Origin of the sequence: Stenotrophomonas pavanii (genome assembly GCF_900101175.1) — a bacterium.
Classification (GTDB): domain Bacteria; phylum Pseudomonadota; class Gammaproteobacteria; order Xanthomonadales; family Xanthomonadaceae; genus Stenotrophomonas; species Stenotrophomonas pavanii.
Genome location: NZ_FNFQ01000001.1, coordinates 1 through 54,190 on the forward strand (window position 1 = coordinate 1; position 54,190 = coordinate 54,190).

60 protein-coding genes and 1 tRNA gene (1 of these 61 cut by a window edge) are annotated in these 54,190 nt (G+C 67.0%); 31 read left to right on the top strand and 30 right to left on the bottom strand.

Translation table 11 applies throughout. The features are described from left to right. The 9 genes from BLS66_RS00005 to BLS66_RS00050 all read right to left on the bottom strand — a co-directional run. Positions 1–416 (bottom strand): hypothetical protein (locus BLS66_RS00005; RefSeq protein WP_143025115.1); only part of this gene is annotated, 416 nt, incomplete at its 3' end. A gap of 585 nt (positions 417–1,001) precedes the next feature. Then, a complete protein-coding gene (locus tag BLS66_RS00015; RefSeq protein WP_074724805.1) occupies positions 1,002–1,205 on the bottom strand; it encodes a hypothetical protein in 204 nt (67 codons plus the stop codon). Next, positions 1,202–1,567, bottom strand: coding sequence for a Ref family recombination enhancement nuclease (locus BLS66_RS00020; protein ID WP_074724806.1), 366 nt, complete (start codon positions 1,565–1,567; stop codon positions 1,202–1,204). Before BLS66_RS00020 ends, BLS66_RS00015 begins: the two co-directional genes overlap by 4 nt. Further along, on the bottom strand, positions 1,567–1,761 hold the full coding sequence (locus BLS66_RS00025) for a hypothetical protein (protein WP_074724807.1): 195 nt from the start codon (positions 1,759–1,761) through the stop codon (positions 1,567–1,569). Before BLS66_RS00025 ends, BLS66_RS00020 begins: the two co-directional genes overlap by 1 nt. Next, positions 1,758–2,420, bottom strand: coding sequence for a hypothetical protein (locus tag BLS66_RS20430; protein WP_074724808.1), 663 nt, complete (start codon positions 2,418–2,420; stop codon positions 1,758–1,760). The genes BLS66_RS00025 and BLS66_RS20430 overlap by 4 nt, the downstream gene beginning before the upstream one ends. After that, positions 2,410–3,300, bottom strand: a complete 891-nt coding sequence (locus BLS66_RS00035) for a helix-turn-helix domain-containing protein (RefSeq protein ID WP_074724809.1) — start codon at positions 3,298–3,300, stop codon at positions 2,410–2,412. The genes BLS66_RS20430 and BLS66_RS00035 overlap by 11 nt, the downstream gene beginning before the upstream one ends. 1 nt (position 3,301) lies before the next feature. Then, positions 3,302–3,613 carry a winged helix-turn-helix domain-containing protein gene (locus BLS66_RS00040; protein WP_074724810.1) on the bottom strand — a complete coding sequence of 104 codons (312 nt, stop codon included), beginning with the start codon at positions 3,611–3,613 and terminating at the stop codon, positions 3,302–3,304. After that, on the bottom strand, positions 3,610–4,197 hold the full coding sequence (locus tag BLS66_RS00045) for a hypothetical protein (protein ID WP_074724811.1): 588 nt from the start codon (positions 4,195–4,197) through the stop codon (positions 3,610–3,612). The genes BLS66_RS00040 and BLS66_RS00045 overlap by 4 nt, the downstream gene beginning before the upstream one ends. A gap of 76 nt (positions 4,198–4,273) precedes the next feature. Further along, the gene (locus BLS66_RS00050; protein WP_074724812.1) at positions 4,274–4,771 is read right to left on the bottom strand and encodes a YdaS family helix-turn-helix protein; all 498 of its coding nucleotides are present in this window, start codon (positions 4,769–4,771) and stop codon (positions 4,274–4,276) included. Positions 4,772–4,853: 82 nt separating this feature from the next. Here BLS66_RS00050 and BLS66_RS20855 point away from each other — a divergent pair, with 82 nt between their 5' ends. From BLS66_RS20855 to BLS66_RS00125, 13 genes are all read left to right on the top strand, one after another. Beyond that, positions 4,854–5,516 (top strand): LexA family transcriptional regulator, encoded by a 663-nt coding sequence (locus BLS66_RS20855; RefSeq protein ID WP_074724813.1) that lies wholly within the window; start codon positions 4,854–4,856, stop codon positions 5,514–5,516. A gap of 692 nt (positions 5,517–6,208) precedes the next feature. After that, the gene (locus BLS66_RS00065; RefSeq protein WP_074724814.1) at positions 6,209–6,400 is read left to right on the top strand and encodes a hypothetical protein; all 192 of its coding nucleotides are present in this window, start codon (positions 6,209–6,211) and stop codon (positions 6,398–6,400) included. After that, positions 6,397–6,612 (top strand): hypothetical protein, encoded by a 216-nt coding sequence (locus tag BLS66_RS00070; RefSeq protein WP_074724815.1) that lies wholly within the window; start codon positions 6,397–6,399, stop codon positions 6,610–6,612. The genes BLS66_RS00065 and BLS66_RS00070 overlap by 4 nt, the downstream gene beginning before the upstream one ends. Then, positions 6,609–6,887 carry a hypothetical protein gene (locus BLS66_RS00075; protein WP_074724816.1) on the top strand — a complete coding sequence of 93 codons (279 nt, stop codon included), beginning with the start codon at positions 6,609–6,611 and terminating at the stop codon, positions 6,885–6,887. Before BLS66_RS00070 ends, BLS66_RS00075 begins: the two co-directional genes overlap by 4 nt. Next, positions 6,884–7,297 (top strand): hypothetical protein, encoded by a 414-nt coding sequence (locus BLS66_RS00080; RefSeq protein ID WP_074724817.1) that lies wholly within the window; start codon positions 6,884–6,886, stop codon positions 7,295–7,297. Before BLS66_RS00075 ends, BLS66_RS00080 begins: the two co-directional genes overlap by 4 nt. A gap of 109 nt (positions 7,298–7,406) precedes the next feature. Next, the gene (locus BLS66_RS00085; RefSeq protein WP_074724818.1) at positions 7,407–7,664 is read left to right on the top strand and encodes a hypothetical protein; all 258 of its coding nucleotides are present in this window, start codon (positions 7,407–7,409) and stop codon (positions 7,662–7,664) included. 87 nt (positions 7,665–7,751) lie between these two features. Then, entirely contained in the window at positions 7,752–7,961 is a 210-nt protein-coding gene (locus BLS66_RS00090) for a hypothetical protein (protein WP_074724819.1), read from the top strand. After that, positions 7,958–8,794, top strand: a complete 837-nt coding sequence (locus BLS66_RS00095; protein WP_074724820.1) for a phiTE_015 family protein — start codon at positions 7,958–7,960, stop codon at positions 8,792–8,794. Before BLS66_RS00090 ends, BLS66_RS00095 begins: the two co-directional genes overlap by 4 nt. Beyond that, positions 8,787–9,065, top strand: coding sequence for a hypothetical protein (locus tag BLS66_RS00100; protein ID WP_074724821.1), 279 nt, complete (start codon positions 8,787–8,789; stop codon positions 9,063–9,065). Before BLS66_RS00095 ends, BLS66_RS00100 begins: the two co-directional genes overlap by 8 nt. A 311-nt stretch (positions 9,066–9,376) precedes the next feature. Then, the gene (locus BLS66_RS00110; protein ID WP_074724823.1) at positions 9,377–10,108 is read left to right on the top strand and encodes a hypothetical protein; all 732 of its coding nucleotides are present in this window, start codon (positions 9,377–9,379) and stop codon (positions 10,106–10,108) included. Further along, the gene (locus BLS66_RS00115) at positions 10,105–10,689 is read left to right on the top strand and encodes a hypothetical protein (RefSeq protein ID WP_074724824.1); all 585 of its coding nucleotides are present in this window, start codon (positions 10,105–10,107) and stop codon (positions 10,687–10,689) included. The genes BLS66_RS00110 and BLS66_RS00115 overlap by 4 nt, the downstream gene beginning before the upstream one ends. Further along, entirely contained in the window at positions 10,686–10,997 is a 312-nt protein-coding gene (locus tag BLS66_RS00120) for a hypothetical protein (protein WP_074724825.1), read from the top strand. Before BLS66_RS00115 ends, BLS66_RS00120 begins: the two co-directional genes overlap by 4 nt. Continuing rightward, positions 10,984–11,187, top strand: a complete 204-nt coding sequence (locus BLS66_RS00125; protein ID WP_074724826.1) for a helix-turn-helix transcriptional regulator — start codon at positions 10,984–10,986, stop codon at positions 11,185–11,187. The genes BLS66_RS00120 and BLS66_RS00125 overlap by 14 nt, the downstream gene beginning before the upstream one ends. A 77-nt stretch (positions 11,188–11,264) precedes the next feature. On the opposite strand, the gene BLS66_RS00130 is transcribed toward BLS66_RS00125, so the two are convergent. After that, positions 11,265–11,354, bottom strand: a tRNA-Ser gene (locus BLS66_RS00130). Positions 11,355–11,478: 124 nt separating this feature from the next. Here BLS66_RS00130 and BLS66_RS00135 point away from each other — a divergent pair. Further along, the gene (locus BLS66_RS00135; protein ID WP_057494681.1) at positions 11,479–12,552 is read left to right on the top strand and encodes a DUF4241 domain-containing protein; all 1,074 of its coding nucleotides are present in this window, start codon (positions 11,479–11,481) and stop codon (positions 12,550–12,552) included. Positions 12,553–12,605: 53 nt separating this feature from the next. Here BLS66_RS00135 and BLS66_RS00140 read toward each other — a convergent pair whose 3' ends face one another. Beyond that, positions 12,606–13,598 carry a LysR family transcriptional regulator gene (locus tag BLS66_RS00140; RefSeq protein ID WP_005410175.1) on the bottom strand — a complete coding sequence of 331 codons (993 nt, stop codon included), beginning with the start codon at positions 13,596–13,598 and terminating at the stop codon, positions 12,606–12,608. Positions 13,599–13,725: 127 nt separating this feature from the next. Between BLS66_RS00140 and BLS66_RS00145 the strand changes: the two genes are divergently transcribed. Both BLS66_RS00145 and BLS66_RS00150 read left to right on the top strand, forming a co-directional pair. Then, positions 13,726–14,313: an FMN-dependent NADH-azoreductase gene (locus BLS66_RS00145; protein ID WP_049471397.1), complete on the top strand. Its 588-nt coding sequence runs from the start codon at positions 13,726–13,728 to the stop codon at positions 14,311–14,313. A 223-nt stretch (positions 14,314–14,536) separates the two neighbouring features. Next, a complete protein-coding gene (locus tag BLS66_RS00150; RefSeq protein ID WP_074724827.1) occupies positions 14,537–14,887 on the top strand; it encodes an SH3 domain-containing protein in 351 nt (116 codons plus the stop codon). 175 nt (positions 14,888–15,062) lie between these two features. Here BLS66_RS00150 and serS read toward each other — a convergent pair whose 3' ends face one another. Then, a complete protein-coding gene (gene serS / locus BLS66_RS00155) occupies positions 15,063–16,343 on the bottom strand; it encodes a serine--tRNA ligase (RefSeq protein WP_049471400.1) in 1,281 nt (426 codons plus the stop codon). 113 nt (positions 16,344–16,456) lie between these two features. Here serS and BLS66_RS00160 point away from each other — a divergent pair, with 113 nt between their 5' ends. Together BLS66_RS00160 and BLS66_RS00165 are read left to right on the top strand one after the other, a co-directional pair. Continuing rightward, positions 16,457–17,095 (top strand): energy transducer TonB, encoded by a 639-nt coding sequence (locus BLS66_RS00160; protein ID WP_074724828.1) that lies wholly within the window; start codon positions 16,457–16,459, stop codon positions 17,093–17,095. A 119-nt stretch (positions 17,096–17,214) separates the two neighbouring features. After that, positions 17,215–17,787, top strand: coding sequence for an energy transducer TonB (locus BLS66_RS00165; protein WP_074724829.1), 573 nt, complete (start codon positions 17,215–17,217; stop codon positions 17,785–17,787). Positions 17,788–17,961: 174 nt separating this feature from the next. On the opposite strand, the gene aroA is transcribed toward BLS66_RS00165, so the two are convergent. From aroA to BLS66_RS00185, 4 genes are all read right to left on the bottom strand, one after another. Continuing rightward, positions 17,962–19,269, bottom strand: coding sequence for a 3-phosphoshikimate 1-carboxyvinyltransferase (gene aroA / locus BLS66_RS00170; RefSeq protein ID WP_049471405.1), 1,308 nt, complete (start codon positions 19,267–19,269; stop codon positions 17,962–17,964). A 76-nt stretch (positions 19,270–19,345) separates the two neighbouring features. Beyond that, positions 19,346–20,545, bottom strand: a complete 1,200-nt coding sequence (gene pheA, locus BLS66_RS00175) for a prephenate dehydratase (RefSeq protein WP_049471406.1) — start codon at positions 20,543–20,545, stop codon at positions 19,346–19,348. A gap of 51 nt (positions 20,546–20,596) precedes the next feature. Next, positions 20,597–21,682, bottom strand: a complete 1,086-nt coding sequence (gene serC, locus BLS66_RS00180; protein ID WP_074724830.1) for a 3-phosphoserine/phosphohydroxythreonine transaminase — start codon at positions 21,680–21,682, stop codon at positions 20,597–20,599. Positions 21,683–21,899: 217 nt separating this feature from the next. Next, on the bottom strand, positions 21,900–22,706 hold the full coding sequence (locus BLS66_RS00185; RefSeq protein WP_074724831.1) for an FHA domain-containing protein: 807 nt from the start codon (positions 22,704–22,706) through the stop codon (positions 21,900–21,902). A gap of 125 nt (positions 22,707–22,831) precedes the next feature. Between BLS66_RS00185 and BLS66_RS00190 the strand changes: the two genes are divergently transcribed. From BLS66_RS00190 to BLS66_RS00200, 3 genes are all read left to right on the top strand, one after another. Further along, positions 22,832–23,107 carry a polyhydroxyalkanoic acid system family protein gene (locus BLS66_RS00190; RefSeq protein WP_005417302.1) on the top strand — a complete coding sequence of 92 codons (276 nt, stop codon included), beginning with the start codon at positions 22,832–22,834 and terminating at the stop codon, positions 23,105–23,107. Positions 23,108–23,187: 80 nt separating this feature from the next. After that, positions 23,188–23,679, top strand: a complete 492-nt coding sequence (locus BLS66_RS00195; protein ID WP_049471412.1) for a phasin family protein — start codon at positions 23,188–23,190, stop codon at positions 23,677–23,679. Between the two features lie 236 nt (positions 23,680–23,915). Next, the gene (locus BLS66_RS00200) at positions 23,916–24,947 is read left to right on the top strand and encodes a restriction endonuclease (RefSeq protein WP_074724832.1); all 1,032 of its coding nucleotides are present in this window, start codon (positions 23,916–23,918) and stop codon (positions 24,945–24,947) included. Between the two features lie 33 nt (positions 24,948–24,980). On the opposite strand, the gene hutC is transcribed toward BLS66_RS00200, so the two are convergent. Together hutC and BLS66_RS00210 are read right to left on the bottom strand one after the other, a co-directional pair. Next, complete coding sequence (gene hutC, locus BLS66_RS00205) at positions 24,981–25,709, bottom strand: histidine utilization transcriptional repressor HutC (RefSeq protein ID WP_074724833.1); 729 nt, start codon at positions 25,707–25,709, stop codon at positions 24,981–24,983. 28 nt (positions 25,710–25,737) lie between these two features. Then, positions 25,738–27,108 (bottom strand): formimidoylglutamate deiminase, encoded by a 1,371-nt coding sequence (locus tag BLS66_RS00210; protein WP_074724834.1) that lies wholly within the window; start codon positions 27,106–27,108, stop codon positions 25,738–25,740. 67 nt (positions 27,109–27,175) lie between these two features. Here BLS66_RS00210 and hutI point away from each other — a divergent pair, with 67 nt between their 5' ends. The 6 genes from hutI (at position 27,176) to BLS66_RS00240 (ending at position 36,354) form a co-directional block, all read left to right on the top strand. After that, positions 27,176–28,399 carry an imidazolonepropionase gene (gene hutI / locus BLS66_RS00215; protein ID WP_057493185.1) on the top strand — a complete coding sequence of 408 codons (1,224 nt, stop codon included), beginning with the start codon at positions 27,176–27,178 and terminating at the stop codon, positions 28,397–28,399. After that, positions 28,396–29,937 (top strand): histidine ammonia-lyase, encoded by a 1,542-nt coding sequence (gene hutH / locus BLS66_RS00220; protein ID WP_074724835.1) that lies wholly within the window; start codon positions 28,396–28,398, stop codon positions 29,935–29,937. The genes hutI and hutH overlap by 4 nt, the downstream gene beginning before the upstream one ends. After that, complete coding sequence (gene hutG, locus BLS66_RS00225) at positions 29,934–30,788, top strand: N-formylglutamate deformylase (protein WP_064238817.1); 855 nt, start codon at positions 29,934–29,936, stop codon at positions 30,786–30,788. The genes hutH and hutG overlap by 4 nt, the downstream gene beginning before the upstream one ends. Then, entirely contained in the window at positions 30,785–32,452 is a 1,668-nt protein-coding gene (gene hutU, locus BLS66_RS00230) for a urocanate hydratase (RefSeq protein WP_074724836.1), read from the top strand. Before hutG ends, hutU begins: the two co-directional genes overlap by 4 nt. A 163-nt stretch (positions 32,453–32,615) precedes the next feature. Further along, positions 32,616–34,052 (top strand): serine hydrolase domain-containing protein, encoded by a 1,437-nt coding sequence (locus BLS66_RS00235; protein WP_074724837.1) that lies wholly within the window; start codon positions 32,616–32,618, stop codon positions 34,050–34,052. A 193-nt stretch (positions 34,053–34,245) separates the two neighbouring features. Then, the gene (locus tag BLS66_RS00240) at positions 34,246–36,354 is read left to right on the top strand and encodes a TonB-dependent receptor family protein (RefSeq protein ID WP_074724838.1); all 2,109 of its coding nucleotides are present in this window, start codon (positions 34,246–34,248) and stop codon (positions 36,352–36,354) included. 48 nt (positions 36,355–36,402) lie between these two features. Here BLS66_RS00240 and BLS66_RS00245 read toward each other — a convergent pair whose 3' ends face one another. Further along, the gene (locus BLS66_RS00245) at positions 36,403–37,065 is read right to left on the bottom strand and encodes a hypothetical protein (RefSeq protein WP_244152934.1); all 663 of its coding nucleotides are present in this window, start codon (positions 37,063–37,065) and stop codon (positions 36,403–36,405) included. 278 nt (positions 37,066–37,343) lie between these two features. After that, positions 37,344–37,919, bottom strand: coding sequence for a TetR/AcrR family transcriptional regulator (locus tag BLS66_RS00250; protein WP_074724839.1), 576 nt, complete (start codon positions 37,917–37,919; stop codon positions 37,344–37,346). A 69-nt stretch (positions 37,920–37,988) separates the two neighbouring features. On the opposite strand from BLS66_RS00250, the gene BLS66_RS00255 reads away from it, so the two are divergent. After that, the gene (locus tag BLS66_RS00255) at positions 37,989–38,534 is read left to right on the top strand and encodes a thioesterase family protein (protein ID WP_049469009.1); all 546 of its coding nucleotides are present in this window, start codon (positions 37,989–37,991) and stop codon (positions 38,532–38,534) included. 3 nt (positions 38,535–38,537) lie between these two features. Here BLS66_RS00255 and BLS66_RS00260 read toward each other — a convergent pair whose 3' ends face one another. The 3 genes from BLS66_RS00260 to BLS66_RS00270 form a co-directional block, all read right to left on the bottom strand. Then, positions 38,538–39,260: a hypothetical protein gene (locus BLS66_RS00260; protein WP_229301902.1), complete on the bottom strand. Its 723-nt coding sequence runs from the start codon at positions 39,258–39,260 to the stop codon at positions 38,538–38,540. 96 nt (positions 39,261–39,356) lie between these two features. Further along, positions 39,357–40,145 (bottom strand): SGNH/GDSL hydrolase family protein, encoded by a 789-nt coding sequence (locus tag BLS66_RS00265; protein ID WP_074724841.1) that lies wholly within the window; start codon positions 40,143–40,145, stop codon positions 39,357–39,359. A 47-nt stretch (positions 40,146–40,192) separates the two neighbouring features. Further along, a complete protein-coding gene (locus BLS66_RS00270) occupies positions 40,193–41,158 on the bottom strand; it encodes a DUF2268 domain-containing putative Zn-dependent protease (protein WP_074724842.1) in 966 nt (321 codons plus the stop codon). Between the two features lie 138 nt (positions 41,159–41,296). On the opposite strand from BLS66_RS00270, the gene BLS66_RS00275 reads away from it, so the two are divergent. After that, positions 41,297–42,280: a hypothetical protein gene (locus BLS66_RS00275; RefSeq protein ID WP_074725071.1), complete on the top strand. Its 984-nt coding sequence runs from the start codon at positions 41,297–41,299 to the stop codon at positions 42,278–42,280. 15 nt (positions 42,281–42,295) lie between these two features. On the opposite strand, the gene BLS66_RS00280 is transcribed toward BLS66_RS00275, so the two are convergent. The 3 genes from BLS66_RS00280 to BLS66_RS00290 all read right to left on the bottom strand — a co-directional run bounded on the left by BLS66_RS00280 (position 42,296) and on the right by BLS66_RS00290 (position 45,771). Beyond that, the gene (locus tag BLS66_RS00280; RefSeq protein WP_074724843.1) at positions 42,296–42,616 is read right to left on the bottom strand and encodes a hypothetical protein; all 321 of its coding nucleotides are present in this window, start codon (positions 42,614–42,616) and stop codon (positions 42,296–42,298) included. Positions 42,617–42,814: 198 nt separating this feature from the next. Beyond that, positions 42,815–45,277 (bottom strand): S9 family peptidase, encoded by a 2,463-nt coding sequence (locus tag BLS66_RS00285; RefSeq protein ID WP_074724844.1) that lies wholly within the window; start codon positions 45,275–45,277, stop codon positions 42,815–42,817. Between the two features lie 164 nt (positions 45,278–45,441). Next, the gene (locus tag BLS66_RS00290; RefSeq protein ID WP_049465874.1) at positions 45,442–45,771 is read right to left on the bottom strand and encodes a hypothetical protein; all 330 of its coding nucleotides are present in this window, start codon (positions 45,769–45,771) and stop codon (positions 45,442–45,444) included. A gap of 238 nt (positions 45,772–46,009) precedes the next feature. On the opposite strand from BLS66_RS00290, the gene BLS66_RS00295 reads away from it, so the two are divergent. Next, positions 46,010–46,786, top strand: coding sequence for a HipA family kinase (locus tag BLS66_RS00295; protein WP_074724845.1), 777 nt, complete (start codon positions 46,010–46,012; stop codon positions 46,784–46,786). Next, positions 46,764–47,165, top strand: a complete 402-nt coding sequence (locus BLS66_RS00300) for a DUF3037 domain-containing protein (protein WP_074724846.1) — start codon at positions 46,764–46,766, stop codon at positions 47,163–47,165. Before BLS66_RS00295 ends, BLS66_RS00300 begins: the two co-directional genes overlap by 23 nt. A 139-nt stretch (positions 47,166–47,304) precedes the next feature. On the opposite strand, the gene BLS66_RS00305 is transcribed toward BLS66_RS00300, so the two are convergent. From BLS66_RS00305 to mtnA, 4 genes are all read right to left on the bottom strand, one after another. After that, complete coding sequence (locus BLS66_RS00305; RefSeq protein WP_074725072.1) at positions 47,305–47,787, bottom strand: REP-associated tyrosine transposase; 483 nt, start codon at positions 47,785–47,787, stop codon at positions 47,305–47,307. 229 nt (positions 47,788–48,016) lie between these two features. Then, on the bottom strand, positions 48,017–50,545 hold the full coding sequence (locus BLS66_RS00310) for a membrane-bound PQQ-dependent dehydrogenase, glucose/quinate/shikimate family (RefSeq protein ID WP_074724847.1): 2,529 nt from the start codon (positions 50,543–50,545) through the stop codon (positions 48,017–48,019). 131 nt (positions 50,546–50,676) lie between these two features. Continuing rightward, positions 50,677–53,391 carry a DNA gyrase subunit A gene (gene gyrA / locus BLS66_RS00315; protein WP_057493202.1) on the bottom strand — a complete coding sequence of 905 codons (2,715 nt, stop codon included), beginning with the start codon at positions 53,389–53,391 and terminating at the stop codon, positions 50,677–50,679. 216 nt (positions 53,392–53,607) lie between these two features. Beyond that, positions 53,608–54,190 carry the 3' portion of an S-methyl-5-thioribose-1-phosphate isomerase gene (gene mtnA / locus BLS66_RS00320; protein ID WP_053460803.1) on the bottom strand. 482 nt of this gene lie beyond the right edge of the window, so 583 of the gene's 1,065 nt are visible here — the last part of the coding sequence; the start codon falls outside the window, past its right edge; the stop codon is at positions 53,608–53,610.

The window sequence follows — 54,190 nt, forward strand, 5'->3', positions numbered from 1 at the left end:
TTCAGGACCTGCCACAGCGATTCAGCGCCCTCACCGACCCGCCGATAGATTTCCACGCGCGCCGTGTTCTGGCCCGCGCCCGCGACAAAGCCGTCGCTGCCGTAGGTGGTCTTGGTCCGGATATGCCGGCGGGAGAAGCTGACAGTGACGCTCCGCACGCGGCCGTTGGTAGCGAACGGGCCGTTGACCAGCTCCACGTCGACGGTCTGCGTGGTCGTCGTCTGGACCGCGTTGCGCAGGATGCCCGCCGACAGCTGGCCACCAAAGTAGGCACTGCCGCTGGCGTCCATCCACATCACCGCGTTGGCCTTGGACGCGGCGCCGGCGCCGACGTTAGGTCCGAAGTAGTCGACCAGGTTGTCGCCGGCGGCGCCGAAGCTGGCGCCGATGATGCGCTGCGCCGCTCCCTTCCACACACGCAGGTACCCGCGGCGCGCGGGTCCAGCAGAACCCGCTTGCCACAGCAGTGCGAGCACTCGCGCGCGCCGGCCATTTCAGCGATCACCGCCCCGGCCAGGACTCCCAACTGTTCCATCGTGTTGTTCGGCCAGGCCGCAGCGCGCGCGTCGTCCAGCGCCTTTTCCGTCCGGAGCAGCTCCCGCCGTTGCGCCTCCGTTATCGACCCGCCGCACCAGCCCATGCTGGCCTTGGCGATGCCGTAGTCAGTGCGGGCGTCGGCAAGAGCGTGCATCTGACGGGTGAACTCGGGCGCGACCAGGGAGATGACCGCCTGGCGCAGCTGCTCGCGCCGCCGTTGACCACTCTCCGGCCACCACAGCGCCTCCAGCAGTTCGCGACCAAGGCCGGCCGGGACGTACGCCAAGGCGGCCAAGATTTCCTCAGTGCTCGGTCCGCCGATGCTTCCGTCGAAGCTCAGTGCCCTCGGCCCCGTCCGGCTCGACAGCAGTTCGCGTGCCTCGTTCATTCCCATGCGTCTTCCCCTTGGTGGTTTGCTCGTGCAGCGCGCGATTGCGCTTGGTTGTCTTCTATTGCGGAACCTGTCACGCCGCACGGTCCCAGCTGGCCATCAGGCGCTGCACCTGCCCGCCGCGTGCCTCGAACTGCTCCACCGTCTCGGCCGGGCCATCGGCGAGCACACGTGTCTTGACTCGCTTGGGCCGGGACACTGTGTTGTGGTCCATCCGCCGCTCACGGGGGGCACGCTGGGGGTTGATCCTCGGCGCCATGGCCTTCGTCTTCTTCATGCTGCCGCCCTCAATTCGTTGATGTAGGTCTGCTGTGCGATCAGGTCGTCGTCGGATCCGAACGCCTCGTGGAATCTCTTGGACCAGTGCAGCGGTGGGCCCCAGCGGGCCACCATTTGCTTTTGCGTCATGTGTTCCGTTCGGTAGCGCTGGTGATGCCACTGGCACAGCGCGTAGCCGAAGAAATGGCCGCGCCGGATGTTTCCCGACTTGGCGTGGTTGTATTCGCAGCCGTAGATCACGTGCCTCTTCGCCATCAGGCCTTGCGCGTAGCGAACGAGGCACGCCATGCACGGCCCCGTCTTCGCCAGCTCGATTCGCGCTGCCTCTGCACTGGTCGGCGGCGGTGCGTTCGACCACATCAGCGTAGCTCCGGGATCGGGCCGGCATAGCGAGTGATCGGGATCCGCCGCATGCCATCGCGCCAGACAGTCATCCCGCGCGTCGCGTAGACCACCAGCGGCTTGATCCCGTAGCCGTAGGCCAGATACCAGCCCGCCTCGGCCAGCGGCTCGCTCACAGGACGCACTTCGACGTTGAAGTGATCGGGGCTCATGCGGCTTTGCCCTCCAGCAGCGCGACGATCTCGGCCAGGCGCGAACGGGTCCGTTCGTCCGCTGTCGGCGATGCCTCAACCGTTCCGGCCAGCAGCGCAAGCGGGTTGAAGGATGGGGTGGCGGGCGGAAGGGCCAGGTACTCCGCTACCTGTTCCTTCGACAGCTGGCCAGCGGCCACCGCTTCCCGCAGTACGCTGTCCCGACCGGACACGTCGCCGCCGAGGGACAGCTGGTAGGTGGCCGTGCGGTGTCCAGCGCGCGCTTCCTTCACCAGCCGGGTGTAAACCTCCAGGAATGCCGGCCGGGCCGCGATCTTGTCGCCTGCCTGCACCAGCGGCAACGCCGCCGCCCACGCATCGCGGGTCTGCTCAGTCCACACCACGGTCGCACCTTCGTCGGCGGCACGGATCGCGTTGGCCCATGCCTCATTCGGTGCCGGGTGGCCGTCCTCGATGCGTTCGAGGATCGCCGCCAGCGAAAGCCGCGCCTTCAGCTCCCGGCGGCATGACGCCAGCGCGCGCTCCAGCATCGGCAGCTGGTACTGCGCCAGATCCGAAACCATGTAGGCCGCGGCGTTCGGGCTGAGCTGGTCGCCAATCACCTCCGCGGTGGCCACCAGCAGATCGACCAGCCGATCCTGCTCCTGATTACCGAGCATGTGCCGCCCTCCGCTGTGCCAGCAGAGCCTTGGCCGCGTCGGCGGCGCCGAGGTTGGTCTGCGTCTTGTCGGTCTGCCGCGCGGCCTCTTCGGTGACCTGACGGCCGGTGGCCCACTGCGTGCGGTATGCCTCGCACTTCGCCAGCAGCGCGCCCAGGTCGTGCATGTTCTGCACCACGTAGCGCTCGTTGACGGTCAGGAACCACGCGGCCACCAGCGGGGCCTCGCCGTGGCCGAGCCGCTGCACGATCTGCCGGACGTTGCTGTTAACCTTGGCGTTGCGCACCGGTGCCACACCGTGGCGGTCACGGTAGGCACTGGCGTAGGCCGCCCAGGTAGCACGGCACGCAGCCTGTAGGTCGGTCTCGGAAACCACCGCCAGCGGCGCGGCCGGCAGGCCCGCCGGAAATGACGGTTCTCCTGACGGTTCATTGAGGGTTATATGACGGTTAGGCGGCACGGGGCACACCCCTAGACCTGCGCCCGGTGCCTCCCCTCCTGCATGGGGCGCATCCCCTCCTGCAGCGGGCGCACCCCCTGCATGGGGCGCAGCCCCTGCGCCCGGTGCAGTACCTGCTTTTCCAGACTTACGGCCAGCCTTCGACGGCGCAGCGGCCTTGTCGAAGTTGGCCGGAGTGACCTTGTAGACCGTGCTGCTGTTGAACCGACGGTCACGGGTCAGCAGGCCGACGGCCTCCAGATGATCCATTGCCGTACGCACAGCACGCGCCGACATGCAGCAGCGCGCGGCGATGGTGCCCACCGCCGGCCAGCACACACCGTCGTCGTTGGCCTGATCAGCCAGCGAGATCAGCACAGCCTTCTGCGTGACGCTCAGGCCCTGTAGCGGCCAGCACTGCGACATGATGATGGTCGACATGTCAGAGCCCCAGCGTCAGGTTCTCGCCCGGCGCAACCGGCCACCAGGTGCATGCGGGCTTGCCGGTGGTTGCGCACGGCGCGTTCGGGCCGCGCCAGATGCGCCCCTCGCGGGCCAGCTCAGGCAGTCGGCGACCCAACATGTGGCGATCAAGGCCAGTCAGCGTCGACAGGTGCAGGCTGCTCTGCCCCGGGTGGCGCTTCACTGCCGCTGCTGCGCGGGTCTGCTGGTCCAGCAGCTTGCCGGTGGCGATAAGGTCCGCCGCAGCCGCGTGGCTGCTGTTGGAATCGTTGGAACGGGCCAGGTGGCTCATCGGGCCAGCTCCAGTCCCATGGCGCGGATCACAGCCTTGCGGAACGTCAACGCACTGATCACCATGTCATCGCACTCGTTGATGATCTTGTGCCCGTGCGGACGGTCCTTATCGTCAATTACCCCATCGGCCACGGCGGGGCTGATCGCTGCGCAGAGGTCGCCGAAGTCCTTCATCAGCTGGCCCACACCCACCGTGTCTGCCGCCGTTTCGATAGCATCCAGGCGGATCGGCAGAATGCCTCGGCGACGGCCCAGCGCGCGCTCGCAGTTGCTGCGGTAGGGCTCGGGCAGGCTCTGCACCCAAGCATCTTCCAGATCAGCCGGAAGCGTCTTAACCACGCCGTCCAAGTAGCGGCCCAGGATCTGGCCGTTGTGCTTCTTGTCTGCGTCGCCGTCCCCCTCCCCGCCGAGGGTGATGCGGAACGGCACTTCACGGTCGTCCTGCGCGTACATCGACAGGTACTGATCAGCCACCACCATGGCGAAGCTGCGGCGGTTGGTGCCGGTGTCGCGCAGCATCTGCTCGGTGAATCCGTAGATCACCGTCTGGCGCTTGGGCAGGAAATGGGGCGTGGGCTTCATGACAGGCTCTCGGGGGCGGCGCACGATGGGCGCCATGGACAGAGACAACTCAGGGACGACGGCCAGGGATGGCCTTTCAGGCGGTGTCGACAGGGCCGATGCGGTCGGCGTCGGGGTCGTCGTTGCGCGGAGCGGCCGGATCCTGCTGGTCGGTGTGGCCAAGCAGCTTCATAACCTGCGGCAGCGCCGGGACCATGTCTTCGTCAGCCCAGCCGCTGATCTGCTCCACCGGCAGACCCAGCACCTTGGCCAAGTGCGCATCGCTGCTCAGGCCCAGCTGGGAGCGCAGCGCGCGCTTGCTCATACGGCTGTCAACAAGGGCCGAGGCGGCTTGGCAACCGGATGCTGCAGAACTCAGCGGAGCGACGGCGTCGGGAGCTGGCCCGAACACCTCAGGAAGAAGCTCATGGCGGGAAATCCCACTTGCTGCTTCAATTGCAAGCACATGGCGAGACGGAACAGGCCTGATGCCGCTTACCCACTGGTTTACCGCCTGCGGGGATACCCCCAACAGGCGAGCGATTCCGGCTTGACCGGCTCCCGACTTCTCGATGGCGGTGGCGATTGGGTTCATAGCGGCAGCTTAAGCGTTGCTTTAGTTTGCAGTCAAGCAATGCTTTCTTACATTTGCACGCGGGTCGCCGGACAATCAAGCGATGCTTGACAACATCGCTATGGCGGCCGCCATTCGCTCGGCCATTGAAGAGTCCGCGTTGACACAAAAAAGTGTCGCGGACGCATTTGGCGTGACCGAGCAGGCTGTCTCGGGGTGGCTTCGCACGGGGAAGGTCGATAAGCGAAAGCTCCCGAAGCTCGCGCATCTCACAGGCAAGCCTCTGTCTCACTTCGGCATGGGTGAGACAGTGGATGTCGTCGCGATTTCTGCGACCGACCAAAGCTATGTTCGCGTCCAACAGCTGGACGGAGATGCCGACATGGGGGAAGGGCGTATCAATGATGATTTTCCGGACGTTGTCCGAGCGATGGACTTCGCGCCCACCTACATACGGTCGGTTGTTGGGTTCGTGCCGCCACCAGGCAGGCTAGTGCTGGTGACGGGTCGCGGCGACTCCATGATTCCGGTTATCAACCCCGGCGAATCCTTGATGGTCGACACCGGGGTGACCTCTTTTGATGGCGATGGGATCTACCTGATCAATACCGGGAATGGGCAGCAGGTGAAGGCCCTTCAGGATCGGGGCGATGCCGTGTACGTGGTCAGCGCTAACGCTGCGCTCTATCCGGCGTTCGCAATGCCTCGCAACACGGTCATCGGCGGCAAGGTGTACCTCAGAAATCGAATCGACCGATTCAACTGACCTATTCCGGCAGTGTTGGACCGGCTGGCACGGAAGACGTTCATCAAGAAGCAAAGGACACAGGGGGAATCATGAAGTACCTTGCGATAGTCGCAGCTGCAGTCGCACTCACTGGCTGCGCAACACAACAGGCTCTCAATAAGCCAACCGCTTCCGGGAACGCTGAGGTTTTCATTCCATTCGTCAATACGGAGCAGGTCCGAGATGACCTAGTCCTACGCTGCGCAGAGATGGGGGGTTCGGCCAACGTGTCCAGCAATACGGTGGCTTGCAAGATGCAAATGCAGGGGATGCAGGCAGCGCTAACGCAGACGCTAATCGGGAACTCCTACTCCACGACTCCGGAGGTGAGTATCCAATTCACCTTCGCTAAGCAGAATCATGGCGTCTTCCTGACCGCATATCAGATGGTCGAAACCCAGATGGCTTTCGGCCAGGTTCGGTCCCAGCGCCTGACTGGCAACAATGTTCAGAACGAAACTCAAGCGGCTCTAGAGCGCGTTCGAACCAGACTGGCTCCCCCGGACGCCCAGTAGTAGGCAGATCAACGAGACCAAGCCCCGCTCCGGCGGGGCTTTTCTATTGGCTCGCACAAATTTCTTAAGCATTGCTTGACTTTAGACTAAAGCGCTGCTTTACTGTCTCCAGCGCCAAACACCACCCCATCCCGGGGCCGGGCGCAGGAGATCCGCATGGCCATCCTTTCCCTCGGCGTCCGCCAGTCGACGCCAACCGTCGCCGCCGACAGCCTCAGCGCCAAGGTGGTTTCCGACCTGGGCGCTGCCCGCCTCCTCCAGTCCGCTGACGAAGCCGAGCACTATGCCGGCCAGCTGCTGGAAGCCGCCAAGCAGCTGCGCGCCGCACAACAGGGTGCCGCCGCATGAGCGCCGCAATCGCCCACCACTCCACCGCTCAGCGCGCCGCTGCAGCCGCCGGCATCGTCGCCCGCGCCGGGCGCCGCTGGGGCCTCCTCCCCTACCAGGTCGTCATCGCCTCCAGCATCGCCGCCAATGCCGTCCTGCGGCAGGGCAAGAGCGCAGCCGGCGCCGTCGCCGCCGCTCGCCGCGCAGCGCGCGCACAGGCAGGTGCTGCATGAGCGCCCCTGTCGATCTGCTGCAGCTGCTCCAACAGCATGCCAAAGGTATTGGCGGCGGAGCGGAAGACCCGGACGGCCTGAGCCTGTCAGCGCGCGCGTGTAAGAACGTCGCCAGCGAACTGCAGATGATCCACGACGCGTTTGCCGGCCTGGTCAACGCCGCTCAGGCAACACGCACATCGCTGCAGCACATGCGAGGCCCCGAGGTATCGATACACGCCCGCACGGCGGATCTCGATGCCGCTCTGGCTCGCGTCAAAGGCGGTGCCGCATGAACCGCAGCGGCTACAGCGACGACTGCGACACGTGGCCGCTGATCTGCTGGCGCGGCGCGGTTTCTTCCGCCTTGCGCGGCAAGCGCGGCCAGAAATTCCTGGTCGAACTTCGTGATGCGCTCGACGCGATGCCCGAAAAGCGCCTCATCGCCGAACAGCTCCAGGACAGCACCGGCTGCCACTGCACGCTGGGCGTCATCGGCGCCAAGCGCGGCTTGGACATGACCGGCTTGGACCCCGACGACCGCGAGGCCGTGAGCAAAGCCTTCGGCATCGCCGAAGCAATGGCAGCGGAGATCGTTCACGAGAACGACGGCGAGTGGCGCTGGGACAACGAAACGCCGGAGCAGCGGTGGACGCGCATGCGTGCATGGGTCGAGAGCCACATCGCCGAAGGAGCAGCCGCGTGACCGACCCCGACTTCTTCGCCGCCATGGCCGTCGGCATCCCGCCCATCACCCCACCCGTCGGCCCGGCGCCCGCGCCGGCCGAGCCCACCAGCGAACAGGAGACCGAGTAATGCGCCACCTGGCCCTGCCCATCTACTGCGCCGTCGTCGTGATCCTGCTGCTCGCCCTCCTGGCGCGCGTCATCTACGCCGACGCCGGCTCGTTCCTGCCGCCCGTGCTGTTCGGCATCGGCTATTTCGCCTGGCGCGGCATCAGGGATGCCCGGCAGTCATGGCCGGAGTTCAAGGCCGATCGGCAGCGCGACGCAGACCGGCGCCGCCGCGAGGCACAGCGGAATCGCCATCCAATCACCGACACCGACTACTGACCCCCTGCCCTGCGCTCTCCCCCTGTAGCGCAGGGAACCCGTGCCGGCCGGGTTCCAACAGCCGGCAAACCATCCCAGGAGTCCAGCGTGCGTAACCAGCTCGACATCTTCGATCACGACCCGGCCCGCATGGCAGCGGCCAACCGCGCCGCCGCCGAACGCGCACTGCACGACGTGCAGTTCACCGCCACCGTCCGGCAGGAACGCCACGACTACTACGTGGGCGAAGCCGAACGCTGGGAACACCTCGCCGCGCACAGCGCGCGCTCCACCAACAGCAAGGACATGCAGGCATGAGCAACGACAAGAAGACAATGGAAGATGTGCGCAACCTGATCGTCTGCGATACGCAGTTCGGCTGGACCGGGTCCACTACTCTGCGGCTGCAGCAGATGCTTGCGCTCCAGGAACGCGGCTGGCTGGCTGAAGGAGCAGAGAACAACGAGTTCGACCTGACTGATGCTGGCCGCGATGTTGTAGCCCGCGCCCTGCAGAGCGCAGTTCAGCCCACCCTGGCGGACGTGCAGCCCGGAGGGAGGGTAAGGCTGGGGGATGAGGCCGAGCGGGCGCGGTTTGAGGCGTGGGGCCGCGTGGAAGGTCTGCCGCTTGCCCGGGCCAAGCTCGGTGGCTATGCCTTCGAGGTGACGGCAAAGGCATGGCTCGCTTGGCAATATCTCTCCGCCCAGCCCTCCCCGGGTGGTCAGGATGCTCGTGCGCAGTTCGAGGAGTATCGGGGCGGCGATTGCGAGCGTGACGCGCAGGGCTACTACGTGCATGGTCGCACCGCACAGGATTGGGCGCTGTGGCAGGCAGCACTCGCCGCCCGCCAGCCGGTTGGGGAGCCGGTGGGCGTTGCCACAGTGGTTCACAGCAAGCACTTCGACAAGACGCAGTGCACCTTCATGCGCTCTGATGTGCCGGAAGGTACGAAGCTCTACGCCGCCCCGCCCGCGCAGGCCGTGGACCTGGGGCAGTTCCGGGAGGCGGTTGAATGCTGGGTTCGCAGCATCAGCATCATCGCCGACAACGAACAGGAGGATGCCGAAGAACGCCGGGCAGCGCGTGACTTGATTCGGCGCGGCGAATGGCTGCTGGCCCTGATCGACAGCAAGGCGGTGGGCAATGGCTGATCCCAAGTACATCGCCAGTGGCGACCTACACGAAGCGAACGCAGCGCTCTGCGAGTTTGCTGGGCGCTGGAACATGGACGGCGACTACATCCGTTGCCGCGAGTGCGACCGTGCCCAGCTGACCAACTACGCCCACTTCCAGTTCCAGCACGCGCGAGACTGCGCCGTAGCGTCAACCTCCGACCCGCATCCGTGGGTGACGTTCGTGCGTCTGGTGACGCCGATCATCGAAGCCGTCGAGAAGGCGGAGCAGGCGGTCCCCAATGGCTGACCAGCTGCTCACGTCAGCACCAATCTCTCCCCATCAGCTCGCAGAGCAGAATCTCCGTCTTCTCCTTCGCATCCTGCTGCGATACCACCGGAATCGCCAGACCAGTGAGACTCGGTCCGTACACCACGTGAACCGCCACGATCTCACCACGGCCTGGACTCCCCACCGAAACCCTGGCCGTCACCGTCCTGCCCCGGATTGCGAAGACCCAGTCCTCGTGCCAACTCCCACTCGCAGGCATCCAGTGCTCCCTTTTTCATCTCTCCTTGATCCCAGCATACAAAAACAGGCAGCCGTGAGGTATTCCACCAATGGCTGACCAGCTGCTCACCGCTGCACCATGGAAAGGCAAAGGCGTCATCGATCAAGATCTGGCGTTCAAGATCGCCGACGGCATCGTTTCGCGGAGACTGGTCAAGGGATGGTCGCGTCAAGCCATCCTATCCAGCATCGAGGGAGGTCCGTCGCCATGCGGACGTGCGTTTTACCTGATGCGCGGTGGCGTCATCGTCGTCGCCCTCTTCCCGATGACGCAGCTGAGCGATATGAACGGTCGAGGGTACTGGTACTCAATCCGCGACCTGTTCCCGCCGCTTCCCGAGCGCACCCATGCAGGTACTAAAGATCTGCAGCCGTTCCAGGTCGGTGACAAGGTCTGGGCTTGGTACAAGGACGAGCCCAGGGCTGATTATGGCCAACCCGATCAGCGGGGCGACGACACACGCTGGAGTCGGTGCTTTCCGCTGTTCACCGTCAAGAGTGTGACGGGTCCGCACCTCGAACCGGCAAAGTTCGCCGGTCGATCGCACTACCAGGTGCAGCTCAGGTATCGCGAAGGGCCGCCCGCCACCCACTACGACGCGGGCTACCACGACGTTTGCCCGATCAAGGGGCGTCCCTGGCAGATGCGCGGAGACGGCGACTACCTGCAGTTGGTGCACCGTGCACCGCCTGCGGCAAAGCCACGCCGTGCTGCTGCGGTGCCACCGCCCACCCCCACCCTGCCGCCGCCGTTGCCGGCCCAACTGGACCTGTTCGCATGACCGCACCACTGCCCGTTTCCCCGGCGACCGTTGTCGAGGCCACCAGGGCGTCGTCGCCTGTCGCAGCGGTCGTCTCTGCCATGCGGCGCGTCGATCCCGCCGGCGGCGGCGTTGCTGCCAACCAGGTGCGTGCTTGGGCCGACACCCTGATGACAGCGCTCTATACCGCGCAGCCGGTGCGCTGGGAGTACCGCCACAAAGACGATCATGCGCCGGGCTGCTGGATGCAGGCCGACGCCGGCCACGTGTATGGCGGGCACCAGCGCGGCCTCGTTGTCCGCGCCCTGTTCGACAGCCCGCGCGTGATCCAGCCAGAGAAGGTCCACGACTTCCAGGGCGGGGTCTGCGTTCGCTGCGGCGACAGCGAGGACTGGGCCGGCCCCGATTGTTCCCCGCTGGTCGAGAAGGTCGACCCGCGAACCCTGCTCCCGTTCGACCCGCAGTGGCTGGTCGAGCCGCTGGAATGGCTCAGGGACGCCCGTCAGAACCTCAACCCGTACGAACGCCGCAGGAGGGCCGAGCAAGCCGCTTTCCTGCTGGAAAAGCTGGTCGCCCACATCGAGGAGTGCAAGAAGCCATGACCCAGAAGCAGATCAGCCATCCCGAAGGCCTGCCGAATTGCGCCGCCGGGCACCGCGCGCGCCACATCCATGACGAGCGCCGCCCCAGCGCCGGCGGCGGCCACCTCGTCGAGTGCGCATGTCGGGCGACTAGCAAGAGCAATAACGCCGACACGGCGCTGGCCGAGTGGCGCCGGATCAACCGGCCGGCTCGCAGCGTTCGCTCTGCGTCCCCGCCGGCAGCCGCCGACAACGTAGTGCAGTTCAAGCTCAGCCTGGCGGAAGCCACACAGCTGCTGCGCGTGGGAGGCGATCATGGGCGCAGCTGAACGACTGGAAGAGCTGCTGTCGCTCGACCGCGTGCGGCAGATGACCGGTATGGGCACGACCTTCATCTACGGCGAGATCAAAGCTGGCCGGTTCCCTCGCTCGATCCGCATCGGCCGTCGCGCACTGTGGATACAATCGGAGGTGCAGGGTTGGGTTCGGCAGCAGATTGCGCAGAATCGACCGCTGTAAGTGGATGGGTAGCTGGGCGGGTAGCAATGGCTGAGGCAACGAAAAAGCCCCTATTTCCAGGGGCTTTTAAAGAATTCTGGCGGAGAGAGTGGGATTCGAACCCACGGAAGGTTTAACCCTTCGCCGGTTTTCAAGACCGGTGCCTTAAACCGCTCGGCCATCTCTCCAATCGGGTCCCGGTCGCCCGGGCAGCGGCGTATTCTCGCACGTGAAGGGCGTTTGCCCAAGACCACCTTGCCCCTGCCCTTCGCATCCGGCACGGTGGGGGCCTTCACCGCATCCGGAGCCGCCATGGCCCATCTCGATCTGGCCAACCTGCGCACCTGCCTGCTGGACGATACCCAGCTGGCCGCTGTGGCCCTGCACCGCACCTTCGCCGGGCACCTGCCGGTCAGCAGCGGGCATCTGGTGGTCTGCGATCCGCTGGTCCAGGCCGAGGCGCCTGCGCTGGCCGACTACACCGCCCCGCTGGGCCGGCACCCGGTCGAAATCATCGTGCACAGCGGCCGCCCGGCGTTGGCCGTGGTCTGGTTCAAGCCCCGCGAAGCTCTTACCGCGACCGCCCTGCACTGGCAGATGGCGCGCTGGACCACGCAGGACCTGACCGGCCTGGATGAGGACAGCTTCATCGGCTACCCGGTCGACGCCGGCATCGGTTGTTTCATGGATACCGACACCCAGCAGGCGCTGCTGGCCCTGATCGAACAGGCCGATGGCGACGAAGAGAGTGAATGGTCGGATGCACTGATCGACCACGATGGCCTGGACGAAGGCGCCGAGTACCGCCCCTGGGGGGAGGACTCGCCGCACGGCCTGGTGGTCTTCACCAGCGGCTGGGGCGACGGCGTCTATCCCAGCTACTGGGCGCTGGATACGTCCGGCATTCCGGTCGCCCTGGTCACCGATTTCCTGTGCATCGAGGGTGGCGATGGGCGCGACGAGCGCGAGATTGCCGACCAGGCCTATCGCGACAACCTGCCAGCTGCAGAAGCCGAGGCGCTGGCACGACTGGTGGCCGCCGTCGAACGTGACGACAAGGAGGCATTGCAGGACCTGCTGAAGGATGCGCCGCAGCGCGCCAACCAGATCGAACCGGGCTGCGGCGGCACCGCCCTGTACGAGGCGATCCGCCTGGACCGCCCGCAGGCATTGCGGGTGCTGCTACAGGGCGGCGCATTGCCGGCGATGCCCGAGCGCCTGCACATGAGCAAGGTGACCGGCTATCTGGACTACGCGCGGTTCCTGAAGAAGCCACGCAGCGCAGAGTTGATGGCGGTGCTGGAAGCGCCGGTCGTTGCGGCCGAACCGCCACCGGCCGCAGCGCGACGCCGCAGTTTCTGGGACCGGCTGTTCGGCCGGAACTGATCAGCTGGAAAACAGCAACGCCGGGCATGGCCCGGCGCTACCGTTCAGCTCTCTCAGCCGGCATCCACCGCCAGCGCACCCAGTGCACTGGCCTTGATCCGCTCCTTGGCCTTTTCACAGGCGCCACCGCAATCCAGGCGCGAGGCCTCCAGCTGCGGCGGCAGGTGCTCGGCCAGGAAGTCGATGAACACGCGCACCGCCGGCAGCAGGCCGCGGCGCGAGGCGAACACGGCGTGGCATACGCCCTGCGGCAGCGACCAGTCCGGAAGCACCACTTCCAGCTCGCCGTTGCGCACGGCGTCGGCGCACACGGTTTCCGGCAGCATGGTGATGCCGAAACCGTCCTTCACCATGCTCTGCAGCAGCGGGAAGTCGAAGCCGGCCACGCGCGGCTGCAGGTCGACCCGGCGCACTTCGCCTTCCGGGCCATGCAGCTCCCAGCGCTGGCGCGCTTCGTCTTCGCTGATGCTGAGGGTGACGTGCTGGGTCAGCTCTTCCGGGTCCTTGGGGCGGCCGGCGCGGTCCAGGTACTTCGGGCTGGCCACCAGCAATTCCTGCACCTGGCCGAAGCTGCGCATCACCAGGCTGCCGTCATCGTCCAGGCGCGAACGCACGCGCAGGGCCACGTCGTAGCCTTCATTGATGATGTCCACGCGGCGGTTGCTGATGTTCAGCTGCAGCCGCACCTTCGGGTACTGCTCCAGGAACTTGGGCAGCAGCTTGGGCAGCTGCATCTGCGCCAGTGACACCGGCACGCTGGCGCGCACCACGCCGCGCGGTTCCGCACTGAGGCGGTCCACCACTTCGCGGGCGGCCTGGGCCTCGGCCAGCATCGTCTGCGCATGCCGGTGCACGCTGGTGCCGACGTCGGTGACCGCGAAACGGCGCGTGGAGCGCTGCAGCAGGCGCACGCCCAGGTCGGTTTCCAGCTGGCTGATGCGGCGGCTCAGTCGCGACTTGGGAATACCCAGCGCGCGCTCGGCAGCGGCGAATCCGCCGTGGTCGACCACCATCGCGAAGTAGTACAGATCATTCAGGTCATGCATGCCCGAGTTCCATATCTAGAACAATACGTGGCATTCAACCACCTTTATTCCGCCTTTGCAACAACCTATCGTTCTCTCCGTCGGCGGGGCACCCCCGCCCCTTCCTCCCAGAACATAGGTGACTGCCATGAAGCTTCTGCATCTCGACGCCAGCGTGCTTGGCGACAACTCCGTCTCGCGCCAGCTGTCGGCGGCCGTGGTCGCCCGCTTCACGGGCCAGATCGATGGCTTGCAGGTCGATTATCGCGATCTTGACGCCAATCCGGTACCGCACCTGCGCAGCAGCTCGCTGGCCAAGACCGACGCCGCTGAAGCGACCGATGCTGAACAGGTGATGCAGCAGTTCCTGGAGGCCGACATCGTGGTGATCGGCGCGCCGATGTACAACTTCAGCATCCCGTCCACGCTGAAGGCCTGGATCGACCGCGTGGCCGTGGCCGGCCGCACCTTCAAGTACACCGAGAACGGCCCGGTGGGCCTGGCCGGTGGCAAGCGGGTGATCATCGCCAGCAGCCGTGGCGGCATCTACACCGACTCGCCGGCCGACTTCCAGGAGCCATTCCTGCGCCAGGTGTTCGCCTTCATGGGCATCAACGAGGTCGAGTTCGTGCGCGCCGAGGGCATCGCCTACTCGCCGCAGCACCGTGAGGACGCCATCGCCGGTGCGCTGGCAGCACTGCCGTCGCACGAAGCGGCCGAAGCCGTCGCTGCGTAACGCGTTCCAACGTACGGCGCCCCTCTCTCCTCGTCTGGGCGCTGAACGCGGGCCGGGATCCCCTCCCCCATCCCGGCCCACCCTGGCGGCCCCGCTTTGCGGGGCCGTTTTCTTGTGGCGTCCGGCCTGGGGTCTGCGCCATCCACGCATGGCGTGGATCTGCTGCACGCGTGCGTGGAATCCGTGCCATGCGCGGCGCTCACCAGAACGGTAGGCTGGGGCGATGGATTACATCGTGACGGCTGCGCACCGCAGCGAATTTCCGGAACCGATCACCCTTAGCCGCGGCCAGGCACTGGTAGTGGGCGAACGCTATGAAGGCCCGGAGGGCTGGGACGACTGGTTCCTGTGCGAGGCCGAGGGGCAGCAACCCGGATTCGTGCCGGCGCCGGTGATCGGCCGCGATGCGCAGGGTGGCGCGTTTGCCACGCAGGATTACTGCGCGCGGGAGCTGGATGTGGATCCAGGGCAGGTGCTGCGGGGTCAACACACGCTCAATGGCTGGGCATGGTGCGTGCCGGAGACCGGCGAACCGGGATGGGTGCCGCTGGAGAAGCTGCGCGCTGTGGAATGATCACGGTGGTTCATCCACGCATGGCGTGGATCTACTGTGGCATCGGCGAATTCATGCCGGGCGCGTGCAACACCCTTCGGTGAATTCATGCCGGGCGCGTGCAACATCCTCCAGTAGATCCACGCCATGCGTGGATGCGGTGCCATGCAAGCATGGCACCTACCCGGTCAGGGAATCAGGCGATGGTTTCCAGGCCGCCCATGTACGGGCGCAGGGCTTCCGGCACGGTGATGCTGCCGTCGGCGTTCTGGTAGTTCTCCATCACTGCGATCATCGCGCGGCCAACCGCCACGCCCGAGCCGTTCAGCGTGTGCACCAGCTCCGGCTTGCCGGTGGCCGGGTTGCGCCAGCGCGCCTGCATGCGGCGAGCCTGGAAATCGCCACAGTTCGAGCACGAGGAAATCTCGCGGTAGGTTTCCTGCGACGGCAGCCAGACTTCCAGGTCGTAGGTCTTCACTGCCGAGAAGCCCATGTCACCGGTGCACAGCAGCACCTTGCGGTACGGCAGGCCCAGCTTTTCCAGCACCACTTCGGCGCAGCGGGTCATGCGCTGGTGCTCGGCGTCGCTGTCTTCCGGGCGGCTGATCGAGACCAGCTCGACCTTCTCGAACTGGTGCTGGCGGATCATGCCGCGCACATCGCGGCCACCGCTGCCGGCCTCGGCACGGAAGCACATCGAGTGCGCGGTCATGCGCAGCGGCAGGCGCTCGGCGTCCACGATCTCGTCGCGCACGATGTTGGTCAGCGGCACTTCCGAAGTCGGGATCAGGTACCGTGTGGAGTCGCCCACGGCGGTCTTGAACAGGTCGTCCTCGAATTTCGGCAGCTGGCTGGTGCCGCGCAGCGAATCGGCGTTGACCAGCAGCGGCACGTTGGTTTCCTCGTAGCCGTGCTCGCCGGTGTGCAGGTCGACCATGAACTGGGCCAGGGCGCGGTGCAGGCGCGCGATCGGGCCGCGCAGGACGGTGAAGCGCGAACCGGACAGCTTGGCCGCGGTCTCGCCGTCCAGCCAGCCGTTGCGGGCGCCCAGTTCGACGTGGTCGAGCACCTTGAAATCGAACTGGCGCGGGGTACCCCAGCGCGCCTGCTCGACGTTGTCGTTCTCGTCGGCACCGGCCGGCACGTCATCGGCCGGCAGGTTCGGAATGCCCATCGAGATCGCTTCGATCTTCTCGCGCAGCTCGTCCAGCGCCACTTCCGAGGCCTTCAACTCGTCGGCGAAGGCAGCGACCTCGGCCATGATCGCCGAGACGTCCTCGCCCTTGGCCTTGGCCTGGCCGATGGCCTTGGAGCGGCTGTTGCGCAGGCTCTGCAGTTCCTGGGTCCGCACCTGGATGCGCTTGCGATCCGCCTCCAGGGCCTCCAGGGCAGACACGTCGAGCTCGAAGCCGCGGCTGGTGCGCAGGCGTTCAGCGAGGTCGGCGGGCTGGTGGCGGAGCAGGGCTGGATCAAGCATGGCAGGTGTCGTGGTGGGTGTCAGGAACGGGATTATCGCCTGTTATACGGATTTCTGCCGCCCGGTTCATTCCCGCCGTGGCAGAATCGAGCCATTCCGTACTGGTCCGGTCCATGTCTGCACCCCGCTCGTCGTCCTCCAAGTCGTTCACTGTGCATATCCCGCGCAACGCCCTGAAGATCGCCGGCATCGCCTTCGGCGTGGGCGTGCTGCTGTTCGTACTGGTGTGGTTGACCGGTCGCGACAAGGAGTTCTTCCGCGCCGACCCGGCCGCGCAGACCCCGCAGGAGACCGCGCAGGTCGAGCCGCTGCCCGAACCGCTGGCGGCGGCTGCCGGTTCCAGCGACATGCCCGATGCCAAGCCGGCCCCGGTCGAGGAAGACGCCCCGAAGCTGGTCGAAACCGCCCCGCCGCCGCCGGCGCCCATCGCTGAACCGGCCCCGGCCGCGCCGACCCCTGCGCCAGCCACCACCGGCAACAGCCAGCCGATGCCGATTGCCGGCCAGTCGCCGCCGCCGACCTACCCGGCAGCCGCCCTGCGCGCGGGCGAGACGGGCAGCGTGGTGGTACGCGTGGACGTGGATGCCACCGGCTATCCGAACAATGCCACCGTGATCCAGCGCAGCGGCTCACGCGAGCTCGACCGCGCCGCGACCGATGCCGTGCGGCGCTGGCGCTTCACCCCGGCGCAGAGCAACGGCCAGCCCGTACCGGGCAGCATTGAAGTGCCGTTCGACTTCAAGACCCAGTAACTGAACGTTTCCCGGCAGGCAAACTGAACCCTGCCAGTGACGTTGACGCAACGCTGACACTTGTCGCCGCCGCCCCGCGCAACACTCTGCCCGTCGTCCATTGACGGAAGGAGTTTGCGATGACCGCCACCACCCACGAAGACCTTCACTCGCCGCAGCTGCAGCAGGAATCCGGCCCGCAGCACAGGTCCACGTCGCCCTGGATGTGGATCGCGCTGATCGTGGCGATGTTTGCCGCCGCCCTGCTCTGGCTGCGTCACGCGAACCCGGAAGACGTGGCACCTGCACCGGTCGGCGAGCGCATGCTGCCCGCCCCCGAACAGGCGCCGGTGGCCGACACGCAGGCGCCCGCCGCCCGCCAGGCCGCGCCGGCCAGCGACCCGCGCCACCCCGCTCCTGCCGTGCGCAATCGCGAGGCACGTCCGCTGGCGGGCAACATCAAGCCGACCTATCCCGCCGCCGCACTGCGCAATGGCGTCCAGGGCAGCGTGATCGCCAGCCTGAATGTCGATACCCGCGGCCAGGTCACCCGTGCAGCGATCGTTTCGCGCACCGGCGAGCGCAGCCGTGACCTGGATCGCGCGGTGTTGAGCGCCGTGCAGAACTGGAAGTTCCAGCCGGCGATGCATGAGGGCCGTGCAGTGGCCAGTGTGGTGCGGGTCCCGGTGGATTTCCGTACCGAGCAGCGTTGATCGCGGACGAGGGGTTCGTGATGTTTAGACGGAGGCTTCGGCCTCCGTCCTTTTATCTGGAGAGGCGTGCCAACCCAGGTTGGCACCTACCGGGCGATGTGAGCGTGCCAACCCAGGTTGGCACCTACCGGGCAATGCGATCCGCCGGGCATGGCCCGGCGCTCGCGATGCCGCTCAGGCCAGGTTGAACCCGGCGCTGCGGGCCAGGCCGTCGAAGTCCGGGAAGGAGGTGGCGACGTTGGCGATGTCGTTGATGCGCACTTCGCCCTCACTGATCTGTCCAGCAATGGCAAACGCCATGGCGATGCGATGATCACCGTGGCTTTCAATGGTGCCGCTGCCCAGGCGCACGCCGCCGTGCAGGGTGGCGCCGTCTTCGGTCTCGTCCACCTGCATGCCCAGCGCGCGCAGGCCAGTGGCCATCGCGGCAAGACGATCGGATTCCTTCACCCGCAGTTCGGCCGCGCCGCTGACCACGGTCTGGCCCTCGGCAGCGGCGGCGGCCACGAACAACGCCGGGAACTCGTCGATCATGTCCGGCACCAGTGCTTCGGGAATACGCGCGCCCTTCAGGGGGGCGTAGCGCACCACCAGATCGGCCACCGGCTCACCGCCCTGCTCGGCCGGATTCTCTTCGGTGATGTCCGCCCCCATCAGGCGCAGCGCGTGCAGCAGGCCGGTGCGGCGCGGGTTCAGGCCGACCTGCTTCAGGCGCAGCTCGGAACCGGGAATGATGCTGGCGGCGACCAGGTAGAACGCGGCCGAGGAAAAATCGGCCGGCACCACGATGTCGGTGGCGCGCAGGCGCTGGCCGCCCCGCAGGCGGGCCTTGCCCGGCGAGAACTCGATGTCCACGCCGAACGCGGACAGCATGCGCTCGGTGTAGTCGCGGGTCGGGTGTGGTTCCACCACGCGGGTTTCGCCCTGCGCGTACAGGCCGGCCAGCAGCACGGCCGACTTGATCTGTGCGCTGGCCACCGGCGAGGCGAAGTCGATGCCGTGCAGCGTCTGGCCACCATGCACGTGCAGCGGCGGTGTGCCGTCGTCCTGGGTATCGATCCTTGCGCCCATCTGCGACAGCGGGCCAGTGACGCGACGCATCGGGCGGCCGGACAGCGACTCGTCGCCGATCAGCGTGCAGTCGAACGCCTGCCCGGCCAGGAGGCCAGCCAGCAGCCGCATGCCGGTGCCGGCATTGCCGCAATCCAGCGGTGCATCCGGCGCCTTCAGGCCGTCGATGCCGACGCCATGCACGATGCGCTGCGACGGGCTGGGGGTTTCGATGCGCACCCCCAGCTGGCTGAAGATGCGCGCCGTCGCGCGGGTGTCCTCGCCTTCCAGGAAGCCCTCGATATGCGAAGTGCCATCGGCCAGTGCGGCGAACATCACCGAGCGGTGCGAGACCGACTTGTCGCCGGGAATGGTCAGGCTGCCCTGCAGCGGCTGGCCCTTGCGGGCGATCCAGTGTTGCGCGTTGCTCATCGTTCGATCATTCCGTAAACGCCGGCAACGCCGGCGATGCATCAGGGAGCGGCGGCCAGGACCACCGCAGCAGCACTCAGGGCACGGCCACCGGATAGGAGCCCAGCACCTTGATCTGTGCCGAGTGCGCTTCCAGTTCGGCCAGTGCCGCCTGCATCGGCGCGTCATCGATATGGCCGGCCAGGTCGATGAAGAAGCCGTACTCCCACTTGCCGTGGTGCGACGGCCGTGACTCGATGCGGTTCATGCTGATGCCATGGCGGGCGAACGGGCTGAGCACGTCGAACAGCGCACCGGGCTTGTCATGGATGAACACCAGCACGGACGTACGGTCGTGGCCGGAGGTCGGGAAGATGTTGCGGCCCACCACCAGGAAGCGGGTGGTGTTGTCGGCATCGTTCTGGATCGGCTTGGTGACCACCTTCTTCAGGCCGTACACGTGGCCGGCGCTCTCGCCGCCGATGGCCGCCGCGTCGTCGGCGTTGCGCGCGCGACGCGCACCCTCGGCGTTGCTCGACACCGGGATCTTCTCGGCCTTCGGCAGGTTGGCGCGCAGCCAGGCCGAGGTCTGCATGAACGACTGCGGATGTGCGTAGATGCGCTCGATGTCCTCGATGCGGCCGCTGCGCGACATCAGGAACTGCTGCACGCGCAGTTCCACTTCGCCACAGATCTTCAGGTTGGAGGTCAGGAACATGTCCAGGGTGATCTGGATGGTGCCCTGCCCGGAATTTTCCACCGGCACCACGCCGAAATCGGCGTTGCCCGCTTCCACTTCCTGGAACACCTCTTCGATGCTGGCCATCGGCAGGCCCAGCGCCGAGCGGCCGAAGTGCTTGAGCACGGCCTGCTGGCTGAAGGTGCCTTCCGGGCCGAGGTAGCCGATCTTCAGCGGCTCCTGCTGGGCCAGGCAGGCCGACATGATCTCGCGATAGACATGCACCAGCAGCTCGTCGCTGAGCGGGCCTTCATTGCGGTCCACCACCATGCGCAGCACCTGCGCTTCGCGCTCGGGGCGGTAGTAGTCGACAGCGGCAGCCAGCTTGCCCTTGGCCTTGCCGACCTGGTGGGCGAAGCGCGCGCGCTCGGCGATCAGGCTCTGGATGTCACGGTCGATCTGGTCGATCTTCGAGCGCACATCGGCCAGCGCCAGCGGCGCCAGGGTCGGCGCCGGGTTCGAGGCGGCCTTGGCCTTGCCCTTCGCCTTGGTGGGCGCGCTGTCCTTGGCCGGTTCGGCCTTCTTCGGCGCCTTCTTGCTCGATTTGCTGCTTGCCATCGGAATTCCTTGTTGCGGGGCACGCACCCGACGGTGCGCGCCGTTCATTGCTCAACCGTGACGCTGCTGGAAATCGGCCATGAAGGCGACCAGCGCCTCGGCCCCGGCCAGCGGCATGGCGTTGTACAGCGAGGCACGGATGCCCCCGACCACCTTGTGCCCCTTCAGCGCCAGCAGGCCGGCGGCCTTGGCTTCGGCGACGAAACGGGCATCCAGTTCGGCATCGGGCAGGAAGAACGGGATGTTCATCCGCGAGCGTGCCGCATGCGCGACCTCGTTGCGGTAGAAGCCGCCAGAGCCGTCGATGGCGCCGTACACCAGTGCCGCCTTGGCGGCATTGCGCCTGGCGAATTCGGCCACGCCGCCTTCGGCCAGCATCCACTTGAACACCAGGCCGGCCAGGTACCAGTTCCAGGTCGGCGGGGTGTTGAGCATCGAATCGCGGGCGACGTGCGAGCGGTAATCGAAGATGTCCGCGCGCGGCTGGCCAGTGCGCTCGAGCAGATCGCGGCGGACGATCATCACTGCGATGCCGACCGGGCCCAGGTTCTTCTGCGCGCCGGCATAGATCACACCGTAGCGGCGTACATCCAGCGGCTCGCTGGCGATGGACGAGCTGAAGTCCGCCACCAGCGGCACATCGCCGGTATCCGGCACATCACGGAACTCGACGCCGTGGATGGTCTCGTTGGCGGTGATGTGCACATAGGCGGCGTCGGGCGAGAGCTGCCAGTCGGCGCGGGGCGGCAGCGCGCGGTAGCCGTCGGGCTCGCTGCTGGCGGCAATGTTGACGTCGACGTAGACGCCGGCCTGCTTGACCGCAGTCTTTCCCCAATGGCCACTGACCACGTAGTCGGCGCGCTGGCCGGGGCGGGCGAAGTTGAGCGGGATCAGCGCCTGCTGGGTGGTGGCACCACCGGACAGGAACAGCACCGCATAGTCGTCGGGGATATCGAGCAGGCGGCGCAGGTCGGCCTCGGCCTCGGCAGCCACGGACATGAATTCCGCGCCGCGATGGCTCATTTCCACGATCGAGGCACCACTACCGTGCCAGTCCAGCATTTCCGCCTGCGCCTGGCGCAGGACCGATTCCGGCAAGGTTGCAGGGCCGGCACTGAAGTTGAACGCGCGCGTCATGTCACACCTGTGGGGCAAGACCCCTAGTATGCCGCAGTGCACCAGCCTTGCGGCCTTGTGTGGCAAGGGAAATTTGGTTTCATTGGAATCCATCGGCCGCCAGCATGGCGCCGGTAGGCGCCGACCCTGGTCGGCGTACGCCGTCAGGCGTCATGGCCTCCTGGAGAGCGTGCCGACCAAGGTCGGCACCCACCAGAGCTGACCCTCCGGGTTCAGGTCAGCGCGCGCCGAACCAGAGCAGCAGGCTGAGCAGTGCGGCCAGCAGCAGTGCACTGACCAGCAGCCACGGCCAGCGCCGGACCTTGCGAGGCGCAGCCGGCATCACTGGCACCTGCTCGGCCTCGTGGCTGGCGTCGTCCTCGACCGGCTGCGACCGCCGGCGCGGGTCGTGCGGCACTTCCAGCACGAAACGGTGCTGGCCATCGAATACCACCTGGTCGCCGGCCTGCAGCCAGCAATGGCGCACGGCCACGCCATTGACGCGGGTGCCGTCGGCACTGCCGAGGTCGCGCAGCAGTACGCGCTCGCCGTGCACTTCCACCCGTGCATGCTGTTCGGCAAAAGCCGGATCGTCGATGGCGATGTCGGCGTCGTTGCCGCGGCCGATCAGGCGGGCCCGCGACAGGGTGAAACTGCGGCCATGGTGGAGTCCACCGACGCCGCGCAGCAGCCGCTGCTGCTCGTCGCTGCCGTCATCGTTGTTCGGCGCAGGCGCCTGCAGCAGGCTCTCGACCTCGCCCTGCAGGACCATCTCCACACCATCCACGTATACCGCATCGCCTGCACGCAACAGCGCCATCCGGCGCACCGGCCGACCGTTCACGTGGATGCCGCGGATACCGTTGCCGACCTGCAGCCAGAGGCCGCGATCGTCCATGCAGAACTGCGCCAGCAACAGCGCGCCGTGACCGGCATCGCCCAGCCGCACGCTGCCGTTGGCCTGGCGCACGATGCGCTGCACCCCGGGCCGCAGCGGCTGGTCGGGCTGTTGTTGTTGACTGAAGTGAACAAGCAGGTTCTGCACGCGGCGCAGCCTAGCAGGTTGGCCGCCAACGAAGAAGAACCTGCGATGAGTGCTTGGCGCGGACGCCCCCGATGCGCACAATGCTCGCCCTCTCTGATCATCCCCGCCCAGCGCCAGGAGCCTGCATGTCCACCATCGATGTCCGCCACGCCCACGCCCTGCCCGACGCACAGGCGCGCGCCGCGATCGAACAGGTCGCCGCCAAACTGTCCGAGCGCTTCGGCCTGAAGTCGTCCTGGACCGCCGATGTGCTGAACTTCTCCGGCAGCGGCGTGGACGGCGCGATCGAACTGCAGCCGGGCGCTGTGCGCGTGACCGCCAAGCTGGGCTTCCTGCTGTCGGCAATGAAGGGCATGGTCGAAGGCGAGATCCAGCGCGTGCTGAAGGAAAAGCTGGGCTGAATCCTGGCGGCGGCCATCACGGCCGTGCAACGCCACCGCGCGCTACTCTCGGGGCAGGCCCAACTCCCACGGGAAGTGCGATGAACCACTACGAGAACGACGACCGCCGCAACGACGACGCCTCTTTCGGTGACCAGGCCGAGCGCTTCTCGCGCAAGCTCAGCGACTCGGCGCAGCAGGTCTGGCTGGCCGGGCTGGGCGCCCTCGGCCGCGCCCAGGCCGAAGGCAGCCGCTTCTTTGATGGCCTGGTGAAGGAAGGCGAAGCCTGGGAAGCCCGCCGCCGTGAACGCAGCAGCGAACAGGGCCCTGGCTGGCGCGACAACGTGGAATCGTCCCTGGATGAAGCCCGCGAGAAGGCCTCGGGCACCTGGAACAAGGTCGAGAAGGCCTTCGATGACCAGGTGCAGGGCGTGCTCAAGCGGCTGCATGTGCCCACGGCCGACGAAGTCACCGCGCTGGAAGCCCGCATCGATGCCCTGCACGCGCGCCTGGCCAGGCTGGAAAACCGGGCAGCGTCGGGTACCGACGCCCCTGCACCGGGCAGCCATCAGTCGCCGGACAGCATTCCCTGAGCGCAATTGTTGCAATGCAATAAATTTTGATTGACAATCGCGAGCAACCCGCCAATCGCTTCGGCTGCCGTTTGTTCCCTCCCCTCACGGCTTCAGGATTGGCGGGTTTTTCGTGCCCGCCGTATACAGTTCTGCGTGCTCCATCACGCTTCCTGTCAGGAACATCCTGACCCAGCCGGGCACTGCGGCCTTTACACTGTCGTTCTCCGCTTTCGCCCCTTCCGCCCTACTCCTGCATGCTCCCCTGGATCCTGGCCCTGTTGTCGGCCCTGCTTACCTGTTCCCTGGCCGTGGTCTATCTGTGGTGGATCAAGCGGCGGCAGAAGGAGATGCAACTTGGCCTGCAGGCCCTGGCGGGGATGCACTGGCGCGAATTTTCGGTACTCGTCAAGCGCATGCTGCGCGAGCAGCGTGGCCTGCGCGAGCTGGTCGATCCGGCCGAAGATGCCCGCGAGCCGAGCAGCGACTTCCTGCTCAGCGACGGTCCCAACCAGTGGCTGGTGTCATGCAAGCACGGCCTGGCCTACCGTATCGGCACTGCCGCAGTGAACGAACTGGGGGCGGCCGCGCGCCTGGCCGGTGCGAAAGGTGGCGTACTGCTCACGGAAGGCCGGATCGAGCGCGATGGCCGGGCAGCTGCCGAGAAGCAGGCGGTCGAGGTACTGGACGGCCCGCGCCTGTGGCCGCTGCTGCAGCCCTACCTGCCGGGTGACATAGAAATGCGTGTGCGCGCCACTGCCCGGCATGAAGCCCTGCGCCGCATCGCCATCGCCGGCCTGGGATCAATCACGCTGGGGCTGCTGGTCGGCCTGGGCCTGCAGGGCCTGCACGTGGACGACGCCGCACCCACTGCCGACACATCGGTAGTGCCAGCGCCAGTGCCAGCGCCGGCCCCTGCTCCGGCCGCTACCGCTGCACCTGCCCCCGGAGCATCCCCGAGCACGCCCGCCACCGCGACCTCGTCGCCGCAGGGTGTGGCCGCGCCGGCGGCCGACCCACGGAGCAATCCCAACCCGGATGCGGCCACCCTGGATCGCTACCAGGCCGATCTGGCCCGTGCGCTGGCTGGCAAGCCCGGCATCGCCAGCGGCGTCTGGCTGACGCGGCAGACGCTGGCGATCAACCGCACCGGCGAACTTGACGCCGTATGGCCGCTGGTCTGCGAGGAAGTGCTGCACTACCCCGCCCTGCGCAACGTGCGCATCCAGCTCAATGCCCGCCCCGGTGTGGACGAGCCGGTGCGCTGGCGGCAGTGCGCTACGTATTGATGGGGCAGCATCCACGCATGACGTGGATACGCCCTACCGAGCCCCCGGCGCGAAGCGCGCGACCAGGTCCCAGGCGTCGCCGAGGAACATCTGGCGCACGCGGGTGATCGGCTGTTCGCCACGCCAGGTCAGGCGTTCGATCACCAGGCAGGCGGTACCGGGCTTCACGTCCAGCAGCCTGGCGGTGGCAGTGTCCGCACCCCAGGCGCTGATGCGGTGCTGGGCGCGGGTCCACGATACGTTCTGCAGCAGCCAGCTGCCCGGCGCGGTGGTACTGAAATCGACCTCCAGCACCTCGGGCACCCCCACCGGGCTGATCAGCCGATGCTCCAGCGCCAGCGGGCGGCCGTCGGCCAGATGCAGGCAGCGCATCGCCAGCAGTTTCTCGCGGCCCGCCAGCTCTACCTCGCCGGCATTGCCGGGATCAGCCAGGCGCAGTTCCCGTTGCAGCAGGCGATAGGCGTACTGATGGCCGCGCGAACCGACCTCCATCGCAATGTCGGGAATCTCCAGCGCCACCTGTTCCAGGTGCGGGGGCTGACGCGCCACGAAGGAACCCGCACGACGGCGGCGCTCGATCATGCCGCTCTCGGCCAGTGCGGTCAGCACCTTGTTCACCGTCATCCGCGAGCAACCGTACTGCTCCATCAGCTCGTGCTCGTACGGTATGCGGAAGCCCGGCGCCCACTCTCCGCTGAGGATGCGGCTTTCCAGATCGCTGCGGATGCGCTGGTTGAGCGTGGCGGACTTGCTGGCCTTCACGTGATGGGGTCTCGGTGTCGGGAGGCGATCAGGCCAGCACGCCACGCAGGGCGGCGGCGAAGGCGCTGGTGATCGCCTCGCGCTGCAGGTGGCGGCCTTCGGCCACGCATTGACGGCCATGGCGCCAGACCGATCGCAGCGCGCCATTACGTGCGGCGAACACCCAGCTGTCAAGCCATGCGTCATCCTGTCGCGCCTGCAGCGCCGGGTGCGCGGCATCCAGTTCGACCAGATCGGCACTGGCGCCGACCTGCAGGCCAGCGGCCACGCCCAGCGCCTGTGCGCCACCGTGCAATGCACCTTCGAACAGGAAGCGGCCGCTGCTGCGGGTGGCATCCGGCGCCAGTACATTGCGCCCGCGCAGGGCCAGGCGCTGGCCGTACTCGAGCAGACGCAGTTCTTCAGCCGCATCGATCAGCACATTGGAATCGGAACCGACACCGAAGCGCCCGCCCTCGCGTGCGAACGCCTGCATCGGGAACAGGCCGTCGCCCAGGTTGGCCTCGGTGATCGGGCAGAGACCGGCCACTGCCTGGCTGGCCACGATGGCCGCGCGCTCGTCATCGGTGATGTGGGTGGCATGCACCAGGCACCACCGTGCATCGACCGGCGCATGGTCGTACAGCCACTGCACCGGGCGCTGACCGCTCCAGGCCAGGCAGGCCTCGACCTCACGCACCTGCTCGGCGATATGGATGTGCACCGGGCCGTCAGCCAGTGGCAGCAGCGCGCTCAGTTCCTCGCCGGTGACCGCGCGCAGGCTGTGCGGTGCGATGCCAAGCACCGCGTCGGGAAGCGCGGCCAATGCCGGCTTTGCGGCGTCCAGCAACTGTGCGAAGCCCTCCACGTCGTGGATCAGGCGACGCTGTGCGGGATTCGGTGCCGCGCCGCCGAAGTCGGCATGCGCGTAGAACACCGGCAACAGGGTCAGGCCGATGCCGGTCTGCTCGGCTGCCGCCGCGATCCGTGCACTCATTTCGGCGCGGTTGGCATAGGCGTGGCCCTCGGCGTCGTGGTGCAGGTAATGGAATTCGCCGACGCGGGTGAAGCCGCTTTCCAGCATTTCCATATAGGCCTGGGCGGCGATGGCCTGCACCGCGTCCGGGCGCAGATGGGCGAGGAAGCGGTACATCAGCTCGCGCCAGCTCCAGAAGCTGTCACCGTCACCACCGCCGATCTCGGTCAGGCCGGCCATGCCACGCTGAAACGCGTGGCTGTGCAGGTTGGGCAGGCCCGGCACCAGGATGCCGACCAGGGTGTCGCCGTGCTGGGCGGCCTGCCCCGCGCTGATCGCCGCGATGCGGCCATCCTGCACCTGCAGGCGGACATCACGGGCCCAGCCGTCGGCCAGCAGGGCGTGGGCGGCATGGAAGCAGTGCGGGGAACGCGAATCGGACATGGCTGGACAACCCGAAATGGACGCCTATATTGTATAGACATATAAGCACAGCCGCGTTGTGGATGCCATGCACGTCGATACCCTCTGGTCCAACGTCCACCTGATCACCCTCGAGGGGGAAGGGCTGGGTGTCATCCGCGATGGCGTGCTCGCCTGCGCCGACGGCCGCATCGTCCACGTCGGCCCAGCAGGTAGCGATGGCCATCTGCAACCGACCACCCGCATCGACGGCGAAGGCCGCTGGATCTCGCCGGGCCTGATCGACTGCCACACCCACCTGGTCTACGCCGGCAACCGCGCCAACGAATTCGAGCAGCGCCTGCAGGGCGTCAGCTATGCCGAGATCGCCCGCGCCGGCGGCGGCATCGTCTCTACCGTGCGCGCCACCCGCGCTGCCACCCCGGAACAGCTGGCCGCCGAAAGCCGGCCGCGCCTGCTGGCGATGCGCGCCGAGGGCGTGACCACGATCGAAATCAAGTCCGGCTACGGCCTCGCCCTGCCCGACGAGCGCAAGCAGCTGCAGGTGGCGCGTGCGCTGGGCGAGGAATGCCGGGTCAACGTGGTGACCACCTTCCTCGGCGCACACGCGGTTCCGCCAGGCCGCGAGGCGCAGGAATACACCGACGAGGTCTGCAACGTGATGATCCCGGCCATCGCCGCCGAAGGCCTGGCCGAAGCGGTGGACGTGTTCTGCGAGAACATCGCCTTCTCGCCGGCGCAGGCGCGGCAGGTCTTCGAAGCAGCGCGCGCCAACGGGCTGGCGGTGAAGATCCACGCCGAGCAGCTGAGCAACCAGCACGGCGCCGAACTGGCGGCCAGCGTCGGCGCACTGTCGGCCGACCATATCGAACATCTGGACGATGCCGGCATCGCCGCGATGGCCGCCGCCGGCACTGTCGCCGTGCTGCTGCCCGGTGCCTTCTATTTCACCCGCGATACCACCTTGCCGCCGATCGCCGCGCTGCGTGCGGCCGGCGTGCCGCTGGCGCTGGCCACGGACAGCAACCCGGGCACCTCGCCGCTGACCAGCCCGCTGCTGGCGATGAACATGGGCGCCACCCTGTTCCGCCTGACCGTGGATGAGTGCATTGCCGGCTTCACCCGTGAAGCGGCGCGCGCACTGGGCCATGGCGAGCGCATCGGCCGCCTGGCCGTGGGCCTGGACTGCGACCTGGCGATCTGGGACATCGACGCGCCCGCCGACCTGGTCTATCGCATTGGATTCAACCCGCTGCACGCGCGCGTGGTGCGCGGGCAGCCCGACCTGCCTGCCTCCTGGAGCAACACATGAGCAACACCCTGGTTCTTCGCCCCGGCCATGTCACGCTTGCCCAGTGGCGGCAGGTCTATCGCGGTGCGCCGCTCGCGCTCGACCCGGCCGCGCTGCCGGTGGTGCGCGCCAGCGCTGCGGCGGTGGCCGCCATCGTTGCCAAGGGCGCGCCGGTGTACGGCATCAACACCGGCTTCGGCAAGCTGGCCAGCGTGCGCATCGAGCGCGAGGACCTGGCTACCCTGCAGCGGAACATCGTGCTCTCGCATGCCGCCGGCGTGGGCGAGCCGATGCCGGCCAACGTGGTGCGCCTGATGATGGCGCTGAAGCTGGTCAGCCTGGCGCAGGGTGCGTCGGGCATCCGCGAGGAAACGTTGCTGCTGCTGGAAGCGATGCTGGTCAAGGGCGTGCTGCCGGTGGTACCCGCGCAGGGCTCGGTGGGTGCCTCGGGCGACCTGGCACCGCTCTCGCACCTGGCCAGCGTGATGCTGGGCGTAGGTGAAGCCTTCATCGGTGACGAGCGCGTGCCGGCGGCCGATGCGCTGGCACGTGCCGGCCTGCAACCGATCGAGCTGGGCGCGAAGGAAGGCCTGGCGCTGCTCAATGGCACCCAGTTCTCCACCGCGTATGCGTTGGCCGGCCTGTTCGAGATCGAGACCGTGTTCCAGGCCGCGCTGATCACCGGCGCGCTGTCGGTGGAAGCAGCCAAGGGCTCCGACACGCCGTTCGACCCGCGCATCCACGCCATCCGCGGCCAGCGCGGGCAGATCGCTACCGCCGCGACGCTGCGCGCGCTGATGCAGGGCTCGGAGATCCGCGAATCGCACCGCGACAACGATGTGCGCGTGCAGGACCCGTACTGCCTGCGCTGCCAGCCGCAGGTGATGGGCGCGGCGCTGGACATCCTGCGCCAGGCCGCGACCACGCTGGAAATCGAAGCCAACGGCGTCTCCGACAATCCGCTGGTGTTCACCGATACCGGTGAAGCGCTGTCCGGCGGCAACTTCCATGCCGAGTCGGTGGCCTTCGCGGCCGACATGCTGGCGATGGCGGTGTGCGAGATCGGTTCGATCAGCGAGCGCCGCCTGGCGATGCTGGTCGACCCGGCGCTGTCCGGCCTGCCGGCGTTCCTGACCCCGCGCCCGGGCCTGAATTCCGGCTTCATGATTCCGCAGGTGACTGCCGCGGCGCTGGTCTCGGAAAACAAGCAGCGCGCCTACCCGGCCAGCGTTGATTCGATCCCGACGTCGGCCAACCAGGAAGACCACGTCTCGATGGCCGCGCACGGTGCACGCCGCCTGATGCAGATGGCCGAAAACGCCGCCAACGTGATCGGCATCGAGCTGCTGGCCGCCGCACAGGGCTGCGACTTCCACGGCCCGCTGCGCTCCAGTGCCGCGCTGGAAGGCGTGCGCGCCACCCTGCGTGCACAGGTGCCGACGCTGGAGGAAGACCGCTACTTCCATCCGGACATGGTGACCGCTACGAACCTGGTGCGCAGTGGCGCACTGGCGCAGGGCCTGGCCGAGCTCCTGCCGACCGTGGAACCGCAGGCATGAACGCCCATCCCGACTGGCTGACGGTGCACGAGGGCGATGCGCCGTTGATCGTCAGCTTCCCGCATACCGGCAGCGAGCTGCCGCACGACCTGATCGGCGACTACCACTCGCCGTGGCTGGCCCGCCGCGACGCCGACTGGTGGGTGCATGAGCTGTACGACTTCGTGCGTGGCATGGGCGCGACCACGGTGCGCTCGGCGATCTCGCGTTCGGTGATCGACCTCAACCGCGATCCCAGCGGCGTGTCGCTGTATCCGGGCCAGAACACCACCGGCCTGTGCCCGCTGACCACCTTCGACAACCAGCCGCTGTACCACGCCGGGCGCGAGCCGGACGAGGCCGAAATCGCGCGACGCCGCGATACGTATTTCCTGCCCTACCACGACGCCCTGGCTGCGCAGATCGCGCGCCTGCGTGCGCGCCACGGCACCGTGGTGGTGTACGACGCGCACTCGATCCGCTCGCACATCCCGCACCTGTTCGACGGTGAGCTGCCGCAGTTCAACCTGGGCACCGCCGGCCCCTCGGGTGCGCCGGACACGTCCTGCGACAACACCTTGAGCGACGTGGTGGAGAACCTGCTGAAAATCAGCGGCATGAGCCAGGTGCGCAACGGCCGCTTCAAGGGCGGCTGGATCACCCGCCATTACAGCAACATCGCCGGCGGCGTGCACAGCCTGCAGATGGAGCTGGCCTGCCGTGGCTACATGCACGAACCGCTGCCGGACCAGGTGGATGAACACAGCTGGCCCACCCCGCTCGACCCCGACCACGCCGCACCGCTGCGCCACACCCTGGCGCAGGTGCTCAACGCCTGCCTTGAATTCGCTACGAACCGGAGCGCCGCATGACCCGCAACGACCCGTCCCGCACCCTCGCCGCGCCGACCGGCACCACGCTCAATGCCAAGAGCTGGCTGACCGAGGCACCGCTGCGCATGCTGATGAACAACCTGCACCCGGACGTGGCCGAGCGCCCGCAGGAGCTGGTGGTGTACGGCGGTATCGGGCGTGCCGCGCGCGACTGGGAGAGCTTCGATGCCATCGTCGAAACGCTCAAGCGCCTGGACGACGACCAGACCCTGCTGGTGCAGTCCGGCAAGCCGGTGGGCGTGTTCCGCACCCACGCCGATGCACCGCGCGTGCTGATCGCCAATTCCAACCTGGTGCCGCGCTGGGCCAACTGGGACCACTTCAACGAACTGGATAAGAAGGGCCTGGCCATGTACGGCCAGATGACCGCCGGCAGCTGGATCTACATCGGCGCGCAGGGCATCGTGCAGGGTACCTACGAGACCTTCGTGGAAATGGGGCGCCAGCACTTCGGTGGCGACCTGACCGGGAAGTGGCTGTTCACCGGCGGCCTCGGCGGCATGGGTGGCGCACAGCCGCTGGCCGCGGTGATGGCCGGCGCCTCCTGCCTGGCCGTCGAGTGCCGCAAGAGCAGCATCGACATGCGCCTGCGCACCGGTTACCTGGATATCTGGACCGACACTCTGGACGAAGCGCTGCGCCTGATCGACGAGTCGTGCAAGGCCGGCACGCCGAAATCGGTGGGCCTGCTCGGCAACGTCGCCGATGTGTTGGCTGAGTTGCTGGCGCGCGGCATCAAGCCGGACCTGCTGACCGACCAGACCTCCGCGCACGACCCGGTGAACGGCTACCTGCCGCAGGGCTGGACGGTCGAACAGTGGGATGAGAAGCGTGTCTCTGCACCGAAGGAAGTGGAAAAGGCAGCGCGTGCGTCGATGGCCAACCACATCCGCGCCATGCTCGGCTTCCACGCGCTCGGCGTGCCGACCGTGGACTACGGCAACAACCTGCGGCAGATGGCGCTGGAGGAAGGCGTGGCCAATGCCTTCGACTTCCCCGGTTTCGTGCCGGCCTATATCCGCCCGTTGTTCTGCCGCGGCATCGGCCCGTTCCGCTGGGCTGCGCTGAGCGGCGACCCTGAAGACATCGCCAAGACCGATGCCAAAGTGAAGGAACTGATTCCGGACAACCCGCACCTGCACCGCTGGCTGGACATGGCGGCCGAGAAGATCAAGTTCCAGGGCCTGCCGGCGCGCATCTGCTGGGTCGGCCTGGGTGACCGCGACCGCCTGGGCCTGGCCTTCAACGAGATGGTGGCCAACGGCGAACTGAAGGCGCCGGTGGTGATCGGCCGTGACCACCTGGACAGCGGCAGTGTGGCGTCGCCGAACCGCGAAACCGAAGCGATGGCCGATGGTTCCGATGCGGTGTCCGACTGGCCGCTGCTGAACGCCCTGCTCAACACCGCCAGCGGCGCGACCTGGGTGTCGCTGCACCATGGCGGTGGCGTGGGCATGGGCTTCTCGCAGCACGCCGGCATGGTGATCGTCTGCGACGGCACCGAGGCGGCGGCCAAGCGCATTGGCCGCGTGCTGTGGAACGACCCGGCCACCGGCGTGATGCGCCATGCCGATGCTGGCTATGAAATCGCGATCAACTGCGCGAAGGAAAAGGGACTGGATCTGCCCGGAATCCTCGGCTGATCTCAGGGCGGCTGGCACTACCGGGAACGTGTGGTAGTGCCGGCCGCTGGCCGGCACCGCACGCTGCGTTGCCCGTGCAGCCGAGCATGGGCGCGACTGCAGATGCTTGACCCAGCCTCCGCCGCTGACCAACATGCGCCATCACCGCTGATGGATCGCCGCGATGTACCGCACCTTTGTTGCTGCATTGCTCTGCGCCCTCTTCGTCGTTCCGATCGCTTCGGCGCGTGGCCTCACCCCCGACCTCTCCACTCAGCTCGACGCCCAGCTGCAGGCCAACCGCGAACGCTACGGCATCGCCGGCCAGGCGGTACTGGTCGCACACGACGGCCAGGTGCTGTACCAGGGCGCCAGCGGTGAACGTGATCCCGCCACCCATGCGCCCGCCACCGTCGATTCCATCTTCGCCGCGCAGTCGATGGCCAAGCTGCTGACCAGCACGCTGGTGATGCAATTGGTCGATCAGGGCAAGCTGGATCTGGATGCACCCGCCAGCCGCTATGTGCCGGACCTGCCAACCGCATGGCAGGCGATCCGTGTGCGCGATTTCCTCAACCACAGCTCCGGTATCGCCGAGTACTACGAGCGGGTGGACAACCGCTGGGTGAGCAGGGGCTACACCGGTGTGGCGCCGGATCTTGCCGCTGCGTTGAAGGTAGCCGCCGCGGCACCGATGCAGTTCGCCACCGGCAGCCGCGTGCAGTACACCCAGGCCAACTACCTGGTGCTGACCGCCTTGCTTGAAGCGCATTACCGCAGGCCCTACCCGGCCATCGCACGCGAACGCATCCTGCAGCCGTTGAAGATGGCCAGCACCTCGTGGGGTGTCGCGAGCGTGCCAGCCCAGCGCGCGGCCGTGCCGTACATCGGCAAGGATGGCCAGCTCCAACCGGCCAACGAAGACCCGTGGCCGGACTACGGCTGGGGCCATGCCGATCTGCAGACCAGCGTGGGCGACATGAACCGTTTCCTGCAGGCGCTGGCGACCGGCAGGCTGCTGCGCACGGCGACCCTGGAAAAACTCTGGCAGCCGCAGAAACTGAGCGGTGGCGGCAGCAATTTCTTCTCCACTGGCTGGGACACCACCCGCAGCGACGGCTACACCCAGGTCGGCCACGATGGGGGCACCCGCGTCAGGGCGCGGCTGGCCTACAAGGACACGCTGGCCAGCGGTTATTGGGTGTTCGTGTACCTGACCAACGGCAGTGCCCGCAACGTCTGGTCCAGCACGCTGGTGGAGAGCACGATGGCTGTGGCTGCGCCGAAGACGTTTCCGCATGCGGTGCTGTCCGAACGTTTGATCGCTTACGCGCTGGATGATGACGCAGCCGCTGCGCAGGCGATGCGCGCCTGGTTGCGCGACGACAGCCGGGTGACGGGCGACGGGTTGGAACGTGCGATCAACGCCGGTGGTTATGCCATCCGCGAGAGTCTGGGGGCCGGCAGGGCGCTGAAGGTGTTCACGCTCAACACCGAGCTGTATCCGGATTCGGCCAACGCGTGGGACAGCCTGGCCGAATGCCATGCGGCATTGGGTGAGAAGGAAACTGCCGAGCGGCTGTATGCGAAGTCGAGGACGCTTGCGAAGCCTTCGCGATAGCCCGTTCTGTAGAGCCGCGCCCATGCTCGGCTGCTCTTCGTCGCGATGGCAGACAACCCGCGCTGCGCGCGATAGCCGAGCGTGGGCTCGGCTCTACAGGAACACGGCGGGCGGCCATACGCCGTCGGTGGGTGACGTGGCGCCGCCGACCTGTTAACTTGCGCGCCAATTTCGTGGTTTACAGCATTCCCGCATGTCGCTCTCGCCGTACCGCCCCACCCCGTCGCTGTTGTTCCTGGCCGTCTGCCTCGGCCTCGCTTCCACCGCCGCGGCCGCGCCGCAGGCCACCACGCTGGATGCCGTGCAGGTCACTGCTGCCGATGCCAGCGCGCAGGCGCGCGAGGCGTTGAAGCGCGTACCCGGCGCCAGCAACGTCATCGACGTGGCCAAGGCCGACAGCCGACTGTCCACCAGTGCGGATGTGCTGGCCTACCAACCGGGCATCAGCGCGCAGTCGCCGGGCAACGAGGGCACCAAGGTCTCGATCCGTGGCTCGGGCATCAACCGGGGCCCGGGCGCGCATGCCTCGGGCATTGCGGTGTCGATCGATGGCCTACCACTGACCGGCCCGGGCGGCACGCCCTACGAGCTGCTGGAACCGCTGTGGCTGTCGCGCGTGGAAGTCCTGCGCGGCGCCAACGGTTTCGAGCGTGGCGCGCTCGCGCTGGGCGGTGCCATCGACTACGTCAGCCGTAGCGGACGCGATTCGGCGGGCGTGCAACTGCATTACGAAGCCGGTAGCCGTGGCTACCAGAAGCGCGGCGTCAGCTGGGGCGGCGTGAGCGGCGATGTTGATTACTTCGTGGCCTACACCGATACCGAGTTCGACGGCTATCAGCGCCATGCGCGTGGCGACGGCAAGGGTGCGATGGCGAACGTCGGCTGGCAGATCACGCCCGACCTGCAGACGCGCTTCTTCGTGCGCTACCGCGAAACCAATCACGAAACACCCGGTCGCCTCACCCGCGATCAGATCCGCAACGATCCGCATGCCGCGAATGCAGCCAACCTGGCCATCGATGCGCGCCGCCCGCAGCCGGGCAGCACCTGGGTGGGGAACGTCACCACGCTGCAGCTCGATGAAGACTCCTCGTTGCAGGCTGGGCTGGTCTATCACACGTACCCGATGGACTTGAACGAGAGCCTGTATCGCCAGCAGCTGGACTACGCCAACCTCAACGCCACGCTGGACTACCGCCGCCGCCACCGGCTGTTCGGCCTGGACAGCGAAACCACGGTCGGCCTGCGCGTCACCCATGACCTGGATGCCGATGTGCGCGAGTCGCTGCGCTTTGCCAGCAACGGCTATGCCGCCGGCACGCGCACGCGTGACTTCCGCCACCATGGCACCGACAGCACGCTGCACGTCGGTAACACCCTCGCCTTCAACGACCGCCTGCGCATGCAGACCGCGCTGGCACTGATCAACACCCGCCGCGATGTGCAGGTGACCTGGCCAAGCAGCGGCGGCCGCCTGCGCGACCACGACTGGGACTACGCACCGCGACTGGGCTTCACCTGGCAACACAGCGCCCAGACCCAGTGGTTCGGCAACCTCAGCCGCTCGGTGGAGGCGCCGCACCCGTGGTCGATGATCTGGGGCTCGAACCAGTACTTCGGGCCGGGCAACGGGCCGTCCAGCGGCCGCCAGCGCGCGCCGCTGCCGATGCAGAACCAGACCGCCACCACGCTGGAAATGGGTGCGCGCGGTGATGCGGCGCTGGGTCGCTGGGAACTGACCGGCTACTACGCTCACGTGAACCACGAACTGCTGAGCGTCGAACTGCAACCGGTGCCGAACCTGTTCATCGCCGAGAACAATGCCAGCCCCACGGTTCACCGCGGCATTGAAGCCGGATTGGACAGCACGCTGTGGCAGGCAGCATCGGGCCGTCTGTCGCTGCGCCAGGCCTACACCTTCAGCGACTTCCGCTACCGCCACGATGCACGCTTCGGCAGCAACCGCCTGCCCGGCCTGCCCCGCCACGCGTATCAGGCCGAGCTGCGCTTCGATCACGCCTCGGGCCTGTACGCCGCGCTCAATACCGAATACGCCTCGCGCATTGCCGTGGACTACGCCAACAGTTACTGGGCTGACGACCATGTGATCTTCGGCAGCCGCATCGGCTTCGACGCACCCGGTGGCCGCTGGCAGGCCTGGGCGGAGATGCGCAACCTCGGCAATCGCCACTATGCCGCCACGGTCACGCCGGGCTATGACGATGCCGGCAGGGATGTGGCCCGTTCGACACCCGGCGAAGGCCGTGGCGTCTATGCAGGTGTGCGCTGGCGATTTGACTGATTCCCGCAGGCGGCGCCGGGTGTAATCCGGCGCCGTCGCTCCCCGGGGTCAGCCGATTCGCCAGACCGGCAGGCGCTCGCTGCGCTTCCAGATGGCAGGCGCAACGCAGATCAATACCAGTGCCGCCAACCACTTCGGTGAGGTATTGAGCACGGTCGAGGTGAGCGAGCCATCGACGGGGGCGGCCACTTCCTGCCACGGGTTGTAGCCCAGGTAGAGGATGCTGCCGGCCCACCACAGCAACGCTGCGCTGATACCGAGCAGCAGCAGGGCCAGGGTGCGACAGGTCCAGCGCTGCGAGGTGGTACCCCATTCCCGCGACGCCGCGACCAGCAGGCCCACCACCAGCAGCGACACCAGGGCCACCAGGCCGATATCGACCTTGTGCCCGATACGCTCGTAGGTGCAGGCGCGGCATCGCGCCTCTTCCGCGGCAGTGGCGGCTTCGGCGCCGTCGGCCTGCCCGGCTGCGGGCTGTGCCAGTGCAGCAAACGGCAACAACACCGCGAGCAACGTCACCATGATCCAACGAAACAACGTCCTGTTCCTGCGTGCAGCGACATCCATGCGCTTGTCCTTGTCAGGGTTGGTTGAAGCCGGGCCACGTTCCGGGGCCCCTGCGCCGATCATAGCGCAGGGCCGGGGAGGAACGAAAACCGCGAAGAGGGCCATGGGCGTTTCCGAACCGGCCAGAGCCACGATCAGCGCCATCTGCAGGCGTGGCCACCTGCGCCGCTGCAGGCGTCGGCGCGCGCACGGCTTCGCTGTCGCGGTTCATCGGCAATGCCAGTGGGCTGGATGAAAAGCGGCACGAGCGCTTCATGCAGCCGCCAGGGGGTGGGAGGCATGGCGGCCGGGAACTTCGGGAAGCTGGTGCTGCAGGCGGACATCCTTGCCGAGCACGCGTAGGTGGTGATGGCCGGCGTCTGGCGCGATGGTGATGATCTTCCGCTGACCTGCTGCGCGTCTCCCGCACGCGGATAGCCGGATCAAGGACGCGCCGCCGCCTTCAGCAACTGCGCGGCCACCTGGTCGAACGGGCCGATGTCCTGCAGCGCGCGGCACATCGCCACCGCCCCCTCCACGCTGGCGATCACCAGGCTGGCCAGCTCACCCGCCGCTGCCGGGGCATGGCCTTCGGCGGCGAACGCCGAGGCGAGGTGGCCGTGCCAGCGCGCGAACACCTCGGCGGCCGCGGCACGGGCTTGGCTGGGCGTCGCCTCCACGGGCTCCTCCACGGCAGCGGCCAGCACCGGGCAGCCGGCGCGGAATTCTGAGCGCAGCAGACGCTCGCGCCACATCGCCAGGAACTGCTGCAGGCCCTGCGCCGCCCCACCCTCCAGCAGCGCCACCAGCAGCGCCTCGACCTTGTCGCCGGCCATGTGGGTGGCGCGCGCCAGCAGCTCCTGCTTGCCGCCGGGAAAGTGGTGGTAGGTGGAGCCCAGCGGCGCGTCGGCCAGCTTGGTCACTTCACGGATGCTGGTGGCATTGAGACCCACCCGTGCCAGCATCTGTGCCGCAGCATCCATCACGCGTTGGGGCGCATCAGAGGGTCGCGGGCTCACGGCGGGCTCCTTGCTAAGACAGTCGTCATAGACTAGCGTACCGGCCGTTCTATAACAGTCGTCATAGCCATGAATCTCTGGTTCCGCCTGCTCCATCTGCTGCTGCGCAGCCTGTTCCGGCCGAAGCTGGAGGCCCCGTTCGGGGTCTCGCGGCTGCAGTTCCGGGTACTGCCCAACGATCTGGACAGCAACCTGCACATGACCAACGGCCGCTACTGGAACATCTTCGACCTGGGCCGGCTGGACCTGATCCTGCGCATGGGCCTGGGCCGGGTGGCGCTGCGCGAGAAGTGGGCACCGATCGTCGGTGCCGGCACCATCCAGTTCCGCCGCGAGCTCAAACCGTTCCAGCGCTTCACTCTGGAAACGCGCCTGGTGGGCTGGGTCGGCTCGCGCGGCATCATGGAGCAGCGCGTGCTGATCGGCGCCGAGCAGAAGATTGCCACCCGTGCACTGCTGGTCACCGGCATCTACGACCGTCGCGCTCGCCAGTTCCTGGGCATGCCGAAGATGATGGAAGCGATCGGCGTGGTCGCGCCGCCGTCGCCGCCGCTCAGTGCGGCCGCCGAGGCACTGCTGGCCGCCGATGCGGCGTTGAAGCAGGACGACGCCTGAGCCTCAGGGAGCCGCCACTGGCATCGTGCGCTGTCCGCGCGATACCACCTGGGTGCGCCCTCCCACGTGCAGCACGTATTCGAAGGACTGCCGCATGCGGCTGTACGCGCCACCCTCCGGTACGCCGTAGTTGGCGCCCACGCTGAGGGTATGCCGGCCCGGCGGCAACGGCTTGAGCATCACCCAGTAGCCGTCAGCGGCGGCCAGCCGTGAGTGTTCGTCATCGGCATCCATGCGGAAGCAGCCTTCGCTGCGGACCCGGTGCCTGCGCATGTCGCCCAATGGCTGGCCATCCAGCAGCACCACCGCGCTGATCAGGTAATCGTTGTTGACCGCCGCCCCGGCCTGCAGCTCCTTGCAGGACACACCCTCATCCATCTGGTAGTGCGCCATGTTGATGATCGGCAGCAACAGGTACTTGCCCGCCGGCACCACGCATTCGCGGTGTGGACGGAAACGGCCATTGGTGCCGGCCAGGTTCCAGACCGGTCCTTCCTGGCCCAGGTCACACACACGGCCATCCGGGTCGAGGTAAGGCGCGCCACCCTGGCCGTCGGCCCACCGCCACCAGCGGGCAGTCCATTTGGCCAATGAAACACCGGCCACGGGTTCACGCGTCAGCGGCGAAGGCGCCGCCGTGTCTGCACTGAACGCCGGCACGGCGGCCAGCAGCAAGGCCATCGTTGCGCCGCTGCGGCGCAGCCACCCCTGGAATCCCTTCCGCATCACCCACCCCATCGTCCCTGGCGGCCACGCTGCGTGGCCGGCTTCGGCGCCACTGTACCTTGGCGGGCTGGATCCTGTGCAGTGCGGGTGCTGTGCCTACTCCAGCGCCATTGCGCGCCTGATTGCCGCCTCCGCCAGCGGCGCCATCATTGCATAGCCCTTCGCGGTGGGATGCACGCCATCCGCGGCCAGCGGCGGATCGAGGCCACCGGCCACGTTGGCCATCGGCGCGTAGTAGTCCAGATAGACCAGATGCTGTGCATCGGCATAGCGCTTCAACGCGGAGTTCAATGCACGCACCTTGGGCGCAGGCGTGATCCCCGGCATCCAAGGGTACTCGCTGACCGGCAGCACCGACGCCAGCACCACGCGAATGCCGTGCGCGCGTGCCAGGTCCACCATCGCGTGCAGGTTGTCTTCGATCATCGCCTGCGTGGCCGGACCAGTGTTGCCGGCAATGTCGTTGGTACCGGCCAGGATCACCACCACCTGCGGCTTCAGGGCCAGCACGTCCTGTGGGAAACGCACCAGCATCTGCGCCGTGGTCTGCCCGCTGATGCCGCGGTTGAGCCACCCCTTGCCGGGGAAGAACGCGGCGCTGCCTTCCCTGCCCCAGCCTTCGGTGATCGAGTCACCGAAGAACACTACACGCGGTTGCCCCGGCACAGCGGGGGGCACGCGTGCGTTGGCGTCGCGATACCGCTGCAGCTGCGGCCAATCAGCCAGTCGCTGCTGCATGAAACGAATCTCGTCAGGTTGCAGCTGCGCTACCGGCTTGAGCAGCAACGGATTGACCGCGCTCGCTTCAGCGGCCACGGCCGGACCGGTCACGCCGATCCCCAGGGCAAGGGCGAACGTTCTGGCAAGCACGACAGGATTACGCATGCAGACTCTCCCGATTCACGCTGACAGTCTAGCGCTTCGACCTGCGATCAGCGTGCCGCTGAACGTGCCGCCACGCCGGTCACCTTGGCCGGCATCCACATGCCGGGCGTCCAGCCGCTGGCGGCCAGGATCGCCTTTGGATTGTCCTGCTGGATCAGCGCACGCACCGCATCGCGCTTGTCCCTGGCCTGCAGGTAATAGGCCTTGGCAATGCGGTAGCCCACCCAATAGCCCAGGTCATAGGGCTCCTGCGAACCCCGCTTGTAGTTGTACAGCCACGGCGACAGATCGGTGCTGTCCACATCCAGCGCAAAGGCGCTTTCAACATGGACCTCGCGGCCGCGCGTCCACGCGGCATGGCGACTGTTGCCGACGTTGCCGGAAATCAGCTCGGCGATGAACTCGGCGATGCCTTCGCCCAGCGACACCCGCAGCACCGTCGCGCGCGGGTCGCCCGGCTCGAAGTCGGTGAGGCCGGTCTGCTGGATATGGACGTACTCGTGCGCGATCACGTGCACGAACCGATCCTGCACATCGGGATTCATGAAATCCGCCGCGCACAGCGCTTCCAGGCCGATGATCACCCCGCTCTTCGAGGTCAACCCGACCGGCCGGCCACGGCCGACCGCGATGGTCACGGGCGGGAACGCGGCCTGCGGATAGATGGCCTGCAGGTTGCCAAACACCTGCACCAGGCGCTGCTTCACCGCTGGCAGCTCCGCCAGGCAACTGCGGCCGTGCGCATACACCTCGGGCTGGCTGGCCATGGCTTCGGCAATACGCTCGGGCGTCACCCGGCGCGCCTTTGCCAGTTCATCCAGGCCCGTACTGCCGTCGGCCAGGTAGCCGGCCAGCTGGGCGACACTGGGCCTGCCGCTAGTGCTGTCGTAGAGCGCGTAGAAGCGGCTGGCATCGGTGGTGAGGATCTGCGGCCCCGGCGGGGTATCCGCCTGTGCCATGCCGACCGCCCCGGCACAGGCCAGGACAAGCAGGCAACGCAGGAAACTGGACATCGCTCCGTCCTTGGTGGAGTGCATGCGAAGCGCGCAATCTACCACTCCGCCCGCGCCTCCGCAGCGGGCACATGCAGGCCCTGCGGGGCTGTGCCAGACTGACTCTGGCACCTGCCATGGATGATGGAGCACCGCACGATGATGATCGTTCCCGCGTACTGGGCCGAAGCCCGCCTGCAGGCCCGTTTTCGTGGCCGGCCGGTGGTCGTGCGCCGCTTCGGCTGGTCCGACGAGGGCCCTGCGGAGGCGCAGGCGCATGCCGACCGCCGCGCCAACGAGGCACTCAACGCGATCCTCGCCGGCCAGGTGCTGCCGCGACGCGAAATCCGCAGCAACTACGGCGTGGAGGGCGTACCGATCCGCGAGCAGATCGTGCAGCGCGATGGCGATGTCATCATCACCCGCAACAGCTACGGCGCACTGTGCCTCAACAGCCCCGACGTGCTGTTCGCCGATATCGATCATGCGCAGCCACCGGCCGGTTGCGTGATACCGGCGATCGTCGCTGCGGTCGTGCTGCTTGCCGGTGCGGTCATCGGCACCCTGCTCTGGCACTGGCTGGTGGGCCTGGTCCTGGGCGTAGCGGCAGTGCTGCTGGTCAACGCGGCAGTGCTGATGCGGCGGAAACAACGCCTGGCCGCCGCCGGCGGCGTTGAAGGACTTGCGTTGAAGCGCGTGGAGGCCTTCAGCGCACAGCACCCCGATTGGCACCTGCGCGCCTACCGCACGCCGGCCGGGCTGCGCGTGCTGGCGATGCATGCCACCTTCTCACCCGAAGACACGCTTCCGCAGGATTTCTTCAAGGTGCTGGGTACCGATCCGCTATACGCGCGCATGTGCCGATTGCAGCATTGCTTCCGTGCACGGCTGACACCGAAGCCGTGGCGCGTCGGTCTGCGTTATCGCATCCGGCCGCCAGTGGCCGCGTGGTCAGCCGAACAGGCCAACAACCCTGACCGGTTGGCCTGGATTGCCGACTATGAAAGGAAGAGTGCCGGCTTTGCCGCGTGCACCTACCTGCGCAGCTTCGGCGACACTGCCCGCGTGCATGCCAAGGCCGAGCATGTGCGTGACCTGCATGACCGGCTGTCACGCGCGCAGGACCGGTTACCGCTTGCCTGAGCGCAACGGGCGCGCTCAGTCCGCGCCCTGCACGAACGGCTGCCCGGCCAGAGTGGTGCCCAGCCGCACCGCGACCTCTTGACCGTCCTTTTTGAAAGTCGTCGTGCAGCGGGTTCCGCCCTTCTGGCATCCGACTTCCGGAAAGCCTTCGAGCGACTCAGGCGCGCCCTGAACCGGACTCGCCTGCCACCCTGCCGCATCCATCAGGCGCTTCGCCTTGGCGTAGGGCATGCCGGCGACGATGCCCAGTTGCGCCAGTTCTGTAGGCAATGCTTGAGAATAGGCCGTTGAGATCGAGGCCAACGACAGCACTGCAGCGAGGAAGATGGCTTTCATTGCACCGACCTGGAACGAGCACACAGCCTCAGCCTAGCCCATTTGCATGACGCAGGAATGTGCCGGTAACACGTCGTTACCGAGTCTCCACAGTTGAATGCAGAGCACCTCAATCCGTTTACAGGCGAACGCCAGCCGAGCACGGGCTCGGCTCTACAGGATGCAGGAAGGCCGCCCTGAGGCGGCCTTCCCGTTCCCTTACTTGGCGTTCTTCACGTAGGTATCGAACCAGTTCAGCATTTCCGCAACCAGCTGTTCGTTCGATTCCAGCGCGGTATACCAGTGCGGCTCATTCGGCAGCATCACCAGGCGGGTGGTACCGCCGTTGCCACGGATCGCCTGGTACAGCTTGCGCGACTGGAACGGCTCGGTGCCCGGGTTGGCGTCGTCCTCGCCGTGGACCAGCAGCAGCGGCAGCTTGATCTTGTCGGCATAGAAGAACGGCGAGGCCTTCAGGTAGACATCCTGCGCCTGCCACACCGAGCGACGCTCGTTCTGGAAGCCGAACGGGGTAAAGGTCTTGTTGTACGAACCGCTGGTCGCCACGCCAGCCTTGAACAGCGTTGTGTGCGCGATCAGGTTGGCGGTCATCAGGCCGCCGTGGCTGTGGCCGGTCACGCCGATGCGGTTGCGGTCGACCACGCCCATGTCCACCGCCTTGTCGACCGCCGCCTTGGCATCGGCTTCCAGCTGCTCCAGGTAGGTGTCGTAGGCGTTCTTCGGGTCACCCACGATCGGGAACGAGGCATTGTCGATGATCGCGTAGCCGGCCAGCAGCATCAGGCGGTACGGCTGCAGACGGGTAAAGGTCTGCTGCGAACCGGACACCTGCCCCGCCTGCGCGGCGTTGGCGAAGTCGGCCGGATAGGCGTACAGGATGGCCGGCACGCGCTGGCCTTCCTTGTAGCCCGGCGGCGTGTACAGCGTGAACGACAGGTCCACGCCGTCGGCGCGCTTGTAGGTCACCAGCTGCTTCTTGATCTGGCGCACTTCCGGGGTCGGGTCGATCAGTTTGGTCAGCGCGGTCGCGGTGGACGCGAACTGCGCCTCGCCGGCCTTCGCGTCGGCCACCGCCTCACCCTGCTGGCGGATGAAGGCATTCGGCGGATCGATCACCGACTGGTGCCAGGTCAGGTAGCGGCCCGGCGTGTTGCTGAAGCCGAGGAACTGCTCGTAGGCGTCGGCACTGCTGCGGAACAGGCGCTCGCTCTTCAGCGTGCCCAGGTCCAGACGGTCGAGGAACGGGCGGTCGCCCTGTGGCGACGCACCGCGGCCACTGAGGAACACATGGTTGCCCTCGCGGCGCACGACCTGCGCGCCATTCGCCAGGCGGGTGAACACCAGGTTGCCGGGGTTGGCGTACAGCTCGTCGCTGGACATGTCCCACAGCAGGCGGCCCTCCTGCTTCGGCTGGTCCACGTCGACGATGCGGGTCTGCATCCAGTGGCGGTTCTCGTCGTTCTCGTACTGGAACGCCACGGCCGGATCGGCGGTCCACGCGAAGCCTTCGAAGCGCTGTGCGGTACGGGTGATCTCGACCGGCTTGCCGTTGAACGGCGCCTTCAGCATCAGCACGCGATCGCGATGCGGCACGTTGACCTTCCAGTCGCCCTTGTCCAGCGCTTCGGCATAGACCAGGGTGGCCGGATCAGTGGCACGCCAGTCGAAACCACGCGGACCTTCCGGCACCCCATGCACCGGCACGCGGTCGGCCAGCGGCAGGCTGGCAATCGGCGCGCTGCGGCCATTGCTGATATCCAGCACGGCCACGTCATTGGCAAAACGCTGGTAGGTCACCGCGTGCGAATACGGTGCCTTGATCGATTCGGTCAGCACGTGCACGCCATCGGGTGCGGCACTGACCTCGTTGAACAGTGCCGGCTGGCCGACCGGACGCACGCTGTTGGCGGTGGTATCGACCACGGCCAGCTGCGACGCAGCGTAGTAGGCGAACAGCTTTTCGTCGTGCACGCTGGTCAGCGTGTCGCGGGCTTCGTAGGTACTGCTTTCGCCGCTGCTGCCCAGCGACTCCTGCGCGTCCGGGCCGGTCGGCACGCCGCCATTGGAGGGCGCCGGGCCCTGGTTGGCCGGCACCAGCTTCACCAGCAGGTTGCGGGTGCCGCCCAGCCACTGCACGGTGGAACCGAAGATCGGGTTCAGCTGCACGTTCGGCACCTGCTTCACCCGGCCGGTCGCCGCATCGCCCACCCACAACTGCACGCTGGTATCGACCGCGTTCTGGAACGCGAACTGGCTGCCATCGGCCGACCACAGCGCACCGGTGGCGCAGCCCTGCGGCAGGTTGACCTTGGTCTCCTTGCCAGTGCCGATGTCGACCAGGGTGAAGTCGGCCACGCAGGCCGGAATGCCATAGCCGCCGGGGGTGTCATGGCGGCTGCGGTTCTTGGGCTCCAGGCGCACGCCCGCCAGCTTCAGGTACGGCTGGGCAACGCGGCTGATCGATGGGTAGGTCTGCGCGGTGGTCAGCAACAGGCGCTGGCCGCCCGGAGCCACGTTCGGCGTCGGCGGCGGCGGTGCCTTCAGCACCTTGAGCAGGTGCTCCGGCGGCTTCGCGTAGTCGGCAAGCGCCGGGCCAGCGGCCAGCAGCCCGACGGTGGCAACGGCAACGGCCGCCGCCAGAGAGGTTCGACGGATCAGCATCCTTATCCCCCTGGGGTGTGAATGGGTACCCGGAATCGGGCATGAACCCGAATCTAGCACCGCAGGGGTTGTGGTGAATGGGCCGGAAGGGCTAGTGGCCGGATGGGGCAAAGTGCCACACCGGCAGGCGCCGGCCGCAGGCGCCTGCCAGGCATGGCCTGGCACTACTGCTGGGCATGCAGGTCCCAGGTGGCCAGATAGTCCGGGTCGACCACGATCATGCCGCTGCTGCGCATGCAGTACTCGCCCGGTTCGGCGGGGAGGTAGTGGTCGAGCATCGGCGGCAGATAGCGCTCATGGCCGTCATTCTCGTCCGCCAGCACTACGCCTTCGTCGGCGCTGATGCGCAGCACGGTACCGGCGTACTGCTCCAGCCCCTGCACCTGGCCGTCACCGCCATAGCGGGTGACGCCCACCAGCACCACCTTGCCGATCATTTCCTCGACCTTGGCATCGTCCAAGGGCGGCAGCATGGGAGTGAATTCATCGCTCATCGGTGCACCTCCGTAGCCTGCTGGACATCGTGGATGAGGTTTCCGCTTCGCAGTGCGGGCATCGCTGGCAGCGGGGCACCTGCCCTGCCTGGACTACCCGCATGGGGAGCGCCAGCACGCCCTGAACCCGAGGGTTCGTGACACCGATGCTGCCACCACGGACGGAACGGACAGGTGAAGGCCGAGCCCGCTCGATCGGGCCGCCGGGTTGCCCCTGCACCCACGCTAGAATGCGGGCATGCGCACCGTACATGCCCTCCGCTATATCACCCCGCTACGCGAAGGCGGCTCCCTGCCCGCCGTGGTCGAGACCGACGACGACGGCATGGCCGTGCTGAAGTTCCGCGGCGCCGGCCAGGGCCCGAAAGCACTGATTGCCGAACTGATCGCCGGCGAAATGGCACGCACGCTGGGCCTGCCGATTCCGGAAATCCTGTTCGTCGAGCTGGACCGCGAGTTCGCCCGCACCGAGCCTGATCCGGAGATCCAGGAACTGATCCGTGCCAGCGAAGGCCTGAACCTGGGCCTGGACTACCTGCCGGGTGCGATCAACTACGATCCGGCGGCGATGCCGGTGGACGCCGACCTGGCCTCGCGCATCGCCTGGTTCGATGCGTTCACCAGCAACGTGGATCGCACCACGCGCAATCCCAACCTGATGGTATGGCACCGCAAGCTGTACCTGATCGACCACGGCGCGGCGATGTACTTCCACCACGACTGGGCCAATGCCGGTGACGCCTGCGAGAAGCCGTTCGTGTTGATCCGCGACCATGTGCTGCTGCCGTTCGCCAGCCGTATCGCCGAGGTGGATGCAGAACTGGCTGCGCGCCTGACCGATGCCGAAATCGAGCGCATCGTCGGCCTGGTGCCGGACAGCTGGCTGGTGGACGAACCGGCGTTCGACAGCCCGCAGGACTATCGCCAGGGCTACATTTCCTATCTCAGGCACCGATTGAAAGTGCGTGCAGTGTTCGTGCAGGAGGCCATCCGTGCCCACGCTGCACACGTATGACTATGCGGTCATCCGCGTGGTACCGCGGGTGGAACGCGAGGAGTTCATCAACGTCGGAGTGATCGTCTCCTGCCCCGGCGCGCGCCATCTGGAAGCGGCCATCGAGATCGATCCCGGGCGCCTGCGCGCCTTCGCCCCGACGTTGGACCAGGAGGCATTGCAGCCGTGGCTGGATGCGATCGTGGCAATCTGCCGCGGCGATGCCAGCGCTGGGCCGATCGCGCAGCTGCCGGCGCGCGCACGGTTCCACTTCCTCACCGCCAAGCGCAGCTCGGTCGTGCAGATGTCGAGCACGCATGTGGGGCGCACTGCGAACCCGGCGGGTGTGGTGGAACACCTGATGACGAAGATGGTGCGGGTCCCGGCACCATCCGAGTGACATCGATCGGGTAGAGTCGACTGTTAGTCGACTAACGCGCGCAGCGTGGGCTCTTTGGCTGTGGCTGAGAAAGGCAGTCGACTAACAGTCGATTCTACCCAGTCGACTCTACCCGGTAGACGCCACCCGGCCGGTGCCATCACCATTCGCGCTCGCCTGCTGGCTCAAGCTCGTTCAACGGCCAGCGGCACCATCCATACGGATGCTCACCGATCTGCGCGGCAAGACCGGCTCGAACGGGATTTGCCAGAATGTAGCAAGCGTGCCTGCGCAGCGATGCATCACTGCGGATTGCATGATCGTAATAGCCTGCCTGCCAGATTGCACCCCGGCTCCCTCGCCGTCGGTTTATTAGAAAGCTGCTGCGCGCCTTGAAGCGCTGCACGCAGTAGCCCAGCGAATGACTACGAAGTTGAGCCAGCCAGTGAATGTGATCCGGCATGATGATCCAGGCAAGTGATGCAGTCAGGCCTTCCCGATCCATCGATCCGAGGAGCTGCATGGCAAGGTGGGCATTGGCAGGGCAATCGAATACGCGATAGCGATTCCGGCACACCATGGTGATGGTGTAGACATTGCCGGCGATGGATCGCCGGCCGGCAAGCAGTTGGGGACTTGGCATGAGTTCGAGAATGCCCGCCCGCATGGATTTCCGGCATCGGTTCACTACCAATGCCAGAATCAGGAATCATCTCGATACAGCGTGCGGGATGTAGAGTCGCCTGGGTAGAGTCAACTGGGTAGAGTCGACTGTTAGTCGACTGCTTTTCTCCCCCACGCTGGAAAGCCCGCGCTTCGCGCGATAGTCGACTAACAGTCGACTCTACCCAGCCGGTTGTACCCTGTCGGCCCTATCTGGGCAGCGCATAGGCCATCACGTAATCGCCGTTCGGGGTTTCCATGAAGTGATGGCCGCCGGCCATGATCACCACGTACTGGCGCCCCCCCTGCTCGTACACCATCGGCGTGGCCTGCCCGCCGGCAGGCAGCGTGGCGTGCCACAGCTCCTTGCCCGTCTTCAGGTCGATGGCGCGCAGCAGGTCATCGGTAGCGGCGGCGATGAAGATCAGTCCGCTGGCGGTCACCACCGAGCCGCCATTGTTCGGCGTGCCGATCTCGATCGGCAGGCCGGAACGGATGCCGAACGGTCCATTGCCGCGTGCACTGCCAAACGGACGGTCCCACAGCAGCTTGCCGGTACGCAGATCGATGGCACGGATGCCGCCATAGGGCGGCTGCTTGCACGGCAGGCCGGTGAACGGCAGCCGCCAGCCAGCGTTGACCTGGATGCCATACGGCGTGCCCATCTGCGGATCGCCGGCGCCCTCGCCACCGCCCCTGTCGGCACGGATCTTCTCGCGCGGCAACCAGCCCAGCCGGTCGGCTTCAGCACGTGGCACCAGCCGGTTGTAGTTGGGCATGTCGTTGTAGTTGGCCACGATCATACCGCGACGCGTGTCGATGGACACGCTGCCCCAGTCCGAACCGCCGTTGTAGCCGGGGTATTCGATGGAATGGCGATCACTGCTCGGCGGCGTGTAGATGCCTTCGTAGTACGCCTTGCGGAACTGGATGCGGCAGACCAGCTGGTCGATCGGAGTGATGCCCCACATGTCACGCTCGGTCAGGTCATGCTCCCGACGCAGCGTGTGGTACAGCGAGAAAAGCTGCGTGGGAGAACGCTGTTCGGGTTCGACGCCGCCCACCGGTACCTTGCGCTCTTCGGCGGCGGTCAGCAGCTGGCCGTTGCGGCGGTCGAGGATGTACAGGTCCCCCTGCTTGGTCGGCAGCAGGAGCGCCGGCACCTTCCCGGCCGCTGTCGGATAGTCGATCAGGCTGGCCTGCGAGCCCAGGTCGTAGTCCCACACGTCCTTGCGCACGGCCTGGAAATGCCAGACCGGCTTGCCGGTGGCCACATCGAGCGCCACCAGCGAGGTCGAATAGCGATTCTGGCTTTCGGTACGCGAGCCGCTCCAGTAGTCGCCTGCGGAGTTGCCCAGCGGCAGATAGACCAGCCCCAGTGCTTCATCACCGGTGGCGGTGGTCCACATGTCCGGCGTGCCGCGCGTGTAGGTCTGCTCGCGCGGCGGCAGCCCGCTGCGCTCTGGCCGGTCCATGTCCCATGTCCAGCGCAGCTTGCCGGTGATCGCGTCGTAGGCCTGGATCACGCCCGAAGGTGCATCCCGGCGCTGTCCATCCAGCACCTGGTGGCCGGTGACGATCACGCCGCGCACGATGGCCGGCGGCGAGGTGATCGACACATAGCCCGGTGGCACCTCGCCCATGCCCAGGGTGATGTCGACCTGGCCGTTGTTGCCGAAATTTGCACAGGGGTGGCCACTGTCGGCATCCACCGCGATGATGCGGCCATCCAGCGTGCCTTCGATGATGCGGGCCGAACAGGCCGGACGACTGCCCGGTGCGGCGCTGCGGCTGACGCTGGGCGGCGGCTCGGGCAGGGCCAGATCGGCAGCGACGTCGGCCAGCACCGCATCGGCGAAGGTCGGTGTGGCGGGTTGCTCGTAATAGCTCACGCCGCGACAGGCGGCGGTGTAAGGAATCGAAGCATCCCGCACCTTCGGGTCGAACCGCCACAGTTCCTTCCCCGTGGCGGCATCGAGCGCGATCAGGCGATTGCGCGCGGTGCACAGATAGAGGCGGTCACCGATCTTCAGCGGCGTGGTTTCCGCGCCCCAGCGCTTCTTCGGCAGGTCACCGGTGCGGAACTGCCAGGCCGGCTGCAGCGTAGCCACGTTGGCCGGAGTGATCTGCTGCAGCGGCGAATAACGGGTGGCCGCATTGCTGCGGCCCCACGCCGGCCAATCGCCCGCGGCAGGCTGGTCGGCCGGCTGCAGGCCGGTGGTATCGCGCGTGGGTTCCAGTCCGGCGCTGGCCGCGCTTTCGGGGAACGGCTGCTGCCCGTCCACTTCGCCGTGCGGCGCGAAGGCCAGGCCAAAGGCGCACACGAACACCAGCATCAGCACGCCGGCCACGCTGCGCGACAGGCGCCTGGAGACCGGTTCGCGCAGGGTCGGCGCCAGCAGTGCCAGCACGATGCCGAGCACCGTCACCAGGCCCAGCCGCGGCACCCAGCGCCAGTAGTCACTGCCCGATTCCCACCAGGTCCACAGCAGTGTTCCGATGAACACCAGCGCATACAGCAGCGCTCCGCTGCGACGGTTGCCAAACAGCAGGAGGCCACTGGCCAGCAGGCCGAGTCCGGCGATGGCGTAGTACGCCGAGCCGCCAAGGCTGAGCAGCCACGCGCCGAGCCCGCCGATGACCAGGCCGAGCAGGACCAGCAGCAGCGACAGCACGGTGACCAGGGGATGCCGGGAGGCACGGACGGGAGCGGGAGCGGACTGCGGCGTGGCGGACATCGTCGATCTCCGGGGGCAGCATGCGCCGTTATCCCACCGCCAACGTGAAGCGCGCGCGCACGGGCGGCATCCGGATACGACGACGCCGGCACAGGGCCGGCGTCGTCGGGTACCTCAGGCTCGCGGCAGGATCAGTCCTGCGCGGCGTCCTCGCTGCTGGCAGCGGCCGGGGCGCCGTCGGTCGTGGCCGGGGCCGCCACGGCCACCTCGTCCTCGTCCTCGTCGATCGAGGCGTCCATGCGCTCCACCGCCTGCAGCTTCTCATCCTTGGACAGGCGGATCAGGGTGACGCCCTGGGTGTTGCGGCCGACGCGGCTGATTTCCGAACCACGCGTACGCACCAGGGTCCCGCCATCGGAGATCAGCAGGACTTCGTCGCTGGAGCCCATCAGCACTGCGGCGACCAGCTTGCCGTTGCGCTCAGTGGTCTGGATGCCGATCACACCCTGCGTGCCACGCCCCTTGCGCGGGTAATCCGGCAACGGGGTGCGCTTGCCATAGCCGTTCTCGGTGGCGGTGAGGATGTACTGCACGCTGCTGTCATCGGCGCCGTCGATCACCGCATCAGCGCTGGCCGCGGCGTCCTCGACACCATTGTCGTCCTCGTTCTCGTCCTCGATGCCACCGGCACTCTCGGCCACGATCAGGCTGACCACTTCCTCGCCCGGCGGCATCTTGATGCCGCGCACGCCGGTGGCGGTACGGCCCATCGAGCGGACCTTGTCCTCACCGAAGCGCACGGTCTTGCCGTTGGAGGCGAACAGCAGGATGTCGCGCTCGCCGTCGGTCAGGCCGACGCCGACCAGGGCATCACCCTCGTCGAGGTTGATCGCGATCTTGCCGCGGGCCAGGCGGAAGGCGAACTCGCCCAGCGGGGTCTTCTTGACCGTGCCGTTCCGGGTGGCGAAGAACACGAACTGGCCATCGGCGTATTCGCGCACCGGCAGCACGGCCTGCACGCGTTCGCCCGGCTCCAGCGGGATCCAGTTGATGATCGGACGGCCGCGGGCGTTGGAACCGGCTTCGGGCAGCTGGTAGACCGGCAGCCAGAACACCTTGCCCGAACTGGTGAAGGTCAGCAGCGTGTCATGCGTGTTGACCAGCCACAGCTGTTCGATGAAGTCCTCTTCCTTGGTCGCCGCCGCGCTGCGGCCACGCCCGCCGCGGCGCTGTGCGCGGTAGGCACTGACCGGCTGGCGCTTGACGTAGCCGGCGTGCGACAGCGTGACCACCACGTCTTCCGGCGCGATCAGGTCGAGGATGTCCAGGTCCTCTTCGCTGTGGCGGATCTCGGTGCGGCGCTCGTCGCCGAACTCGGCCTTGACGTTGACCAGTTCCTCGCGGATCACCTGCAGCAGGCGGTCGGGATCTTCCAGGATGTGGATCAGCCCGGCGATCACTTCCAGCAGTTGCTTGTACTCGTCGGTCAGGCGGTCCTGCTCCAGCCCGGTCAGGCGGTGCAGGCGCATTTCCAGGATCTGGGTGGCCTGGATCTCGGTCAGCTGGTAGCCGCCCTCGATCAGGCCCACGCCCTTGGGCAGGTCTTCGGGACGCGAGGCTTCGGCACCGGCGGCACCCAGCATCGCACCGACCAGGCCGGGCTCCCACACGCGTGCCAGCATGCGCTCGCGCGCTTCGTTCGGGTTCGGCGAGGTCTTGATCAGTTCGATCATCTCGTCGATGTTGGCCAGCGCGACGGTCAGGCCTTCCAGCACGTGGGCACGGGCGCGCGCCTTGCGCAGCTCGAACACGGTGCGGCGGGTGACCACTTCGCGGCGGTGGCGAACGAACGCCTCCAGCATCTGCTTGAGGTTCATCAACTGCGGGCGGCCATCGACCAGCGCCACCATGTTGATGCCGAACACCGATTCCATCTGCGTCTGCTGGTACAGGTTGTTCAGCACAACCTCGGCAGATTCACCGCGCTTGATCTCGATGTAGATGCGCATGCCGTCCTTGTCGGACTCATCGCGCAGCTCGCTGATGCCTTCGATCTTCTTTTCCTTGACCAGCTCGGCGATCTTCTCGATCAGACGCGCCTTGTTCACCTGGTAAGGAATTTCAGTGACGATGATCGACTCGCGGCCGTTGTCGGCCACTTCGATGTCGGCCTTGGCACGGATACGCACGCGGCCACGGCCGGTGCGGTAGCCGGCGACGATGCCGGCGGTGCCGTTGATGATGCCGGCAGTCGGGAAATCCGGGCCCGGGATGTACTCCATCAGGCCGTCGACATCGATTTCCGGGTTGTCGATCAGCGCGATGCAGGCATTGATCGACTCGCTCAGGTTGTGCGGCGGGATGTTGGTCGCCATGCCCACCGCGATACCGGCCGAACCATTGACCAGCAGGTTCGGGAACCGGGTCGGCATGACCGTCGGCTCCAGTTCCTTTTCATCGTAGTTGGGCTGGAAATCGACGGTTTCCTTGTCGATGTCGGCCATCAGCTCATGCGCCAGGCGCGACATGCGCGCCTCGGTGTATCGCATCGCCGCAGCGGAGTCGCCGTCGATCGAACCAAAGTTACCCTGGCCGTCGACCAGCATGTAGCGCAGCGAGAACGGCTGTGCCAGGCGCACCAGCGTGTCGTACACCGACTGATCGCCATGCGGGTGGTACTTACCGATGACGTCACCGACGATACGCGCCGACTTGAAGTAGGGCTTGTTGCTGTGCGCGTTGAGTTCGTTCATCGCGTACAGCACGCGACGATGCACCGGCTTGAGGCCGTCGCGCGCATCCGGCAGCGCGCGCCCCACGATCACGCTCATCGCGTAATCGAGGTAGCTCTTGCGCATCTCGTCTTCCAGGTTGACCTGGATGATTTCCTTGGCGGTTTCTGCCATTCGGGTTCCGTTGTCTGGTAGCGGTCCAGTCCGGCGCAGCCCTCTGCGGGAGGGGGGTCGCGCCGGAACCTCGATTCAACCTGTGGATACTACCACAACGGGCTGTTTTCCGCCTGCCTTTACGGGGATTTTACCGGCACAAATCAGGAACTTAGGGGGTTGCCGGCCAGCGGCCGGCACTACCGGGGCGGCGGTCGCGCCGCCCTCCCCTGCGCCTCAGCCGCCGAAGGCGGCGCGCATGTTCTCGGCGGTCGGGTTCAGGATCACCCCGCGCTCGGTCACGATGGCGTCGATCAGCTCGCCCGGGGTGACGTCGAACACCGGGTTCCAGGCGGCAATGCCCTCGGCGACGGTGCGGGTGCCGCCCACGCCGTACAGCTCGCCCGGATCACGCTGCTCGATCTCGATCTGGCTGCCGTCCACGGTCTCCATGTCCACGGTCGAGGACGGCGCAACCACCATGAACTTGACCCCGTGGTGGCGGGCGGCGATGGCCAGCTGGTAGGTGCCGATCTTGTTGGCGGTGTCACCATTGGCGCAGATGCGGTCCGCGCCCACGATCACCCACTGCACGGCGCCGGTCTTCATCAGGTGCGAGGCGGCCGAATCGGCGATCAGGGTGGCGTCGATTCCATCCTGCTGCAGCTCCCACACCGTCAGGCGCGCGCCCTGCAGCCACGGCCGGGTCTCGCCGGCGAAGACGCGGGCGATGCGGTGCTGGGCCATGCCGGCACGGATCACGCCCAGCGCGGTGCCGAAGCCTGCGGTGGCCAGCGAGCCGGTGTTGCAATGGGTCAGC

Coding starts and splice junctions, on each gene's coding strand:
- BLS66_RS00015 (WP_074724805.1), bottom strand. CDS start 1,205: ATGAAGAAGACGAAGGCCATGGCGCCGAGGATCAACCCCCAGCGTGCC.
- BLS66_RS00020 (WP_074724806.1), bottom strand. CDS start 1,567: ATGTGGTCGAACGCACCGCCGCCGACCAGTGCAGAGGCAGCGCGAATC.
- BLS66_RS00025 (WP_074724807.1), bottom strand. CDS start 1,761: ATGAGCCCCGATCACTTCAACGTCGAAGTGCGTCCTGTGAGCGAGCCG.
- BLS66_RS20430 (WP_074724808.1), bottom strand. CDS start 2,420: ATGCTCGGTAATCAGGAGCAGGATCGGCTGGTCGATCTGCTGGTGGCC.
- BLS66_RS00035 (WP_074724809.1), bottom strand. CDS start 3,300: ATGTCGACCATCATCATGTCGCAGTGCTGGCCGCTACAGGGCCTGAGC.
- BLS66_RS00040 (WP_074724810.1), bottom strand. CDS start 3,613: ATGAGCCACCTGGCCCGTTCCAACGATTCCAACAGCAGCCACGCGGCT.
- BLS66_RS00045 (WP_074724811.1), bottom strand. CDS start 4,197: ATGAAGCCCACGCCCCATTTCCTGCCCAAGCGCCAGACGGTGATCTAC.
- BLS66_RS00050 (WP_074724812.1), bottom strand. CDS start 4,771: ATGAACCCAATCGCCACCGCCATCGAGAAGTCGGGAGCCGGTCAAGCC.
- BLS66_RS20855 (WP_074724813.1), top strand. CDS start 4,854: ATGCTTGACAACATCGCTATGGCGGCCGCCATTCGCTCGGCCATTGAA.
- BLS66_RS00065 (WP_074724814.1), top strand. CDS start 6,209: ATGGCCATCCTTTCCCTCGGCGTCCGCCAGTCGACGCCAACCGTCGCC.
- BLS66_RS00070 (WP_074724815.1), top strand. CDS start 6,397: ATGAGCGCCGCAATCGCCCACCACTCCACCGCTCAGCGCGCCGCTGCA.
- BLS66_RS00075 (WP_074724816.1), top strand. CDS start 6,609: ATGAGCGCCCCTGTCGATCTGCTGCAGCTGCTCCAACAGCATGCCAAA.
- BLS66_RS00080 (WP_074724817.1), top strand. CDS start 6,884: ATGAACCGCAGCGGCTACAGCGACGACTGCGACACGTGGCCGCTGATC.
- BLS66_RS00085 (WP_074724818.1), top strand. CDS start 7,407: ATGCGCCACCTGGCCCTGCCCATCTACTGCGCCGTCGTCGTGATCCTG.
- BLS66_RS00095 (WP_074724820.1), top strand. CDS start 7,958: ATGAGCAACGACAAGAAGACAATGGAAGATGTGCGCAACCTGATCGTC.
- BLS66_RS00100 (WP_074724821.1), top strand. CDS start 8,787: ATGGCTGATCCCAAGTACATCGCCAGTGGCGACCTACACGAAGCGAAC.
- BLS66_RS00110 (WP_074724823.1), top strand. CDS start 9,377: ATGGCTGACCAGCTGCTCACCGCTGCACCATGGAAAGGCAAAGGCGTC.
- BLS66_RS00115 (WP_074724824.1), top strand. CDS start 10,105: ATGACCGCACCACTGCCCGTTTCCCCGGCGACCGTTGTCGAGGCCACC.
- BLS66_RS00120 (WP_074724825.1), top strand. CDS start 10,686: ATGACCCAGAAGCAGATCAGCCATCCCGAAGGCCTGCCGAATTGCGCC.
- BLS66_RS00125 (WP_074724826.1), top strand. CDS start 10,984: ATGGGCGCAGCTGAACGACTGGAAGAGCTGCTGTCGCTCGACCGCGTG.
- BLS66_RS00135 (WP_057494681.1), top strand. CDS start 11,479: ATGGCCCATCTCGATCTGGCCAACCTGCGCACCTGCCTGCTGGACGAT.
- BLS66_RS00140 (WP_005410175.1), bottom strand. CDS start 13,598: ATGCATGACCTGAATGATCTGTACTACTTCGCGATGGTGGTCGACCAC.
- BLS66_RS00145 (WP_049471397.1), top strand. CDS start 13,726: ATGAAGCTTCTGCATCTCGACGCCAGCGTGCTTGGCGACAACTCCGTC.
- BLS66_RS00150 (WP_074724827.1), top strand. CDS start 14,537: ATGGATTACATCGTGACGGCTGCGCACCGCAGCGAATTTCCGGAACCG.
- serS (WP_049471400.1), bottom strand. CDS start 16,343: ATGCTTGATCCAGCCCTGCTCCGCCACCAGCCCGCCGACCTCGCTGAA.
- BLS66_RS00160 (WP_074724828.1), top strand. CDS start 16,457: ATGTCTGCACCCCGCTCGTCGTCCTCCAAGTCGTTCACTGTGCATATC.
- BLS66_RS00165 (WP_074724829.1), top strand. CDS start 17,215: ATGACCGCCACCACCCACGAAGACCTTCACTCGCCGCAGCTGCAGCAG.
- aroA (WP_049471405.1), bottom strand. CDS start 19,269: ATGAGCAACGCGCAACACTGGATCGCCCGCAAGGGCCAGCCGCTGCAG.
- pheA (WP_049471406.1), bottom strand. CDS start 20,545: ATGGCAAGCAGCAAATCGAGCAAGAAGGCGCCGAAGAAGGCCGAACCG.
- serC (WP_074724830.1), bottom strand. CDS start 21,682: ATGACGCGCGCGTTCAACTTCAGTGCCGGCCCTGCAACCTTGCCGGAA.
- BLS66_RS00190 (WP_005417302.1), top strand. CDS start 22,832: ATGTCCACCATCGATGTCCGCCACGCCCACGCCCTGCCCGACGCACAG.
- BLS66_RS00195 (WP_049471412.1), top strand. CDS start 23,188: ATGAACCACTACGAGAACGACGACCGCCGCAACGACGACGCCTCTTTC.
- BLS66_RS00200 (WP_074724832.1), top strand. CDS start 23,916: ATGCTCCCCTGGATCCTGGCCCTGTTGTCGGCCCTGCTTACCTGTTCC.
- BLS66_RS00210 (WP_074724834.1), bottom strand. CDS start 27,108: ATGTCCGATTCGCGTTCCCCGCACTGCTTCCATGCCGCCCACGCCCTG.
- hutI (WP_057493185.1), top strand. CDS start 27,176: ATGCACGTCGATACCCTCTGGTCCAACGTCCACCTGATCACCCTCGAG.
- hutH (WP_074724835.1), top strand. CDS start 28,396: ATGAGCAACACCCTGGTTCTTCGCCCCGGCCATGTCACGCTTGCCCAG.
- hutG (WP_064238817.1), top strand. CDS start 29,934: ATGAACGCCCATCCCGACTGGCTGACGGTGCACGAGGGCGATGCGCCG.
- hutU (WP_074724836.1), top strand. CDS start 30,785: ATGACCCGCAACGACCCGTCCCGCACCCTCGCCGCGCCGACCGGCACC.
- BLS66_RS00235 (WP_074724837.1), top strand. CDS start 32,616: ATGTACCGCACCTTTGTTGCTGCATTGCTCTGCGCCCTCTTCGTCGTT.
- BLS66_RS00240 (WP_074724838.1), top strand. CDS start 34,246: ATGTCGCTCTCGCCGTACCGCCCCACCCCGTCGCTGTTGTTCCTGGCC.
- BLS66_RS00245 (WP_244152934.1), bottom strand. CDS start 37,065: ATGGCGCTGATCGTGGCTCTGGCCGGTTCGGAAACGCCCATGGCCCTC.
- BLS66_RS00255 (WP_049469009.1), top strand. CDS start 37,989: ATGAATCTCTGGTTCCGCCTGCTCCATCTGCTGCTGCGCAGCCTGTTC.
- BLS66_RS00260 (WP_229301902.1), bottom strand. CDS start 39,260: ATGCGGAAGGGATTCCAGGGGTGGCTGCGCCGCAGCGGCGCAACGATG.
- BLS66_RS00265 (WP_074724841.1), bottom strand. CDS start 40,145: ATGCGTAATCCTGTCGTGCTTGCCAGAACGTTCGCCCTTGCCCTGGGG.
- BLS66_RS00270 (WP_074724842.1), bottom strand. CDS start 41,158: ATGTCCAGTTTCCTGCGTTGCCTGCTTGTCCTGGCCTGTGCCGGGGCG.
- BLS66_RS00275 (WP_074725071.1), top strand. CDS start 41,297: ATGATGATCGTTCCCGCGTACTGGGCCGAAGCCCGCCTGCAGGCCCGT.
- BLS66_RS00280 (WP_074724843.1), bottom strand. CDS start 42,616: ATGAAAGCCATCTTCCTCGCTGCAGTGCTGTCGTTGGCCTCGATCTCA.
- BLS66_RS00285 (WP_074724844.1), bottom strand. CDS start 45,277: ATGCTGATCCGTCGAACCTCTCTGGCGGCGGCCGTTGCCGTTGCCACC.
- BLS66_RS00290 (WP_049465874.1), bottom strand. CDS start 45,771: ATGAGCGATGAATTCACTCCCATGCTGCCGCCCTTGGACGATGCCAAG.
- BLS66_RS00295 (WP_074724845.1), top strand. CDS start 46,010: ATGCGCACCGTACATGCCCTCCGCTATATCACCCCGCTACGCGAAGGC.
- BLS66_RS00305 (WP_074725072.1), bottom strand. CDS start 47,787: ATGCCAAGTCCCCAACTGCTTGCCGGCCGGCGATCCATCGCCGGCAAT.
- BLS66_RS00310 (WP_074724847.1), bottom strand. CDS start 50,545: ATGTCCGCCACGCCGCAGTCCGCTCCCGCTCCCGTCCGTGCCTCCCGG.
- gyrA (WP_057493202.1), bottom strand. CDS start 53,391: ATGGCAGAAACCGCCAAGGAAATCATCCAGGTCAACCTGGAAGACGAG.